Annotated in this window: 57 protein-coding genes (2 of these 57 only partly in view); 37 read left to right on the top strand and 20 right to left on the bottom strand. The window is 61.9% G+C overall.

Going from position 1 to position 56039, the window contains the following annotated elements:
* Both CWE01_RS28175 and CWE01_RS28170 read left to right on the top strand, forming a co-directional pair.
* Nucleotides 1-637, top strand: the 3' end of a protein-coding gene (locus CWE01_RS28175; protein WP_100943834.1) for an alpha-keto acid decarboxylase family protein. Its footprint begins 1043 nt before the window's first position; the window shows 637 of its 1680 coding nt (coding positions 1044-1680); its start codon lies off the left edge, out of view; its stop codon occupies nt 635-637.
* A gap of 16 nt (nt 638-653) precedes the next feature.
* On the top strand, nt 654-2681 hold the full coding sequence (locus tag CWE01_RS28170) for a hypothetical protein (protein WP_100943833.1): 2028 nt from the start codon (nt 654-656) through the stop codon (nt 2679-2681).
* Here CWE01_RS28170 and CWE01_RS28165 read toward each other — a convergent pair.
* A complete protein-coding gene (locus CWE01_RS28165) occupies nt 2678-3088 on the bottom strand; it encodes a hypothetical protein (protein ID WP_100943832.1) in 411 nt (136 codons plus the stop codon). The two genes, CWE01_RS28170 and CWE01_RS28165, sit on opposite strands and share 4 nt — an antisense overlap.
* 38 nt (nt 3089-3126) lie before the next feature.
* On the bottom strand, nt 3127-3531 hold the full coding sequence (locus tag CWE01_RS28160) for a hypothetical protein (RefSeq protein ID WP_100943831.1): 405 nt from the start codon (nt 3529-3531) through the stop codon (nt 3127-3129).
* Between the two features lie 219 nt (nt 3532-3750).
* Here CWE01_RS28160 and CWE01_RS28155 point away from each other — a divergent pair, with 219 nt between their 5' ends.
* Genes CWE01_RS28155 through CWE01_RS28145 form a run of 3 tightly spaced genes read left to right on the top strand, consistent with a single transcriptional unit; the run spans nt 3751 to nt 9527 of the window.
* Nucleotides 3751-6969 (top strand): efflux RND transporter permease subunit, encoded by a 3219-nt coding sequence (locus CWE01_RS28155; RefSeq protein WP_100943830.1) that lies wholly within the window; start codon nt 3751-3753, stop codon nt 6967-6969.
* Nucleotides 6962-8125, top strand: coding sequence for an efflux RND transporter periplasmic adaptor subunit (locus tag CWE01_RS28150; protein WP_100943829.1), 1164 nt, complete (start codon nt 6962-6964; stop codon nt 8123-8125). The genes CWE01_RS28155 and CWE01_RS28150 overlap by 8 nt, the downstream gene beginning before the upstream one ends.
* Nucleotides 8109-9527 (top strand): efflux transporter outer membrane subunit, encoded by a 1419-nt coding sequence (locus tag CWE01_RS28145; RefSeq protein ID WP_100943828.1) that lies wholly within the window; start codon nt 8109-8111, stop codon nt 9525-9527. The genes CWE01_RS28150 and CWE01_RS28145 overlap by 17 nt, the downstream gene beginning before the upstream one ends.
* A 236-nt stretch (nt 9528-9763) precedes the next feature.
* Here the strand turns inward: CWE01_RS28145 and CWE01_RS33415 are convergent, their stop codons facing one another.
* Nucleotides 9764-9961, bottom strand: coding sequence for a hypothetical protein (locus CWE01_RS33415; RefSeq protein WP_157815289.1), 198 nt, complete (start codon nt 9959-9961; stop codon nt 9764-9766).
* On the opposite strand from CWE01_RS33415, the gene CWE01_RS28140 reads away from it, so the two are divergent.
* The 6 genes from CWE01_RS28140 to CWE01_RS28115 all read left to right on the top strand — a co-directional run bounded on the left by CWE01_RS28140 (nt 9960) and on the right by CWE01_RS28115 (nt 19032).
* Nucleotides 9960-10475 carry an Hcp family type VI secretion system effector gene (locus CWE01_RS28140; RefSeq protein WP_100943827.1) on the top strand — a complete coding sequence of 172 codons (516 nt, stop codon included), beginning with the start codon at nt 9960-9962 and terminating at the stop codon, nt 10473-10475. The two genes, CWE01_RS33415 and CWE01_RS28140, sit on opposite strands and share 2 nt — an antisense overlap.
* A 140-nt stretch (nt 10476-10615) precedes the next feature.
* Complete coding sequence (gene tssI, locus CWE01_RS28135; protein ID WP_100943826.1) at nt 10616-12646, top strand: type VI secretion system tip protein TssI/VgrG; 2031 nt, start codon at nt 10616-10618, stop codon at nt 12644-12646.
* Nucleotides 12636-13406: a DUF4123 domain-containing protein gene (locus tag CWE01_RS28130; protein ID WP_100943825.1), complete on the top strand. Its 771-nt coding sequence runs from the start codon at nt 12636-12638 to the stop codon at nt 13404-13406. Before tssI ends, CWE01_RS28130 begins: the two co-directional genes overlap by 11 nt.
* Nucleotides 13403-18064: an RHS repeat-associated core domain-containing protein gene (locus CWE01_RS28125; RefSeq protein ID WP_100943824.1), complete on the top strand. Its 4662-nt coding sequence runs from the start codon at nt 13403-13405 to the stop codon at nt 18062-18064. The genes CWE01_RS28130 and CWE01_RS28125 overlap by 4 nt, the downstream gene beginning before the upstream one ends.
* The gene (locus CWE01_RS28120) at nt 18061-18465 is read left to right on the top strand and encodes an Imm50 family immunity protein (protein ID WP_100943823.1); all 405 of its coding nucleotides are present in this window, start codon (nt 18061-18063) and stop codon (nt 18463-18465) included. The genes CWE01_RS28125 and CWE01_RS28120 overlap by 4 nt, the downstream gene beginning before the upstream one ends.
* Before the next feature lie 255 nt (nt 18466-18720).
* On the top strand, nt 18721-19032 hold the full coding sequence (locus CWE01_RS28115) for a hypothetical protein (protein ID WP_256579427.1): 312 nt from the start codon (nt 18721-18723) through the stop codon (nt 19030-19032).
* A gap of 143 nt (nt 19033-19175) precedes the next feature.
* On the opposite strand, the gene CWE01_RS28110 is transcribed toward CWE01_RS28115, so the two are convergent.
* A complete protein-coding gene (locus CWE01_RS28110) occupies nt 19176-19610 on the bottom strand; it encodes a rhodanese-like domain-containing protein (RefSeq protein WP_100943821.1) in 435 nt (144 codons plus the stop codon).
* 99 nt (nt 19611-19709) lie between these two features.
* On the opposite strand from CWE01_RS28110, the gene ftrA reads away from it, so the two are divergent.
* Nucleotides 19710-20678, top strand: coding sequence for a transcriptional regulator FtrA (gene ftrA / locus CWE01_RS28105; RefSeq protein ID WP_100943820.1), 969 nt, complete (start codon nt 19710-19712; stop codon nt 20676-20678).
* A gap of 22 nt (nt 20679-20700) precedes the next feature.
* Nucleotides 20701-21342, top strand: a complete 642-nt coding sequence (locus tag CWE01_RS28100; RefSeq protein ID WP_100943819.1) for a LysE family translocator — start codon at nt 20701-20703, stop codon at nt 21340-21342.
* 1 nt (nt 21343) lies between these two features.
* On the opposite strand, the gene CWE01_RS28095 is transcribed toward CWE01_RS28100, so the two are convergent.
* Complete coding sequence (locus tag CWE01_RS28095; protein ID WP_100943818.1) at nt 21344-21943, bottom strand: flavin reductase family protein; 600 nt, start codon at nt 21941-21943, stop codon at nt 21344-21346.
* 199 nt (nt 21944-22142) lie between these two features.
* On the opposite strand from CWE01_RS28095, the gene CWE01_RS28090 reads away from it, so the two are divergent.
* The 3 genes from CWE01_RS28090 (at nt 22143) to CWE01_RS28080 (ending at nt 25096) form a co-directional block, all read left to right on the top strand.
* Nucleotides 22143-22844, top strand: coding sequence for a 2OG-Fe(II) oxygenase (locus CWE01_RS28090; protein WP_100943817.1), 702 nt, complete (start codon nt 22143-22145; stop codon nt 22842-22844).
* Between the two features lie 105 nt (nt 22845-22949).
* Complete coding sequence (ada, locus tag CWE01_RS28085; RefSeq protein ID WP_100943816.1) at nt 22950-24014, top strand: bifunctional DNA-binding transcriptional regulator/O6-methylguanine-DNA methyltransferase Ada; 1065 nt, start codon at nt 22950-22952, stop codon at nt 24012-24014.
* Nucleotides 24015-24166: 152 nt separating this feature from the next.
* Nucleotides 24167-25096 carry an AEC family transporter gene (locus CWE01_RS28080; RefSeq protein ID WP_100943815.1) on the top strand — a complete coding sequence of 310 codons (930 nt, stop codon included), beginning with the start codon at nt 24167-24169 and terminating at the stop codon, nt 25094-25096.
* Nucleotides 25097-25102: 6 nt separating this feature from the next.
* Here the strand turns inward: CWE01_RS28080 and CWE01_RS28075 are convergent, their stop codons facing one another.
* On the bottom strand, nt 25103-25663 hold the full coding sequence (locus tag CWE01_RS28075) for a TetR/AcrR family transcriptional regulator (protein WP_100943814.1): 561 nt from the start codon (nt 25661-25663) through the stop codon (nt 25103-25105).
* Nucleotides 25664-25765: 102 nt separating this feature from the next.
* Between CWE01_RS28075 and CWE01_RS28070 the strand changes: the two genes are divergently transcribed.
* Nucleotides 25766-26554 (top strand): SDR family oxidoreductase, encoded by a 789-nt coding sequence (locus tag CWE01_RS28070; protein ID WP_100943813.1) that lies wholly within the window; start codon nt 25766-25768, stop codon nt 26552-26554.
* 187 nt (nt 26555-26741) lie between these two features.
* Here CWE01_RS28070 and CWE01_RS28065 read toward each other — a convergent pair whose 3' ends face one another.
* Nucleotides 26742-27635: a DMT family transporter gene (locus tag CWE01_RS28065; protein WP_100943812.1), complete on the bottom strand. Its 894-nt coding sequence runs from the start codon at nt 27633-27635 to the stop codon at nt 26742-26744.
* Between the two features lie 145 nt (nt 27636-27780).
* Between CWE01_RS28065 and CWE01_RS28060 the strand changes: the two genes are divergently transcribed.
* Both CWE01_RS28060 and CWE01_RS28055 read left to right on the top strand, forming a co-directional pair.
* Nucleotides 27781-28218, top strand: a complete 438-nt coding sequence (locus CWE01_RS28060) for an Lrp/AsnC family transcriptional regulator (protein ID WP_100943811.1) — start codon at nt 27781-27783, stop codon at nt 28216-28218.
* 238 nt (nt 28219-28456) lie between these two features.
* Nucleotides 28457-29512, top strand: a complete 1056-nt coding sequence (locus CWE01_RS28055) for a permease (protein WP_100943810.1) — start codon at nt 28457-28459, stop codon at nt 29510-29512.
* 2 nt (nt 29513-29514) lie between these two features.
* On the opposite strand, the gene mnmH is transcribed toward CWE01_RS28055, so the two are convergent.
* A complete protein-coding gene (mnmH, locus tag CWE01_RS28050) occupies nt 29515-30612 on the bottom strand; it encodes a tRNA 2-selenouridine(34) synthase MnmH (RefSeq protein ID WP_100943809.1) in 1098 nt (365 codons plus the stop codon).
* Entirely contained in the window at nt 30612-31646 is a 1035-nt protein-coding gene (selD, locus tag CWE01_RS28045) for a selenide, water dikinase SelD (RefSeq protein WP_100943808.1), read from the bottom strand. The genes mnmH and selD overlap by 1 nt, the downstream gene beginning before the upstream one ends.
* Nucleotides 31647-31860: 214 nt before the next feature.
* Between selD and gltP the strand changes: the two genes are divergently transcribed.
* The 5 genes from gltP to CWE01_RS28020 all read left to right on the top strand — a co-directional run bounded on the left by gltP (nt 31861) and on the right by CWE01_RS28020 (nt 36011).
* Entirely contained in the window at nt 31861-33186 is a 1326-nt protein-coding gene (gltP, locus tag CWE01_RS28040) for a glutamate/aspartate:proton symporter GltP (RefSeq protein ID WP_100943807.1), read from the top strand.
* A 50-nt stretch (nt 33187-33236) separates the two neighbouring features.
* A complete protein-coding gene (locus CWE01_RS28035; RefSeq protein WP_100943806.1) occupies nt 33237-34076 on the top strand; it encodes a helix-turn-helix domain-containing protein in 840 nt (279 codons plus the stop codon).
* A 100-nt stretch (nt 34077-34176) separates the two neighbouring features.
* Nucleotides 34177-35085: a PhzF family phenazine biosynthesis protein gene (locus CWE01_RS28030; protein ID WP_100943805.1), complete on the top strand. Its 909-nt coding sequence runs from the start codon at nt 34177-34179 to the stop codon at nt 35083-35085.
* Complete coding sequence (locus CWE01_RS28025; RefSeq protein ID WP_100943804.1) at nt 35075-35587, top strand: RidA family protein; 513 nt, start codon at nt 35075-35077, stop codon at nt 35585-35587. The genes CWE01_RS28030 and CWE01_RS28025 overlap by 11 nt, the downstream gene beginning before the upstream one ends.
* 46 nt (nt 35588-35633) lie before the next feature.
* Nucleotides 35634-36011, top strand: coding sequence for a cupin domain-containing protein (locus CWE01_RS28020; protein WP_100943803.1), 378 nt, complete (start codon nt 35634-35636; stop codon nt 36009-36011).
* A 51-nt stretch (nt 36012-36062) separates the two neighbouring features.
* Here the strand turns inward: CWE01_RS28020 and CWE01_RS28015 are convergent, their stop codons facing one another.
* Nucleotides 36063-37340 carry a serine/threonine transporter gene (locus CWE01_RS28015; RefSeq protein WP_100943802.1) on the bottom strand — a complete coding sequence of 426 codons (1278 nt, stop codon included), beginning with the start codon at nt 37338-37340 and terminating at the stop codon, nt 36063-36065.
* A 229-nt stretch (nt 37341-37569) separates the two neighbouring features.
* On the opposite strand from CWE01_RS28015, the gene CWE01_RS28010 reads away from it, so the two are divergent.
* Nucleotides 37570-38115, top strand: a complete 546-nt coding sequence (locus CWE01_RS28010; protein WP_100943801.1) for a DUF4946 domain-containing protein — start codon at nt 37570-37572, stop codon at nt 38113-38115.
* A gap of 6 nt (nt 38116-38121) precedes the next feature.
* Here the strand turns inward: CWE01_RS28010 and CWE01_RS28005 are convergent, their stop codons facing one another.
* From CWE01_RS28005 to galU, 6 genes are all read right to left on the bottom strand, one after another.
* Entirely contained in the window at nt 38122-38580 is a 459-nt protein-coding gene (locus tag CWE01_RS28005; RefSeq protein WP_100943800.1) for a DUF2214 family protein, read from the bottom strand.
* Between the two features lie 81 nt (nt 38581-38661).
* Nucleotides 38662-39621 carry a zinc-binding alcohol dehydrogenase family protein gene (locus CWE01_RS28000; protein ID WP_100943799.1) on the bottom strand — a complete coding sequence of 320 codons (960 nt, stop codon included), beginning with the start codon at nt 39619-39621 and terminating at the stop codon, nt 38662-38664.
* A 34-nt stretch (nt 39622-39655) separates the two neighbouring features.
* Complete coding sequence (locus CWE01_RS27995; protein WP_100943798.1) at nt 39656-39829, bottom strand: DUF1427 family protein; 174 nt, start codon at nt 39827-39829, stop codon at nt 39656-39658.
* A 117-nt stretch (nt 39830-39946) separates the two neighbouring features.
* On the bottom strand, nt 39947-40714 hold the full coding sequence (locus CWE01_RS27990) for a helix-turn-helix transcriptional regulator (RefSeq protein WP_100943797.1): 768 nt from the start codon (nt 40712-40714) through the stop codon (nt 39947-39949).
* Nucleotides 40715-40717: 3 nt separating this feature from the next.
* On the bottom strand, nt 40718-42076 hold the full coding sequence (gorA, locus tag CWE01_RS27985) for a glutathione-disulfide reductase (protein ID WP_100943796.1): 1359 nt from the start codon (nt 42074-42076) through the stop codon (nt 40718-40720).
* Nucleotides 42077-42218: 142 nt separating this feature from the next.
* Nucleotides 42219-43058: a UTP--glucose-1-phosphate uridylyltransferase GalU gene (gene galU, locus CWE01_RS27980; RefSeq protein WP_100943795.1), complete on the bottom strand. Its 840-nt coding sequence runs from the start codon at nt 43056-43058 to the stop codon at nt 42219-42221.
* A 277-nt stretch (nt 43059-43335) separates the two neighbouring features.
* On the opposite strand from galU, the gene CWE01_RS27975 reads away from it, so the two are divergent.
* Both CWE01_RS27975 and CWE01_RS27970 read left to right on the top strand, forming a co-directional pair.
* Nucleotides 43336-43524 (top strand): hypothetical protein, encoded by a 189-nt coding sequence (locus CWE01_RS27975; protein ID WP_100943794.1) that lies wholly within the window; start codon nt 43336-43338, stop codon nt 43522-43524.
* 7 nt (nt 43525-43531) lie between these two features.
* On the top strand, nt 43532-43813 hold the full coding sequence (locus CWE01_RS27970; protein ID WP_100943793.1) for a hypothetical protein: 282 nt from the start codon (nt 43532-43534) through the stop codon (nt 43811-43813).
* A 35-nt stretch (nt 43814-43848) separates the two neighbouring features.
* Here CWE01_RS27970 and CWE01_RS27965 read toward each other — a convergent pair whose 3' ends face one another.
* Nucleotides 43849-44205, bottom strand: coding sequence for a hypothetical protein (locus tag CWE01_RS27965; RefSeq protein WP_100943792.1), 357 nt, complete (start codon nt 44203-44205; stop codon nt 43849-43851).
* 209 nt (nt 44206-44414) lie between these two features.
* Between CWE01_RS27965 and CWE01_RS27960 the strand changes: the two genes are divergently transcribed.
* The 3 genes from CWE01_RS27960 to alkB are packed head-to-tail and all read left to right on the top strand — an operon-like array spanning nt 44415 to nt 45616.
* A complete protein-coding gene (locus CWE01_RS27960) occupies nt 44415-44720 on the top strand; it encodes a DUF1883 domain-containing protein (protein ID WP_100943791.1) in 306 nt (101 codons plus the stop codon).
* A 39-nt stretch (nt 44721-44759) separates the two neighbouring features.
* Nucleotides 44760-44936 (top strand): hypothetical protein, encoded by a 177-nt coding sequence (locus tag CWE01_RS33630; protein ID WP_164886180.1) that lies wholly within the window; start codon nt 44760-44762, stop codon nt 44934-44936.
* 23 nt (nt 44937-44959) lie between these two features.
* The gene (gene alkB, locus CWE01_RS27955) at nt 44960-45616 is read left to right on the top strand and encodes a DNA oxidative demethylase AlkB (protein ID WP_100943790.1); all 657 of its coding nucleotides are present in this window, start codon (nt 44960-44962) and stop codon (nt 45614-45616) included.
* Nucleotides 45617-45627: 11 nt separating this feature from the next.
* Here the strand turns inward: alkB and CWE01_RS27950 are convergent, their stop codons facing one another.
* From CWE01_RS27950 to CWE01_RS27940, 3 genes are read right to left on the bottom strand one after another with little or no spacing between them, the layout of a single operon-like run.
* Nucleotides 45628-46611, bottom strand: coding sequence for an MDR family oxidoreductase (locus CWE01_RS27950; protein ID WP_100943789.1), 984 nt, complete (start codon nt 46609-46611; stop codon nt 45628-45630).
* A gap of 46 nt (nt 46612-46657) precedes the next feature.
* Nucleotides 46658-47293: a TetR/AcrR family transcriptional regulator gene (locus CWE01_RS27945; protein ID WP_100943788.1), complete on the bottom strand. Its 636-nt coding sequence runs from the start codon at nt 47291-47293 to the stop codon at nt 46658-46660.
* 57 nt (nt 47294-47350) lie between these two features.
* A complete protein-coding gene (locus CWE01_RS27940) occupies nt 47351-47809 on the bottom strand; it encodes a GyrI-like domain-containing protein (protein ID WP_100943787.1) in 459 nt (152 codons plus the stop codon).
* A 188-nt stretch (nt 47810-47997) separates the two neighbouring features.
* Between CWE01_RS27940 and CWE01_RS27935 the strand changes: the two genes are divergently transcribed.
* The 7 genes from CWE01_RS27935 to mgtA all read left to right on the top strand — a co-directional run.
* Nucleotides 47998-49062, top strand: coding sequence for a nitronate monooxygenase family protein (locus tag CWE01_RS27935; RefSeq protein ID WP_100943786.1), 1065 nt, complete (start codon nt 47998-48000; stop codon nt 49060-49062).
* Between the two features lie 143 nt (nt 49063-49205).
* On the top strand, nt 49206-49973 hold the full coding sequence (modA, locus tag CWE01_RS27930; RefSeq protein WP_100943785.1) for a molybdate ABC transporter substrate-binding protein: 768 nt from the start codon (nt 49206-49208) through the stop codon (nt 49971-49973).
* A complete protein-coding gene (gene modB, locus CWE01_RS27925; protein WP_100943784.1) occupies nt 49974-50654 on the top strand; it encodes a molybdate ABC transporter permease subunit in 681 nt (226 codons plus the stop codon).
* Nucleotides 50655-50657: 3 nt separating this feature from the next.
* Nucleotides 50658-51746, top strand: a complete 1089-nt coding sequence (gene modC, locus CWE01_RS27920) for a molybdenum ABC transporter ATP-binding protein (protein WP_100943783.1) — start codon at nt 50658-50660, stop codon at nt 51744-51746.
* A gap of 135 nt (nt 51747-51881) precedes the next feature.
* Nucleotides 51882-54515 carry a glucosidase gene (locus CWE01_RS27915; protein ID WP_100943782.1) on the top strand — a complete coding sequence of 878 codons (2634 nt, stop codon included), beginning with the start codon at nt 51882-51884 and terminating at the stop codon, nt 54513-54515.
* Nucleotides 54516-54932: 417 nt separating this feature from the next.
* On the top strand, nt 54933-55226 hold the full coding sequence (locus CWE01_RS27910; RefSeq protein WP_100943781.1) for a hypothetical protein: 294 nt from the start codon (nt 54933-54935) through the stop codon (nt 55224-55226).
* A 286-nt stretch (nt 55227-55512) separates the two neighbouring features.
* Nucleotides 55513-56039 carry the beginning of a magnesium-translocating P-type ATPase gene (gene mgtA, locus CWE01_RS27905; RefSeq protein WP_100943780.1) on the top strand. 2185 nt of this gene lie beyond the right edge of the window, so only the first 527 of its 2712 coding nucleotides appear in the window; the start codon lies at nt 55513-55515; its stop codon lies beyond the right edge, outside the window.

The following is a 56039-nucleotide window of genomic DNA, read 5'->3' as shown; positions in this document are numbered from 1 at the left end:
GCGTCCGCGTGAACCGCTCTCGCCGCTGCTCAGGGCAACCGATCACGACACGCCCCTGAGTTACGAGCGGTTCCTCGACACCCTCGCCGATTTCGCCCGGGAGCAACGCCTGTGGGACAACAGCGCGCTGATCCTCGGTGAAAGTTCGGCGCTGTATGCCGCGAGCAATATCATGGGCATGCCCGAAAACAGCTTTGTCGCCGATGCCATCTGGGGTTCCCTCGGTCACGAGACCGGTTGCGCCCTGGGGGTGGCCCTGGGCGGCCAGCGCCGGCCGCTGGTGGTCGCCGGCGACGGCGGCTTCATGATGATGTGCCAGTCACTGTCGACCCTGGTGCGCAATCGCGTAAATGCCGTGGTCTTCGTCATGAGCAACGAGGTCTACGCCATCGAACAGGCCTTCGTGAACATCAATGCGTTCAAGGAACATGGTGAGTTCGCGCCCTTCGACCTCCTCCCCAGCTGGGACTACCTGGCCCTGGCCAAGGGTTTCGGCGCCAAGGGCTACAAGGTCTCGACCCTGGGTGAATTGCGCGAACTGCTGCTCAAGCTGCTGGTGATCGACGAGACCGTGCTGGTCCAGGTGGTCATCCCGCAAAAAGACCTGGCACCCCAGATAGAACGACTCGCGTCCTGAAAGGAGCATTCACTACATGGCTGTATTGCGTCTTGCTGTCGCTGCCCTGCTGCTCACCGGCCTGTCCGTGGCCCAGGCCCATACCCACGGACCTGAAACGGCCGAAGGTCCGAAGCATTTCACCCCGGTCTCGCCCGACACCCCGTACCTCGAAGTCCTGCGCCAATGCGTCAGCCAGAAGGACACCGAACAGGGCCAGTTGCTCTCGGGCCTGGGCGGTACGCGTTATCCCATGGTCAGCCTGAAGGACGCCGATCAGGTCGAAGCTTTCTATAGCCAGGGCATGGCCCTGCAATATGGCTTCAACTTCTCCGAAGCCATCCGCGCCTTCTACCAGGCCAGCCGGTTCGACGAAGGCTCGGCGATGCCTTATTGGGGCATTGCCTTGTCGGCCAACTCCAATATCAACAGCGACGCCACCCCCGGTTGCGACCAGTTGGCCTATCGCTCAGCGCAGATCGCCCTGGAACACGCCAATGCCCGCCTCAAGGACCCGCAAGCCAAGGCCCATTTCAGCGAACGGCAGCTACAGCGTGAAGTCGATTACGCCAAGGCGTTCCTCACCGCCTACACCCTCAAGGACGGCAAGGTCAGCCTCGACGACGACGGCAAACAGCACTACGCCGACGCCATGAAAGAACTGTCGCAGACCTATTTCGACGACCTCGATGCCGCCACCCTCTACGCCGATGCCCTGCTCAACCTGACCCCGTGGAAATGGTGGGACGGTGAGGAGGCGGTCTCCGATACGGTTCAACCGACGCCGGCGGCCTATGAGGCGTTGCAGGTACTCAACCGCGTGTTGGTGCAGGACAAGCTGCACACCGGCGCCAATCACTTCTATATCCACGCCATCGAGGAATCGCCGTTCCCCGACAGCGGACTGCCCATGGCCAATCGCTTCCGCGACCAGAACCCGGCCATCGGCCATCTGGTACACATGGCCTCGCATATCTACCAGCGCACCGGCAACAACGCCCTGGCCAGCGTCGCCAACTACACGGCGGTTTCGGTGGACCGGGCCTATGCCCATCAGGTCGGCCCGCAGAGCCCCTACCCGCTGCATTACCTGGGTCACAATATTCACTTCCTGATCTGGACCCTGTCCATCGAGGGCCGCCAGAACGAAGCCATGAACATGGCCGAGGAACTGGTGGAAAACACCACGCAGTATTCGGCCCTGGAGTTCCTCTGCAAGCAGTACCCCGACGAGATCCGCACCAAGTCCGACTACTTCTATGCCGTGCCCTATTACTTCGCCGTGCGCTTCCAGGACTGGACCGCCCTGGAGCGTATCGAACCGAAGATCGAGCAGGGCCTGAAGACCATCAACGACACCTGCACCCAGGCCGACAAGGATTGGAAGCCACTGACCGCGCCTTACACCCGGGTCATGGCCGCCTACGCCAAGGCTTATCGGCAGTTGGCTGAGGACGGACTGGACCAGGAGAAAATCGACGACGCGCTCAAGGGCTACTGGCAGGCGGTGACCGATACCCTGAAAGCCATACCGGATCTCAACTACGGCAACAACAAGGCTTCGGAGCTGTTTCGCATTGCCAACCTGATCCTGCTGAACAAGGCCCAGGACAGCAGCCACGGCAAGCTCGACCTGGCGTCACTGCGGGAAACCGGTGCGAAGGTGTTTGGCAAGGATCCCTCGCAGGCCCTGGCCACCGACCTCAAATCACTCCAGGGCGATAACCAGGAGCAGATCATCGGCGCCTGGCGCAAGGCGGTCTCCATTCAGGATGCACTGAGCTATAACGAGCCACCGGACTGGTATTACACCTTGCGTGAATCCCTGGGCTACGCGCTGCTGGCCCAGGGCAACGCGGCCGAAGCCGAAAAGGTTTTCCGTGAAGACCTGATGGGTAATCGCCTCAGTGGTCGCTCGCTCAACGGGCTGAAGCTCAGCCTGCAACAACAGCCGGACAAGCCGGTGCCGGCACTGCTCGACCAACAACTGCAGACCGCCTGGCGCAACGCTACCATCAGCGCTGCGCCGTCAGGCTTCAGTGCGGTCCTGAAGGCCAGCGATTAACCCGGCAGGCACTGGAAGTCGCCGGTCTCGGCGACTTGCTTGCCATGGGAATCCATCAGGCGGGCGTTGACTTCCTGGCCCAGGCTCGACTCCACCAGCTTGTAGTGCTCGCCGGCCTTGAACTGGTTGAAGCTGACTTCCCCCGAGCAGTCCTGCTGGTTGCCATCGCCCCACGGCATCTCCACCAGCATCACGTCCAGCTTGTGGGCGCCAGGTGGCACTTCGAAGAAACGCCCATCATCGATTTTCTGGCCATCGACCTTCTCGGCGAGCATGTCGTTCGGCGCTTCATTTTGCAGACCGATCCAGGCTTCGCTCGGATCCGCCTTCGGCATCGGGCCGGCACACGCGGAGAGCAGAAAAGCCAGGCCCAGGGTCGGAATCAGCATCAGGGGTTTGAATGTCATGGTGTTCTACCTCAAAAGATGAAAAAAACTGTCAGCGGTTAAATGCAGGAAAACTTCCTGGACTGGGCCACGGTCACGCCGTGGTCGTTCACCAGTTCAGCCCCAACATTGACGCCGGATCCCGACTCCACCAGGTGATAGCGCTTGCCAGCCTTGAACTGGTCGTATTCCACCTGGCCGCTGCACTCGGGCTGGTCGGAATTACCGTTGGCGCCCTGGACCAGGAGCACTTTCAGATCGTGCTTGCCCGGTGCCACTTCGAAGTAACGGCCGTCGTCGACGCGCTTGCCATCCACACGCTCTGCCAGCAGGTCGTCGCTCGACCCCTGCCCCAGGCCGATCCAGGCTTCGCTCGGGTCAGCCTTGGGCTGCGGCGCGGCGCAGGCAGACAGCAGGCAAACCAGTCCAAGGGTCGAAATCAACATCAGCGGTTTAAGGGTCATTGAATGAATTCCTCTCATATTCAAGTGCTTTATCGCTGGACGGAAAATCCGTCTAATCGAGACGAAGAGTGGCGAACTAGAGGCTTTTGTACAAATGAACACACATGAAGGGATTTTCAGTCCTTATCTAAAAGATCCTTCATGTTGGTGAAAGCTAAACGTTAAGTTCCAGACGCAAGACTGCCGGTGTTTGCAATTCCACTCCCCGGAGGTTCAGGCATGCTCGGGCTGGTAAAGACCGCACTGCTCAAGCCCTACACGTTTATCGTGTTGGCGATATTCATCTGCATCATCGGGCCGCTGGCGGCCCTGCGTACCCCCACCGACGTGTTTCCCGACATCGGTATCCCGGTGGTCGCAGTGGTCTGGCAATACAACGGCCTGTCCCCCGAGGACATGGCCGGCCGGGTGATCTACACCTACGAACGCTCCTTGAGCTCCACGGTCAACGACATCGAACACATCGAGTCGCAATCGTTGCCGGGCATGGGCATCGTCAAGATCTTCTTTCAGCCGGGAGTGGACATCCGCACCGCCAACGCCCAGGTGACCGCGGTCTCGCAGACCGTGCTCAAGCAAATGCCGCCGGGGATCACCCCGCCGCTGATCCTCAACTACAGCGCCTCGACGGTGCCGATCCTGCAGATGGCGTTTTCCAGTCCGACGCTGTCGGAAGCGAAGATTCGTGACCTGGTGCAGAACAATATCCGCCTGCCCCTGACCTCCGTTCCGGGCTTGGCGATTCCAACGCCGATGGGCGGCAAGCAACGCCAGATCACCCTCGACCTCGATCCCCAGGCGCTGGCCGCCAAGGGCCTCTCGGCGCAGGATGTGGGCAATGCCCTGGCCGCGCAGAACCAGATCATTCCGGTGGGTACCGCCAAACTCGGCCCCTACGAATACACCGTGCTGCTGAACAACAGCCCGAAAATCATCGAGGAACTCAACGACCTGCCGATCAAGACCGTCGACGGCGCCCTGATCACCATCGGCCAGGTGGCCCACGTGCGTGACGGCTCGCCGCCGCAGACCAACATCGTGCGGGTCGATGGCCGCCGCGCGGTGCTGATGCCGGCGATGAAGAACGGCAATATCTCCACCCTGTCGATCGTCGACAACATCCGCAACATGCTGCCGCTGATCAATGAAACCCTGCCGCCGGAGCTCAAGACTTCGCTGCTGGGCGACGCCTCGGTGTTCGTCAAGCAGTCGGTGGGCAGCGTGGCCCGCGAAGGCATCATCGCGGCCCTGCTGACCAGTGCGATGATCCTGCTGTTCCTCGGCAGCTGGCGCTCGACCCTGATCATCACCGCCTCGATTCCATTGGCGGTGCTCTCGGCCATCGCCCTGCTGGCCGCCACCGGCCAGACCCTCAACGTCATGACCCTCGGCGGGCTGGCGCTGGCGGTGGGGATCCTGGTGGACGATGCGACGGTGACCATCGAGAACATCAACTGGCACCTGGAACAGGGCAAGGCGGTCAACGACGCGATCCTCGACGGCGCGAAACAGATCGTCGGTCCGGCGTTCGTCTCGCTGCTGTGTATCTGCATCGTGTTCGTGCCGATGTTCATGCTGCAAGGTATCGCCGGCTTCCTGTTCCGGCCAATGGCCCTGGCGGTGATCTTCGCCATGGCCAGCTCCTTCCTCCTCTCGCGGACCCTGGTACCGACCCTGGCGATGTTCCTGCTCAAGCCCCATGTGGTCGAGGGCGGCAGCGGTCATCATCCCGAAGATGAATTCATCAACCATCACGAAGGTGAACAGCACCGCAAGCCACGCAATCGCCTGCTGCAAGGCGCACTGAATTTCCAGCAGGGTTTTGAACGCGGCTTCTCGACGGTGCGCGATGTGTATCACGGACTGCTGACCCTGGCGCTGGGTTGCCGCAAGCGTTTCCTGTTGGGTTTCCTGGCCTGCGTGCTGGCCTCCTTCAGCCTGCTGCCGAGCCTGGGCGAAGACTTCTTCCCCGCTACCGACGCCGGCGCCCTGGCCCTGCATGTACGCCTGCCACTGGGTACCCGGATCGAGGAAAGCGCCGCGACCTTCGACCGTATCGAAGCGCGGATCCGCGAGGTGATTCCCGCCGAGGAACTGGACAACATCGTCGACAACATCGGTATTCCGTTGAGCGGTATCGACATGGCCTACAGCAGCAGCGGCACCATCGGTCCGCAGGACGGCGATATCCAGGTAACCCTCAAGGCCGATCACCAGCCCACCGCCGACTACGTGAAAAAGCTGCGCACGGCCTTGCCGGAAAGCTTCCCCGGCAGCCAGTTCGCCTTCCTCCCGGCGGATATCAGCAGCCAGATCCTCAACTTCGGCGCACCGGCTCCACTGGACGTGAAAATCTCCGGACGCAGCGCCGAGGAAAACCGCGTCTTCGCCCTCGAACTGCAAAGACGCCTGCAACACGTACCGGGGATCGCCGACCTGCGGATCCAGCAATCGGTCGGCTACCCGTCGCTTGAAGTGAAGGTCGACCGCATGCGCGCCAAGGGCCTGGGCATCACCGAGCGTGACGTCACCAACAGCATGGTCGCCTCCCTGGCGGGCAGCTCCCAGGTGGCACCGACCTTCTGGCTCAACCCGGCCAACGGCGTGTCCTACGGCGTGGTCGCGGCCACTCCGCAATACCGCCTGGACAGCTTGCCATCACTGGAAGCACTGCCGGTCACCGGTAGCAACGGCCAGTCGCAGATCCTCGGCGGCCTGGCGACCATCAATCGGGTGCAGAGCCCGGCGGTGGTGACCCACTACAACATCCAGCCGACCCTGGACATCTACGCCAGCGTGCAAGGCCGAGACCTCGGCGCGGTGGCCCATGACATCCAGAAGATCCTCGACGATGCCTCGTCCTTGCGGCCAAAGGGCGCGATTGTCAGCCTGCACGGGCAGATCGACGCCCTGCATGAAGCCTTCGGCGGCCTGAGCTTCGGCCTGCTCGGCGCGGTGGTGCTGATCTATCTGCTGATCGTGGTCAACTTCCAGTCCTGGGTCGACCCGTTCGTGATCATCACCGCCCTGCCCGCGGCCCTCGCCGGGATCGTCTGGATGCTGTTCCTCAGTGGCACCTCGCTGTCGGTGCCGGCCCTGACCGGGGCCATCCTCTGCATGGGGGTGGCCACCGCCAACTCGATCCTGGTGGTGAGCTTCTGTCGCGAACGCCTGGCCGAACACGGCGACGCCCTCAAGGCTGCCCTGGAAGCCGGCTACACCCGTTTCCGTCCGGTCTGCATGACCGCCCTGGCGATGATCATCGGCATGTTGCCGCTGGCCCTTTCCGAAGAACAGAACGCCCCTCTCGGACGCGCCGTGATCGGCGGTCTGATCCTGGCGACCACTGCCACCCTGCTGTTCGTCCCCGTGGTGTTCAGCCTGGTGCATGGTCGCCAACCTATTCGCGCCGTAGCTGGAGAAAACACCCATGACTGATCGCAAACCTTCGGGCAAACGCCTGCTTTACATGGGCGTCGGCGGTCTGACCCTGGCCGCCTTGCTGGTCGCCAACGGGATTGCCGCGCGAACCCGCCACGAAAAATCCGTGACCGCCTGGACCGAAAGCGCCGCCATCCCCATGGTCAGCGTCTTCAAGCCGGCGCAGAACGCCGCCGGCGACACCCTGCGCCTGCCGGCCCACCTGGAAGCCTGGAGCAAGGCGCCGATCCATGCGCGGGTCAGCGGCTACCTTAAAGACTGGAAAACCGACATCGGCAGCCAGGTCAAGGCCGGCCAGATACTCGCCGAAATCGACAGCCCGGACCTCGACCAGCAGGTCGCCCAGGCCCATGCCCATCTGGTGCAGGAACAGGCCAACGCGCGCCTGGCCGGGACCACCGCCACCCGTTGGCGAAACCTGGTGGAGACCCATTCGGTGTCGCGCCAGGAAGCCGATGAAAAAAGCTCCAACGCCGACGCGGCCAAGGCCAATGTCGAAGCCGCCGCCGCCGACTACGCGCGGCTGTCGGCCCTGGAAGCGTACAAGACCATTCGCGCGCCCTTCGCCGGCACCATCACTGCCCGTAACACCGATATCGGCCAGTTGATCAAGGCCGACAACGACAGCGATCCGGAGCTCTTCGACATCGCCGACACCCACCAACTGCGGCTCTACGTGCCGATCCCGCAGAACTACGCCAGCGTGATCCATCCCGGTCTCGAGGTGAAACTGACGGTGCCGGAACACCCGGGCCAGCAGTTCAACGCCAAACTGCTGGGCAACTCCACCGCCATCGACTCGCGCTCCGGCACCCTGCTGGCGCAGTTCGTCGCCGAGAACCCGGACAACGTCCTGCTGCCGGGCGACTATGCCGAAGCGACCCTGCCGATCCCGGCGGACACCCATGGCGTCAGCATTCCCGCCAGCGCCCTGATCTTCCGTGCCCAGGGCACCCAGGTGGCCGTGCTGGACGCCCAGTCCCATGTGCACCTGCGCGACATCCACATCGGCCTGGACCTGGGTGAACGCCTGGTCATCGACCAGGGCCTGAAACCCGCCGACACCGTGATCGACAACCCGCCGGACGCCCTGCGCGAAGGCGACCCGGTGAAACTCGCCGACGCCGGAGGCCAACATGTCCCCAAGGCTTAAGCGCAGCGCCTGGCTCTTGATCGCGACCTTGCAGGGCTGCTCCCTCGCGCCGACCTACAAGCCGCCGCAACTCGACTTGCCGGAGCACTATCGCGAGCAGACCAGCGACGGTCCGTGGCACCTGGCACAACCGGGCGACAAGCTGTCGGAGCAATGGTGGTCGCTGTTCCAGGACTCACACCTCAACGAACTGCAGCAGCGCCTGCTCAAGGCCAACCCGGACCTGGCCGCCGCCCTGGCGCACTACGACGGCGCCCAGGCCTATGCGAGCCAGCTGCATGCCGGGCTGTTCCCGCAGATCACCGCCAGTGCGCAGCCCCTGCGCCAGCGCCAATCGGACAATCGCCCGTTGCGCGGTAGCACCCAGCCGGCGGTGTACAACAGCAATACCGCGGGTTTCACGCTGAACTTCGACCTCGACCTGTGGGGACGGATTCGCAACCAGGTGGCCGCCGGCGATGCCCAGGCCCAGGCCTCCGGCGACGACCTGGCGGTGGCGCGCCTGAGCCTGCAACAACAGTTGGCAACCTTGTATATCCAGCTCAATGGCCTGGACGCCCAGAGCCGGATCCTCGCCAGTTCCCTGGATGACTACACCCAGGCGCTGCAACTGACCCGTGACCGCTACCAGGGCCAGATTGCCTCGGAACTCGACCTGACCCGCGCCCAGAGCCAACTGGCCGAGGCCCAGGCCCAGCTGGACGAAGTGCGCGGCCAACGCAACCTGGCCGAACACGCGATAGCCGAGCTGGTGGGTGAACCGGCCAGTGATTTCCAGTTGCCGCCGACCCAGGCAATCCTGACCATTCCCAAGGTGCCCGGCGCCCTGCCCAGCGGCTTGCTGCAACGCCGTCCGGATATCGCCGCGGCGGAACGCCGGGTGTTTGCCGCCAATGCCGGGATCGGCGTGGCCAAGGCCGCCTGGTACCCGGACTTCAGCCTGACCGGCCTGCTCGGCGGCCAGACCCAGGGCAGCGGCAGCCTGCTGTCGACGGGCAATCGCTATTGGGCATTGGGGCCGCTGGTCAACCTGCCGATTTTCGATGGTGGGCGTCTCAGTGCCCAGGAGCATCAGGCCAAGGCCGAATTCGACGAGGCTTCAGCCCATTACCGCAGCCAGGTCTTGCGCGCGGTACGCGAAGTCGAGGACAACCTGGCGCAACTGCGTGACTTGCAGCGCGAAGCCCTGGATGAGCAGGCGGCGGTGAATGCGGCGCAGAACACCCAGACCCTGGCCATGAACAGCTACCAGGCCGGGGCGGTGAACTACCTCGACGTGGTGACGGCGCAGACAGCGGCGTTGCAGACCCAGCGGCAGTTGCAGGCGTTGCAGACCCGACAGTTGCAGGCCAGCATCGGCCTGATGACTGCATTGGGTGGCGGTTGGAGTGCCCAGGGCTGAGCAAGCTGAACGCGATCCCTTGTAGGAGCCGGCTTGCTGGCGATAGCGACCGGTCAGGCGATGCAGGACTTGCTGGCCTCATCGCCAGCAAGCCGGTTCCTACAGAGTGGGTGGTGTGCTCAGGACCCTGTTTCAGGACTGCGCAACTTTTGTCCCATCCCCTGCCTTGAAAACGCCCCCTCCAGCCCCACAATGCCCGCTATACAAGGCCTCCAACCACCCAGGCAATTTCCTGCTCATGCCTGCGCAACACCTTGCGCACTTTTCCTGAAGAAACGCCCTTTAAATCTAGAAAATTTCGAGAAAACAGAAATAACTGACTGTTTTAAAACAATAATCAAAGAACAGGCACAACTCTTGATCTGTAGACCTGCGAACCCATCGAGTTTCCCTTGATGGCAAACAGCACCTCTTCGGACAAGGAATTCATCCATGCCAACACCTGCCTACCTGACCTTGCAAGGCACCAAGCAAGGCCTGATCACTGCCGGCACTTTTACCCAGGACTCGGTCGGAAACATCTACCAGGAAGGTCATGAAGACCAGATCCTGGTCCAGGGTTTCGCCCACGATGTCACCATCCCCCGCGACCCGCAGTCAGGGCAACCGACCGGCCAGCGTGTGCACCAGCCGCTGATGATCAGCAAGGTCTTCGACAAATCCTCGCCGCTGATTTTCAGCGCCCTGACCAGCGGGGAAAAGCTGACCAAATGCCGTCTGGAGTGGTACCGCACCTCCTCCTCCGGCACCCAGGAGCACTACTTCACCATCGAGCTGGAGGACGCCATCGTCGTCGACGTGAAATCGCGCATGCCCAACTGCCAGGACCCTGACCATGCCCACTTCACCCATCTGGAGGACGTGTTCTTCAGCTACCGCAAGATCACCTGGACCCACGAAGTTGCAGGCACCTCCGCCTCCGATGACTGGCGAGCCCCGGTGATCTGATTGCCCTTTGGCGTCGTTCGGCCTCGCCGACGGCGCCGTCCACCGTACCCTCAAACCTTTTGGCGCGCTGCGGCTTCGGCATTGGCGAAGGTTTCGTACGGCCCTGATTTCACGCCGAAGGGTTTTCCAAGGAGGAATCCATGCCAGCGCCGGCCAATCAACCTCGCTTCAGCCTGACAGTCGAGGACTTCGAGCATCCATTGCAGGTCGCCGCCTTCACCGGTCGCGAAGCCCTGAACCAGCCCTTCAGCTTCGATCTGGAGTTGGTTGGCGAGCGCGATCTCGATCTGCAAAACCTGCTGCACAAGCAAGCCTTTCTCAGACTCTGCACCTCGGGTGCGGGTATCCACGGACAGTTCCATCGCGTCGCCCAGGGAGCACGGGGCAAACGCCTGGCACATTACCAGGTCAGCCTGCGCCCACGCCTCGCCGACCTCGAACACCGTATCAACCAGCGCATCTTCCAGCACCTCAGCACCCCGCAAATCATCGCGCAGGTGCTCAATGACCACGGCCTGTTCAGCAACCACTACCGCTTCCACCTCAGTGGCCACTATCCGGCGCGGGAATATTGCGTGCAGTACCGGGAGTCCGACCTGCACTTCATCCAGCGTCTGTGCGAAGAAGAAGGCCTGCATTTCCACTTCCAGCATGCCCCCGACAGCCACACCCTGGTGTTCGGCGACGACCAGGCGTTCTTCCCCACACAAACGCCTCGGCGTTATCAAACAGACAGCGGCCTGGCGGCGCCGACCACGGTCATCAAGCGCTTCAGCGTCCGCCTGGAAACCCGCAGCAGCGGCGTCGCACGGCGGGATTACGACTTCGAGAACCCCGGCCGCGCCCTTGAACAGAGCAGCCGTGGCGAACAGTTGCCAGACCTGGAGGACTACGCCTTCCCAACGCTCGGCATCGATCCGCAGCACGGCAAACAACGGGCGCAACGAGCCCTTGAGCGGCACCGCTGCACCTTTCGCCAGGCCCAGGGCCAAAGCGATATTCCGGCCCTGTCGAGCGGCCACCTGCTGACACTCGACGAGCACCCGCACACCGCCTGGAACGCCCTCTGGCTGTTGACCGAAATCAACCACGAAGGCCGGCAACCGCAAGTCCTGGAAGAGCTCGCCGCCACCGCCGACACGCCTGACGGTTTCCGGCAGGGCTATCGAAACAGCTTCCGTGCACTGCCCGGCGATACGCCTTTTCGCCCCGCCTTGAGCCACCTGAAACCACGTATCGATGGCAGCCAGACCGCCGTGGTCACGGGTCCTCCGGGCGAAGACATCCATTGCGATGCCCATGGCCGGATCAAGGTGCAGTTCCACTGGGATCGGTCGGCGCCCCGCGACGACTCCAGCAGTGGCTGGCTGAGGGTTGCCTCGGCCTGGGCGGGAAACGGCCATGGCGCCGTGAGCATCCCCCGAGTCGGCATGGAAGTGCTGGTGAGCTTTCTCGAGAGTGACCCGGATCAGCCGCTGATTACCGGCTGCCTGCACCATGCTCGCAACCGGCCGCCCTACGAGCTTCCCGCCCACAAGACCCGCAGCGTCTTCAAGACCCTCAGTTCACCCGGCGGCGGTGGCTTCAACGAGCTGCGCATCGAAGATCGCAAGGGCCAGGAGCAGATCTACCTGCACGCCCAGCGTGACTGGCAACAGGTGGTCGAACACGACCAGTTCATCCAGGTCGGTCATGAGCGCCATGACCGTGTGACCGCCAACAGCTACCGCGAACTCAAGGCCGACGAACATCGCACCACCTCGGCCGATCGCAAGACCGAGATACGCGCCGACGATCACCTGAATATCGGCCAGAGCCGACATGTCCGGCTCGGCCACGGCTACCTGCTCCAGGCTGCCGAGGAGATCCACCTCAAAAGCGGCGCCCGAGTGGTGATCGAGGCCGGCAGCGAACTGACCCTCAAGGTCGGCGGCAGCTTTATCAGGATCGATGGCAGCGGCATCACCTTGAGCCCGGAACCGGATGCCGATGCTGGGGCGGTGCCGGGTGTCGGCACTCGGGTTGCCACCCTGCTGCCCGGTCTGCTCCAGGCCATTGCCCATCCTCTCCCGGCAGCGCCTTTGTCCATGGCACAACTGACCACCCTGCTGCGTGGCGCGGCGTTCTGCGAAGAGTGCGAAAAGTGCAAGGCAGGTGTCTGTGAGCTCTGACCTCCTGACACCCGAGCGCTGGCTGGCCCAGGTCCCGCTTGCCCCTCACGAACGCCTCTACCTGGTACTCAGCGACGCCAGCGAGGCCAAGCCGCTGGCCGCCTTGCGCAAGATCGGCAACCTGCTGGCGCCCCTGCCGGTCTGGAGGGACACACCTTATGCCGATTGGTTTGAGGTGATGCCTTATGTCCTCGAACTCACGGCACAAAGCCCGTTTCTGTCCTGGATCGCCGACAGCGACTGCCGGGATTGGGGTTGGCTTGCGGTGTCGTCGAACACCCCGGAACAGCTCGTGGCGCACCTGCGTGGACTGACCCAGGTGAAGCTGCCGACGGGCAACCCGGTGTTCTTTCGTTTCTGGGACGGTCGCCAATGGTTGCCGACCCTCGACTTTCTCGGCGCCGAGGCCGGCGATCTACTACCGGGTTTGAGTCGCTATCTCATCAATGGCCAGGCGCGAACGCTCGCCTCCTCGGTCAAGCGCGAAGCGAAGACTTATCCCTGGTGGGAAGTTCCGCCAGCGCTACTGGAACACCTTTCAGGGGCGAGTCCCGAAACCCTGATCGACAACAGCCTGCAGTGGCTGAGCGAAGACCACCCCGCACTGTATGACGCCGTGCCCATCCCGCACCTGCGGCACAAGATCGCCCGTTTCCTGGAGCGTTCGGCGCCCGACCCGAGCCGGCAGGACGCCCTGCTCGCCTATCTCTCCCGGGAACTGGCGGTCGGGGAGTTTCTGACCAGGGAGGCCAACCTATGAATCGCATCGACTACATCGAAACACAACTCGACGATTTCAAGGACAGTCTGACGCTCTATCGCGAGCAGACCCGTAGCTGGTACGCCCAAGCACTGGATCAGGTCAGCCATGCCGCGGACTTGCCGTCATTGCTGGGCATGGACCGGGTCATCCGCTTCGGCGACAGCCGCAAGGTCGTCGGCCTCCAGGACCGCGACTTTCTGTCCAACGTTGCGCAGTGCCCGGCCAGCGGCGTGCTGAATATCGAGAGTCTGTTCGAGTCGGTCCATGAGATTCCACTGGGTGACCTGCTGGTCGACGTCATTCCCGTCGACGGTGGTCCTGCGACCCCGATCCTGCTCGACGCCCAGGGCAAGGGCAGCTTTCAGGGCCGGCCGGGTCAGTTCTATCGGGTGCGGGTACAAGGCGGCGTCACATCCGAGCAGGTCGACGCCCTGTTCGCCGCCTATGCGGACCTGACCCGGGATCTGGAAACCTGGTTGCGCCGCGAGTGGAGCGGCTTCAAACCGCAATGGTCGTCACAGACCACCTCGACAGCGCTGCTAGCTGTCGGTGAAGGTCTGGCCAGCGGCAGTTGGGAAGCGATCAAGGGGGTCTGGGAAGGGATCGAGCTGGTACTCGACATCCTCAAGGATCCTCTCGCCTATGTTGATCGCCTGGGCAGCGGCGCCCAGGAGTTGGCCGACCTCGCGCGACGGGCCCCGGCCGTGATGGAAAAGGCCCTGTTGCTGGCCAGCGACGAAGCCGCGCTCTTTCTGCTGTTGCGCACCGCCGCGATCTGGCTGGCGTCGCTGCCGCCGAGCCAGCTTGCGGGGGACACCGCGCATGTTGTGGCGAGCACCTTGGTGAGCGTGCTGATCGACCTGCTTCTGGGGTTGGTGCTTACGGTCGCGGCGGCGGGCGCCGGCGTTGCCTACCTGGCCCTGCGCCTGAAGAAATACGGCAGCCAGATGGTGGCAGCCGGTACCCGGTTTATCCAGGGCCTGTTCAGCCTGCTCGATGGTTTCATGGGCTATGTCGGTCGTTACAAGGCCGTGGCAGCCCGGGGCGTGGCAGGTGCGCAGAAACAGGGCGTCCTGCAGATGCGCTGGGATGGACGCAAGAACGCCACGCTGCGCCAGAGCGAACACCTCGACGACGTTCCGCGACAGGCCGGCAACCCCAACGGCCAGGGCGCCGAGCGTGCGGACAAGACCCAGACCCAGGGTTGCCCGGTGTCGATGGTCACCGGCGAAGAACTGCTGACCCTGGTCGATGGCGAACTGGACGGCCCTTTGCCGTTTTCCTGGAGCCGGCTGTATCGCACCAGCGCCGTGGAAACCCGCCAGGGCCTCGGCCCGGGCTGGAGCCATGGGTTGGCCCATAGCCTGAGGTTCGACGGTGACGACGTCATCTGGACCGACCAGGAAAACCGCTCCATCAGCTTCCCTCGCCCCACTACCCAACGGCCGGCCATTCACAACAGCCTGAGCGAAGCGGCGATCTACCTGGGCGATACGCCCGATGAACTGATCCTGACCCAGGCCGGTAGCACGCCCTGGTTCTATCACTTCAAGTACGACCGGTACGGCGCCCGGCTGTTTTCCCTCAGCGACCGATATGGCAATCGACTGAGCATCAGCCATGACATCGAGGGTCGCATCCAGCGCCTGGACAACGGCCTCGGACGTGCCCTGCTGTTGCGTTACGACCGTAGCCGTATCGTCGCGGTCGAGTACCAGCAGGAACAGGCCGGCGCTTATCTCGCCGAGGGCTGGCAGACCTTGCGCACGCTGGTCAGCTATCGCTACGACGACCAGGGCCGCCTGATCGAAGCCGCCAACGCCGTCGACGAGTGCGAGCGCTACGCCTATGACGAACATCACGTCATTCGTGAGCGCCAGCTGGCCGGCGGTGCCGCGTTCTACTGGGAATGGCAAGGCGTGGGCAAGCGGGCCCGCTGCGTACGCCACTGGGCCAGCTTTGCGCAGATGGACAGCCGCTACACCTGGGACGACAACGGCAGCGTCACCGCCCGGCATATCGACGGTAGCGAAGAAGTCTTTGTCCATGATGAGCGGGCGCGGCTGATCCGCAAGGTCGATGCCGATGGCGCGGAGCAACACAAGGCCTATGACGCCCAAGGCCGGCTGATTGCTGAAACGGATGCCCTGGGCGCCATTACCGAGTATCGCTACAACGAAGCCGGCCGGCTGCTGGCCGTTATTCCGCCGGAAGACGAACCGACCTTCTACGAGTATCACAACGGTCATTTGTGTCGCGTGCAACGCGGCGAGGCGAATTGGAAGTATGCCCATAACGCTCAGGGCGATATCACCCGCAAGACCGATCCCTCCGGACAGGTCACCGAGTATGAGTATGACCGCCGGGGTCTGCTGAACGAGATCCGTCACCCGGATGGCAGCCGGCACAGTCTCACCTGGGATCGACTCGGGCATCTCTTGGAAGAACGCCTGCCCGACGGCAGCTTGCTGAAGTACGGCTACGACGAACAAGGTCGGCAAACCAGCCGACAGGCAGCGGACGGGGCCGTCACCCGCTACACGTGGGACGCCATTGGCCGCCTGACCCAGGTTGAAATGCCTGGAGGGGCCAAGCGCCGCTTCAGCTACAACGCCTACGGCAAGATCACCGCCGAAACCGATGAACTGGGGCGGGTGACCCGTTATGAATACGCGGATGACTTGCACCAGGTCAGTCGTCGCTTCAACCCCGATGGCAGTCAGCTGCGCTATCGCTACGACAACGCCCGGCTGCTGCTCAGCGAAATCGAGAACGAACGTGGCGAGCATTACCGCCTCGACCATTACCCCAACGGCCTGATCCGCGAGGAAACCGGCTTCGATGGACGACGTACAGCCTACGCCTACGACCTCAACGGCCATCTGCTGGAGAAAAAGGAGTTCGGTGACGATGGCAGCGAGCTCGTCACCGGCTACCAACGCGACAGTGCTGGACGCTTGCGGCTCAAGAGCCTCGCCGATGGCCAGAAGATCCACTATCACTACGATGGGCTGGGCCGTCTGGTCAGCGTCGATGACGGGCACTGGCCGCTGACCTACGGCTACGACAGCCAGGACCGCCTGACCAGCGAACACCAGGGCTGGGCCACCCAGCGTTATCGCTACGATGCCGTAGGGCAGTTGATTCACTGCCGTTTGCCGGACGGCAACCTGATCGACTATCGCTACCTGCCGGGTGGTCGATTGATCGGGGTCGACCTCAACGGCCGGCACCTGACCCGCCACCGCTTCGAGGCCGGTCGCGAGCGTCTGCGCCAACAGGGTCAGTTGCTCAGTCATTACCGTTACGACGAACAAGGTCGGCTGCTGAAACACAGCCTCAGCCAGGACAATAGCGGGTGTTACCAGCGTTTCTACGCCTATGAAGCCAACGGCAACCTGGCAAGCATCGACGACAGCCGCCACGGCCTGCGCCGTTACCAGTACGACCCGCTGGATCGACTGAACGAAGTCCGTGGCGATCCCTGCGAACGTTTCGTTCACGACCCTGCCGGCAACCTGCTGGGCGACAGTCCGCGCATGGCGCGCACCCGCGGCAACCGCCTGCTGTTCCGTGGTCATAGCCATTTCGACTACGACGCCTTTGGCAATCTGATCCGTGAACGCAACGGAACCGAGCCACAACTCGTTACCGAGTACAGCTATGACTGCCAGCACCGACTGACCGGCGTCAGCCTGCCGGATGGCGGCACGGTCAGCTACCGCTACGACGCCTTTGGCCGCCGTATTGCCAAGACCTGCGCAGGACTGACCACCGAATACCTCTGGCAAGGCGACCGGCTGATTGCCGAAAGCGGCCCGGCGCATTACCGCAGCTACCTGTACGAACCGGACAGTTTCCGGCCCCTGGCCCTGCTCAATGGCGAGGGACCGGAACAGGTCGAAGCCTTTCATTACCAACTCGACCACCTGGGCACACCGCAGGAGCTGACGGACGAAGCCGGCAATATCCGCTGGGCGGCGCGCTACTACGCCTATGGCCGGGTAGCCCACCTCGACCGCGCGGATATCGACAACCCGCTGCGTTTCCAGGGTCAGTATTTCGATACAGAAACCGGCTTACACTACAACCGGCATCGCTACTACAATCCCGAAACCGGCCGCTACCTCACCCCCGACCCGATCAAACTGGCCGGCGGGCTGAACAGCTACCAGTACGCGCCCAACCCTACGGGGTGGGTGGATCCGTTGGGGTTGAACCGGAATTGTCCGGGGAATAAGACAACCCAGGACACAGGTAAAAAATGTGAACCTGACCCGCCTGAGGTGTCTCGGAATGGAGCTTTTCGAGAGGCTAAATCTGATGCTGGAATTCCAAGAAGCCAACATCCAAACCAAATATACGACCCCGAAACAGGTCAATATGCACAATACAAATACAAAAGAATGACTGACTCAGCAAACAACCCAATCCTGGACGACAAAGGAAAACCAATAATGTCTAGAGAATATGAATTTACGCGCACCAACGGATCTAAAATTATAATCCAAGACCACTCTGCGGGGCATAATTTTGGCGCGCCAGATGGGGTGGGAGATCAAAAAGCACATCTGAATGTCCGCCCATACGACCTCAGCAGAACAGGGAAAGTCGAAGGAACAAAACCTCACTACAATTTCAAGGATAAAAAATGAAATACTGGAATGATTTAGACGGAAGCATATTCTTCAACAAAGTCTTCACTACAAAAATACAAATCGGAAGCATCTCTCTTTATTCATTACGCATAGACAATGACAGACCAGAAATTACATTTGGCTTTGATATAGATGAGTTACCAGATACACCACCTGAAAAGTGGAAAAAAACCGAATTCAATACGTGCCGATTAGGACTAAATTGCGGATCACCAACCGACCTGACAATAAAAAATATACCAACAACAGAAAAATTATATCTCACAATAGAAAACCATAGCGATTACTACTTAATACGAGCAAAATCCGAGCATTCACTAATCGAATTCAAAACCAAATGGCCATTACTCTGCGGCCCGACAGTATATTTAAATGACCCAGACTCAGCTTATTACTAATCCCCGAAGGACCTCCAGCCAGAATTCAATTCTCTTTCAGCTCTCATTGAAATCTTCCACGACGACAATATAGGTTCAATGAAATGAATAGCAAACCAAGCAAGCACCATTTCCACGCAGAGCTGAATCATCAGTAAAACATATCATTTTTTACCCAATTGAATACCAAACACATTGAACATCATAAAAATCATAATACTTATCAACAATAAAAAGCAGACTGCAACTTTAGCATGCGACACCAAAACAACATCCATGAAGCTCATCATAGATGGCGCCCCTGAAGAAACTTACATCGCCGACGATTTCTATGAGTGCCTCGGAAAAATCAGAAAAGAACATCAAAATATAACCTTTCTCTGTAAGGGCTCAAAAATAAATGTTCGCCCATCGAGCATGTCACCACAAATGTCCCTTGGAATAAAAGCGTATGAATTGACACTAGGAAAACCGTCTTCACCAAAAGATTTAGTAGACATTTTTGACTACGAGGAAAACGACCTCACCAACAGCCGAGAAGAACAGGAAGCCTTCTATATGAAATGGCGCGAGACACCAAAATCTTGAAATTTAAAATCGATGATATTTTATTTTTCAGTCACAAAAACAAGAAAAATATAACTGCAACTAATTTGGCACCAGAAAAGACTCCTCAGCAAAAATCCCGATGACTGCTCACCGGGACCACACATCAACTACAAACCAAAATCTCAACACGCACAAGCAACCCCTCCCTCCCGTTGCAGTGCCTGCTCACCCACCAGACTGAAGCCTTCATCCAGCCATCCCATCACCCCGCCCATCATCTCCTTCACCGGATACTCGAGCGCAGCCAGTTTCACCGCCGCACGGTGGGCGCCGTTGCAATGCGGGCCCGCGCAATAGACCACAAACAAGGTGTCCCGCGGGTATGACGCCAGGTACTCGGCGGTCATCAACCGATGGGGCATATTGATCGCTCCGGGCACATGCCCCTGCGCAAAGGCCGACTCGCCCCGCACATCCACCAGCACGAAATCCAGCTCGCCACCCTGCTGGCTGGCATGCACGTCGGAACAGTCGGTTTCCAGGGTCAGGCGGTGACTGAAATGCTTCAGGGCAATCGCCGAAGAGGCGGCAGGGATACTACGAACCAGGCTTGCCATGGTGTGGATGCTCCAATCAGTGGGTGTGAGAACACTTTATCCAGCGCGCCGTTATCGCTACAGTGGCGCACAAGACACTTACTGGTAAGTTTCCGCCATATGACTTCCTTTCCCGGCCTGGTCGCGATCCTGGCATACGATGGCCTCTGCACTTTCGAATTCGGCATCGCCGTGGAGATCTTCGGTTTGCCGCGCCCCGAGTTCGACTTTCCCTGGTATGAGCACCGTATCGTCGGCGTCGACCCCGGACCGATGCGGGCCATGGGCGGTATCCAGGTGCTGGCCGACGGAGGGCTGGAACAACTTGAAGACGCCCGAACCCTCATCGTTCCCGGCTGGCGCAGCCGTACCGAGCCACCTCCTGCGCGACTTATCGAGGCCTTGCAACAGGCTCACGCCCGAGGTGCGCGGATCGTTTCCATTTGTTCAGGGGTGTTCGTACTGGCTGCAGCCGGCCTGTTGAATGGTCGACAGGCAACCACCCACTGGCGTTACACAGAAGAACTCGCTCAGCGCTTTCCCGCCATCGAGGTGAATCCCGATGTGTTGTATGTCGACGCCGGACAAGTCATCACCTCGGCCGGCAGCGCGGCCGGTATCGATGCCTGCCTGCATCTGGTCGCTCGTGACTTCGGCACCCAGGTGGCCAATACCGTGGCCCGGCGACTGGTCATGTCGCCTCAGCGCACCGGTGGCCAGGCACAATTCATTCCGGCGCCGGTCGGTCGTACGCCACGCAATGATCTGTCACGGGTCATGCAATGGGCCCGGGAGCGCCTGCATGAACCGCTGGAGGTTCGCCAGCTCGCCAGCGAGGCCGCCATGAGCGAGCGAACCTTCCTGCGACGCTTCAGCGAGGCAACCGGCATCACGCCCAAAGCCTGGTTGCAGCACGAACGACTGGCCAGGGCCCGAGAGTTACTGGAAAGTGGCAATGAAAGCAGCGATCGTATCGCCGAACAATGCGGTTATCGCTCCGTCGAAAGTTTCCGGGTTGCGTTTCGCAGCCTGGTCGGTTTGCCACCTTCGGTTTATCGCGAGCGCTTCGGGCAGGCACAAAGAGATTGAACAACACTGAGGCACGTACCCCATGGATACCCAGAACCTGATGTATGCCGGCCCCCTGATCTCCCTCGCCCTGCTCTGGGCCGTTGCCGTGGTCACGCCAGGGCCGAATTTCTTCACCACCGCCCAACTCGCCGCCGGTAACTCGCGCAAGCATGGCGTGGTCTGCGCGCTGGGTGTCGCCACGGGCACCATCCTCTGGGGCCTGGCCGGTGGGCTGGGGGTCAAGTCGCTGTTCACCGCCGCGCCATCGCTGTACCTGGTACTGAAGATCGCCGGTGGCGCTTACCTGATCTATCTCGGCATCAAGCTGTTCCTGCGTAAACAACCCGCCAACGCCGGCCAGCAACCTACGCTTCACGAACCCAAACGCAGCCTGCTCTCGGCTTATAGCCGGGGCCTGCTGGGCAATATGACCAATCCCAAGTCGGCGCTGTTCGTCGCGACCATCTTCGCCACCACCATGCCCAGCTCCCCGTCCGCGCCGCTGCTGGCCATGGCCGTCGCGATCATGAGCAGCCTGTCCTTCTGCTGGTACTCCAGCGTGGCCCTGGTGTTTGCCAGTACGCGGATGTCAGCCTTCTACAGCCGCTGCCGCAAAGGCCTGGATCGTTTCGCCGGGACTTGCTACCTGCTGTTCGGCGCCCATCTGATGGCCAGCCGCTGAGTCAGGGCCGCAGAATCTCACCATCCACTGCGTCGCCGATTTTCAGGAAATGCCCGCCGGCGACGTGGTGCAAGGTACGCAATTCGTCATGCCCCTCAAAATGCCAACGACCCTCGCTGAACACCCGCGAATCAGCCTGGGCTGAAATCACTTCGGCCAGGAACAAATCGTACTGTTCGTGGTTGTGCGGCTCCGGCAACAAGCGACACTCCAACCAGGCGACACAGCCCTCCAGCATCGGCGCATCGATCTTCTCAGCCTTGAAGGTTTCCAGGCCGTAGGCATCGAACTTGTCGCGGCTATGACTCTGGGTCAGCTCCAGGCCGGAAGTCGTACCGACGGTTTGCACAACATCGGCTTGGGCAACGCAGGGCACGTTGATCACAAAAGTCCCCGAGGCCTCCAGCAGACGCCGCGTCCAGGTGGACTTGTCGATCACCACGGCGACCTTCGGCGGCTCGAAATCCAATGGCATGGCCCAGGCGGCCGCCATGATATTGCGCTGGCCATCGTGGGCAGCGCTGACCAGCACCGTAGGACCGTGATTGAGCAGGCGATAGGCTTTGGACAAGGGCACGGCAAGACGATGATCGGCGGACATGAGCAATGTTTCCTGGCAAAGATACAGAATGGACATCCTAGGGGAGCACGCCAGGGAAACACAGCCCCTCTCGGCCAAAGAAACTGCATCGTTCCATGTCTGCCGCTACCCGGACAATTCAACCGCAAGAGTCGGAGTGTTTAGCACCAGCGGCCTTTCTAGACTGCAGGCCTCACCGGATAAGCCCCGAGGCAAGCTCATGCACACCCGAATGCAATCACTGGATTGGCCGGCGATCCGCCGCGACCTGGACCAGCAAGGCAACGCCCTGTTGCCCAATCTCCTCAACCCCGAAGAATGCCAGGAACTGGCCGCCCTGTACCCGCACAAAGCGTCTTTTCGCTCCCGGGTCGTCATGGCCCGCCACGGTTTCGGCCAGGGCGAATACCAATACTTCGCCTACCCGCTCCCTGCACTGGTCCAGCAACTTCGCACCACGCTCTACCCACCTCTGGCAACGATTGCCAATGACTGGAACGAGCGCATGCAAATAGCCGGATCGTTTCCCGAGACACACCAGGCCCTGCTCCAGCGCTGTCATGACGCCGGCCAGCAACGTCCCACCCCGTTGCTGCTGCAATATGCAGCCGGCGACTACAACTGCCTGCACCAGGACCTGTACGGCGAACAGGTGTTTCCATTGCAAGTCGCCATTCTGCTGTCACAACCGGGTGAGGACTTCAGCGGCGGCGAATTCGTCCTCACCGAGCAGCGCCCGCGTATGCAGAGCCGTCCCCAGGTGGTCCCGCTGAAACAGGGCGATGCCGTGATCTTTGCCGTCTCCCAACGCCCGGTACACGGCACGCGGGGTTTCTACCGGGTGAATATGCGCCATGGCGTCAGCCGTGTGAATGCGGGTCGACGCCATACCCTGGGCATCATCTTTCATGACGCCACCTGACATCCCGCTTACAAGCAGTAGAATTCAACCGCAAGACTCGGAGTTTTCCTGTCTCGCAGCGCCCATAAGCTGAGCGAGAACTGAATCTTCCGACAGGAGAACACCATGAATACCTCGATCCAAGGCAATCCCGTGGAAAATGATCCGCGCTGGCAAGCGGTACTGGCGCGGGACGCAAGCGCCGACGGGGACTTCGTCTACGGCGTCAGGACCACGGGCGTGTATTGCCGCCCGAGCAGTGGCGCGCGTCGGCCCAACCCGGAAAATGTCGAGTTCTTCGATACCCCCGAGCAGGCCGAAGCCGCCGGCTATCGGCCCAGCCGGCGTGCGGCCGCCGACCAGACGTCGATCAACGAGCAACATGTAGCCCTGGTGACCCGGGCCTGCCAACTCATTGAAAGGTCCGACACCCCGCCCTCGCTCAATCCCCTGGCCGAACAGCTGGGCCTGAGTCCTTTTCACTTTCATCGGGTCTTCAAGGCCGTCACCGGTCTGACACCCAAGGCCTACGCCACCGCTCACCGCGCCGGCAAACTGCGGGCACAGTTGGCCCGGGGCGGCTCGGTCACCGAGGCATTGTACGAGGCCGGCTTCAACGCCAGCAGCCGGTTCTACGAATCGTCCAATGGCGTGCTGGGCATGAAACCCAGTGACTACCGCGCCGGAGGCACCAACACCGATATTCGTTTCGCCATCGGCGAGTGCTCGTTGGGGGCAATCCTGGTGGCCCAGAGTGATCGCGGTGTCTGCGCGATCCTGCTCGGTGATGATCCGGATGCCCTGGCCAAGGACTTGCAAGACAAGTTCCCACAGGCGCATTTCATCGGCGGCGACGCCGACTTCGAGCAACTGATCGCCAAGGTGGTGGGCTTTATCGAAGCACCGGCCATTGGCCTGGATCTGCCGCTGGACCTGCGCGGCACAGCCTTTCAGGAACGGGTCTGGCAGGCACTGCGCAATATTCCGGTAGGCAGTACCGCAAGTTATGCCGATATCGCACAGATGATCGGTGCGCCGAAATCCTTCCGCGCCGTGGCCCAGGCCTGTGGTGCCAACAGCCTGGCCGTGGCGATTCCCTGTCATCGGGTGGTGCGCAGCGACGGCAACCTGTCCGGTTATCGCTGGGGCGTCGAACGCAAACGACAGTTGCTGGATCGGGAAGCGCATTAGGTTGCCACAACACAGGGTGTGCGGCGCTTCAACGCCGCCTCACCCTGGCACCACACGGTCAAGGCGCTCGCCCCGAGAATAAAGATTGCAAGCTAACGATCTCCGCCTTTACCCTTCCCCACCCGCGTACCACCAAGGCTTCGGCTTCAATAATGTCCTCCGTATTAAGCGTCCTGCTGCCTATCTTTGCCCTGATTCTGGTTGGCTTCCTCTGCCGTCGAACCAATCGCCTGGGACCTAATGCGGCCTCCGAAATCAACCGCATGGTGGTCTGGCTGTGCCTGCCGGCGCTGCTGTTCAAGGCCACGGCGACGGCGACCTGGGAACAGATCTGGCACCCGGGATTTGTCCTGGCGTTTACCCTCAGTACCCTGGCGATGTTTGTCCTGACCTTGTTGCTGCGCTGGCGCAAGGCCGGGCATTTTGCCGATGCGAGCATCGATGCCCTCAGCGCGTCCTACGCCAATACCGGCTATATCGGGATTCCGCTGTGCGTGATGGTGCTCGGCCAGAATGGCCTGGAGCCGGCGTTGATCGCCTCCTTGCTGGTGGTCTGCGTGCTCTTCGGGCTGGCCCTGGTGTGTATCGAAATCGGCTTGCAGACCGAGCGCCAGGTGCACCGGATCGTCTTCAAGGTGCTGCTGGCCCTGGCGAAAAACCCGCTGGTGGTTTCCCCCTTGCTCGGCGCGCTCTGGGCCTGGGGTGGAGCGCCGTTGCCGGCCCCCTTCGAGAAATTTCTCAGCCTGCTGGGCGCCGCCACCATTCCTTGCGCGCTGATTTCCCTCGGGCTGTTCCTCGCCCACAAGCAACAAGGCCCACGCCAGGGCGCGACGATGCTGGTGCTGATCAAGCTGATCGCCCACCCGCTGCTGACCTGGTTCCTGGCCTTCAAGGTGTTTCATCTGCCGCCGCTGTGGGCCAATTCAGCGCTGCTCCTGAGCGCACTGCCCACCGGCACCGGGCCCTTTATGCTGGCGGAGTACTACAAACGTGAAGCCTCGGTGGTGTCGAGCACCATCTTGATTTCCACGTTGGGATCGCTGGTAACGCTGTCGATCTGCCTGTACGTGATCGGCAACTAACGGCTTCTAGTTCCCGGGTTTCACGTCCTGCGCCAGTAGCCACTCGCGCGTGTCGCTGAGCACCTCATCGGCCAACTGCGGATCATCACTGACCCGCGCCAGCACCATGGCGCCAACCATCGCGGCCCAGCTTCCAGTAGCGGCGCGGCGCTTTTCCTCGACCGAGGCACCGGGCATGCTCTGGCTCAAACGCCCGATCTGACGACGAAGGCTCCCGGTCATCTGCGCCCGTGCCTCGGGGGCCTGACGACTGGTTTCCGACGCCAACCCGGCCATCGGACAGCCACCGGCACAGTCCTTCAGGTGCGCGGTACTCAGATATTGAGTGACATAACCGGCGAGGTCGGCGCCCGCCGGCACCGCCGTCGAAAACACATGGGCCAGGGACTGGGCCACCAGATCGTCCTTCGAGGCGAAATACCCGTAGAAGCCGCCATGGGTCAGCCCGGCCGCCTTCATCACCTCCGACACCGTGACCGCCTCATAACCCTTGGCCCGAAACAGCCGACCGGCGGCTTCGAGGATATTGCGCCGGTTCTCTGCCACCTGCTCGCGACTGACCTTCATTCAAAACCTCCGCTGATAGGCTTGACAGTATACATGACAGCCATCATATTTGTTAAACATGACAATGGTCATGAATAAATCAACCCGCTGAGGACTACCGTCATGACAGTCAAACCCGCCGTTCTGATCACCGGCGCTTCCACCGGCATCGGTGCCGTTTATGCCGACCGCTTCGCCAAGCGCGGTCACGATCTGGTGCTGGTGGCTCGGGACAAGGCCCGCATGGACAGCGTGGCCGAACGGCTGCGGCAGGAAACCGGGGTTTCGGTGGATGTGGTCCAGGCTGACCTGACCGATGCTGGCGATCTGGCCCGTATCGAAGCTCGGGTTCGCGACGACGCCAAGATAGGCATTCTGATCAATAACGCCGGGATGGCCGGAGCCGGGACTTTCCTGGAGCAGGCGCCTGATGCGGTGAGCCAGGTCATCAACCTCAACATCACCGCCCTCGCCCGCTTGACCAGTGCAATCACGCCACGCCTGGTTCAAGCCGGCGCGGGGTCGATCATCAATATCGCGTCGGTGGTGGGCTTGGCGCCGGAACTGCAGATGTCGGTCTATGGGGCGACCAAGTCCTTTGTGCTGTTCTTCAGCCAAGGGCTGAATATCGAACTCGGTGGCAAGGGCCTGTATGTGCAGGCCGTCCTGCCGGCCGCCACCCGCACCGAAATCTGGGAACGTTCGGGCAAGCGGATCGAGGACCTGTCGGCGGTGATGGAAGTCGATGATCTGGTGGATGCCGCGCTGGTGGGCTTTGATCGCCGTGAAACCGTGACCATTCCACCGCTGCCCGATGAAGGCCAGTGGCAAGCCCTGGAAGCCGCTCGCCTGGCGATGCTGCCGAACTTCCTGCAGGTCCTGCCGGCGGCGCGTTATCGCAATGGCGTCTGAGGTCTGAGTCGGGGTGCAATAGAAAGCGTTTTGACCCTGGACTCAGCACGGCGGCCAACGCAATACCTGTAGGAGCCGGCTCGCTGGCGATGACGTCCGCAAGATCAATGCAAGGCTTACTGGCCTCATCGCCAGCAAGCCGGCTCCTACAGGACGGTGTTGTTTGTGGTTGGCTGCTCCTGCGACGTCAGCGCACAAGCACCCGCTTGAAACCCAGCGTCCAGCCCTGTTGCATACCCGCCGCCGCCAGCAGAATGGCAATCACGCCGACCCACTGCACCAGCACCAACTGGTGGCCGAAAGCGAACCAGTCGACGAAGATCGCCGCAATCGGGTAGATGAAGGACAGCGCCCCGGTCATGGCCGTCGGCAACTTCTGAATCGCGCCATACAGCAACACATACATCACACCGGTATGAACCACTCCCAGGGTCAGCAAGCTACCCCAGGCACTTGCCTGCTGGGGAAACGCCGAAATATGCGCCCAGGGCGCCAGCAACAGTACCCCGGTGCAGACCTGGACCAGGGCGATCAGGTGCGGCGGTGTCCCCTTCAGACGCTTGATGATCAACGCCGCGATGGCATACAACAGCGCCGCCGCCAATGCCAGGCCGATCCCCAGCAGATACTCGCCACCGCTCTCTCCCGGTTGCCCATGGGCACTGACAATCGCCAGCATCCCGAAAAAAGACACGCCCAGCCAGAACAACTTCTGCGCAGTGATCTTTTCACCGAGAAACAGCGCCGCCAGGCCCACCAGCATGAACGGCTGGACGTTGTAGACCGCCGTGCCGATGGCAATCGAGGCACGGGAATAGGAGGCGAACAGCAGCACCCAGTTACCGACGATCGCCACGCCGCTGAGCACCGCCAGCAGGAAGGTGGTGCGGGTCAGGATGCCCGGGCGCAGAAAGCCCATGACGGCGCAGATCACCAGCAAGGTCAGCGCACCGAACAGGCAGCGCCAGAACACCACGTCCAGCACCGGCTGGCCGGACACCAGCACGAACCAGCCGATGGTCCCCGAGATCAACATGGCCGCGACCATTTCCAGCGAGCCGCGATGCAGTGATGTGTTCATGAGTGTGTTCCTGTAGGTAGGCCCTGGGCAGATGGCAAAAGTATGCCAATTCTCCCACCTGCTTCTCCAGCGCCAGAAATAGGCTAGACTTTGCTTCTGCCTTTCTTATCAAGGCAATTTCACAGATCGACCTAACGAGGTAGCCATGACTGACGAAATCGACCACTTGTTGATCAGCGCCCTGATGAGCGACTCACGGCGCTCGCTCAAGGCCCTGGCGCAGGTCAGCGGACTGTCCTCGCCCAGTGTTGCGGAACGCTTGCGCCGACTGGAAGAGCGCGGCGTGATCAAGGGCTACACCGTCGATGTCGAGCCCAAATCCTTCGGCTACCTGTTGCAGGCCATCGTGCGTATTCGCCCCCTGCCCGGCCAGTTGCAGGAAGTGGAGCGACAGATCCAGGCGATTCCCCAGTTCACCGAATGCGACAAGGTCACCGGCGACGATTGTTTTATCGCCCGCCTGCATGTGCGCGACATGGAGCAGCTCGATACGCTGCTGGATCGGCTCAATCATCACGCCGAAACCAATACCGCCATCGTCAAGAAGACACCGATCAAGCGCCGCCTGCCGCCGATGACCTGAGACAATCCGTTCAACCCCGCGCCTCTGCGCAAAAACACAACGCGTCGTTGGGGAATACGCCATCAAACAGGTCGCCATACGGACTTGAAATGACGGAGGTACACACTCGGCACGCTATAAGAAATCGCCCACGCTCTGATAGGCCGAAACCTTCAATACACGTGGGGTCCCAACGACTGGCGAAGGCCCGCCGCTGGGTTATCATTCATCCATCATCCCTTTCACCGGATACCCCCCCATGCCCACTCTTACCCAAGCCGCCCCCGCCCGAGGCTGGTCGCTCTGGTGGAAACCGCTGCTGTTTCTCGCCGTCGCCGCCATCGGCCTGTATTACGTCAAATGGTCGCCCTACTACGCCAAGGCCTTCGTAGCCGCCGACAGCCACAGCATCGGCGCCTCGATCATCAACGACAACCCGGCCTCGCCGGTCGCCGCCGCGCTGGCCTATGCCCAGGTGTACTTCCTGGCGATCTGGAAAGCCGCGGTACTGGCGGTGATCCTCGGCTCGCTGTTGCAAGTGCTGATTCCCCGCGACTGGCTGCTGCGCCTGTTCGGTCGCGCCGGTTTCGCCTCGACCCTGCGCGGCGGTCTGTTCGCCCTGCCCGGCATGATGTGTTCGTGCTGCGCGGCACCGGTAGCGGCCGGGATGCGTCGACAGAACGTCTCGGTGGGCGCGGCACTGGCGTTCTGGATCGCCAACCCGGTGCTCAATCCGGCGACCCTGGTGTTCATGGGCTTCGTCCTGGGCTGGGGCTTTACCGCAATCCGCCTGGTGGCAGGCCTGGTGCTGGTGCTGGGGGTTTCCCTGGTGGCGCAGCGGGTGGCGCGTCCGGAAACCTTGCCGGAAGCGGCGGTGGAAGCCGTGGTCGATGCCAGCAGCCCGGACCAGAACAGCTTCATGGCGCGCTGGGGCAAGACCCTGTGGCAACTGTTCTGGACCACCATCCCGATCTATATCCTGGCAGTACTGCTACTCGGCGCGGCGCGGGTCTGGCTGTTTCCCCATGTCGACGGCGCCATGGGCAACAGCCTGCTGTGGCTGGTACCGCTGGCAATTATCGGGACCTTGTTCGTGATTCCGACGGCGGCCGAGATTCCCATCGTGCAGACCATGATGACCCTGGGCCTGGGCACCGCGCCGGCAGTGGCGCTGCTGCTGACCCTGCCGAGCATCAGCCTGCCGTCGCTGCTGATGCTGCGCAAGGAGTTCGACGCCAAGGTGCTGGTGACCGTGGCGGTGTTGACGATGCTGGTGGGCGTGGTCAGCGGCCTGGTGGGCATGCTGGTCTTGTAAGCTCAAGGCCTCTGGCGGCGGTTCCCGAGATACTCCAGCACCGCCGCCTGCTCCCCGGCAAACTCGATCCGCTCGCCTTTGCTTTCACGCTGGAAGGCGTACATCGGGTCGTAATATTCGTTCAGCAAACCTTCGATCCAGCCCCGGTGCAGTTCCACCGCGCCGCTGCGCTCCTGCTCCTCCAGCGCCGCCTGCATCAAGGCCTTCATCCGCTGATGCCGCTCGCCACCGAGGCGCTTGTGGATGTTGTCCAGGCTGCCCAGCAGACGCTCGGCAAACAACTGGAAACCCTGTTCGGCATACACCGCGACAAACTCCGCGCAGAGCTCAACCACATAGTCACGCAGGATGCGCTCGACCCGGCTCTCGAGGCTGTCCTCAAGCCAGACCATGGGAAACCGTTGCATCCCCTGGTACAGCGTCAGCGGCAAGGCACAACGCCCGACCATGCGGCTCTCATCCTCCAGCACAAAGGACTCGATACCCCGGTCCTGCTTCTTCAGCAGGTCCACGGCCAGACGGTTTTCAAAGTCGATATTCGACGGCTGGCCGGTGGCACGCTTGCCGAAGCTGGAACCACGATGGTTGGCGTGCCCTTCCAGGTCCAGGCTGTTTTCCAGCTGGACGATCACATCGGTCTTGCCGGTGCCGGTCATGCCGCCCAGCAAGACGAAGTCCGCCTGGGTCACGGCCTGCTCAACCGTTTGCATCAAAAAGCTGCGCATCGCTTTATAGCCACCACCGACGCGCGGAAAGTCGATCCCCGCATCGTGAAGCCACTGCTGGACAATCTGCGAGCGCAGCCCGCCCCGGAAGCAATACAGCACGCCATCGGGATGGGCGCGGGTGAAATCGGCCCAGGCCTGGAGCCGCGCCGCCTTGACCTCGCCGCCCACCAGTTGATGGCCGAGGACAATGGCAGCCTGCTGCCCATGTTGCTTGTAACAGGTGCCCACCCGTTGCCGCTCAAGGTCGGTCATCAGCGGCAGGTTGACCACCCCGGGAAAGGCGCCCTTGTTGAATTCGACAGGCGCCCGGGTATCCATCATCGGTGTGTCATTGAGAAACAAACTGCGGTAGTCGGTGATATCACGGGACATCAATACACCTCTACCGCGTGGCTCTGTCGCTCCACCAGTTGACCGATGGGCTCAAGATTCAGGCCCAGTTCGGCGGCCACGGCGAGGAACTCGGCCTCGCCTTCGGCGGTGACCGCCACCAGCAGCCCACCGCTGGTCTGCGGGTCGCACAGCACGCGCTTGTGCAGCTCGCGCAAAGGACCGACCTTGCTGGCATAGCTGTCGTAATTGCGCAGGGTGCCACCAGGTACGCAGCCCAGGTCCAGGTAGTACTCGACAGCAGGCAGGCGCGGTACCTGTTCATACACGATACGTGCGGTCAAACCACTGCCATCGGCCATTTCCACCAGGTGGCCGAGCAGGCCGAAACCGGTGACGTCGGTCATCGCGGTGACACCCGCCAGCTTGCCGAAGCGGCTGCCGGGTTTGTTCAGGGTGCACATCCAGTCCCGGGCCACACCGACATCTTCGCTGCGCAACTTGCCTTTCTTTTCCGCGGTGGTCAGCACGCCGATCCCCAGGGGTTTGGTCAGGTACAGCTTGCAGTCGGCCGTCGCGGTGTCGTTGCGCTTCATATGGCGCTTTTCCAGCAGACCGGTCACCGCCAGGCCGAAAATCGGCTCGGGGGCGTCGATCGAGTGACCGCCGGCCAACGGGATACCCGCCGCATCGCACACCGCGCGACCGCCGCGAATCACTTCACGGGCGATTTCCGGGGCCAGCAGGTTCACCGGCCAGCCAAGAATGGCAATGGCCATGATCGGATCGCCGCCCATGGCGTAGATGTCGCTGATGGCGTTGGTCGCGGCAATCCGGCCGAAATCGAAGGGATCGTCGACGATCGGCATGAAAAAGTCGGTGGTGGAGACCACGCCGCGTTCTTCATCAATGGCATACACCGCGGCATCGTCCCGCGAGGCATTGCCGACCCAGAGTTTCGGGTCGAGGTTCTGCGCGCCACTGCCGGCCAGGATGACTTCCAGCACCTGGGGCGAGATCTTGCAACCGCAGCCGGCGCCGTGGCTGTACTGGGTCAGACGAATCGGTTCGCTCATCGGTACACCTCAATCCGTTTCAAATTCCACCGAGTTTAACAGAGCCACCGAAACCGGGTCCGGATCAGACATGGCCCAATCGTGAGCTTGCCCGGCCCGATTGGCGCTCATGCCCGGGGATTTGCGGCTCAACATCGAGCTGCCCCACCGGCGAGCCATTGTTCGCCCCCCGGCCCCTGTATCGACCTCCAACAAAAACGGGAACCTTCCTACCATGAACAAGGCAAAACTGAGCCTCGCCTGGCAGATCGTCATCGGTCTGCTGCTGGGCATCGCCGTCGGCGCGCTCCTCAACCACTCCAGCGCGGACAAGGCCTGGTGGATCGGTACACTCCTGCAACCGGCGGGCGATCTGTTTATCCGCCTGATCAAGATGATCGTCATCCCGATCGTGATTTCCTCGTTGATCGTGGGTATCGCCGGGGTCGGCGACGGCAAGAAACTCGGGCGTATCGGTTTCAAGACCTTGCTGTACTTCGAGATCATCACCACTGTAGCGATCGTCGTCGGCCTGGTCCTGGCGAACCTGTTCCAGCCCGGTCATGGCATCGACATGAGCCTGCTGGGCACCACGGACATCTCCCAATACGAGAAAACCACCACCGAAGTTCAGGCCAACCACGCCTTTATCACCACCCTGTTGAACCTGGTGCCGTCGAATATCTTCGCCGCCCTGGTACGCGGCGACATGCTGCCGATCATCTTTTTCTCGGTGATGTTCGGCCTCGGCCTGTCGAGCCTCAAGGACGAACTGCGCCTGCCCCTGGTCGCGGTGCTGGAAGGCGTCTCGCAAAGCATGTTCAAGGTCACCCACATGATCATGCGCTACGCCCCGCTCGGGGTCTTCGCGCTGATTTCGGTGACCGTGGCCAACTTCGGCTTCGCTTCACTGTGGCCACTGGCGCGCCTGGTGACCCTGGTGTACGCCGCCATCGCGTTTTTCGGCGTGGTGGTGTTCGGGCTGGTGGCGCGGATCTGCGGCTTCTCGGTGTTCAGGCTGATCCGCATCCTCAAGGCCGAGTTGATCCTTGGCTTCTCCACCGCCAGTTCGGAAACCGTGCTGCCGCGGATCATCGAAAAGATGGAAGCCTTCGGCGCGCCACGGGCCATCAGCCGTTTTGTAGTGCCCACCGGTTACTCCTTCAACCTCGACGGCTCGACCCTGTACCAGAGCATTGCGGCAGTGTTCATTGCCCAGCTGTACGGAATCGACCTGTCCCTCGGCCAGCAGATCACCCTGGTACTGACCCTGATGGTGACCTCCAAGGGCATCGCCGGGGTGCCGGGGGTGTCGTTCGTGGTGCTGCTGGCCACCTTGGGCAGCGTCGGCATTCCCCTCGAAGGCCTGGCGTTCATTGCCGGCGTGGACCGCATCATGGACATGGCCCGCACCGCGCTGAATATCGTCGGCAATGCCCTGGCGGTGGTGGTCGTGGCACGTTGGGAAGGCCTGTACGATGACGCGGCGGGCGAGCGTTACTGGCAGTCGCTGTCGCAGCCGCAAGCAGACGACGAGCAGGCGTTTATCCCCGTGCGTTAACGGATAGACTGACGCGAGATACCTGAATCATCACGCTGGAGGTCGATCCGATGGCGCATTTATCGCCCAAGCTCAGCGGCATGTCCCCCGACGTGTTCCGCTTCGAGATCAGCGAAAGCACCGGTTATGCCCAGGATTGGCACGCCCACGACTGTCATATGCTGCTGTTGCCACGCCAGGGTGGGTTGTTCCTCTCGACCGAAAGCAACAGCAATGCGCTCCACGTCTCGCGCCAGGCCTTTTCCCTGGTACCGGCGGATTTCGCCCATTCGACCCAGGCCGCTCCAGGGCGGGAAAAACACGTGGTGCTCTACGTCGATTCGCACTACATCAATCACCAGGGCCGGCTCGACGGCTACCAGTCCTTTGCCGCACAGGCCGATCGCGCGGGGATCTGGCAAGGCAGCGAGACCCTCGACAGCATCCTGCGCCTGCACGACCAACTGGCGGCGGGATGCTCGGCCGACGCCTTTCAGCGTCAGGTCCCGCACCTCAATCACCTGCTGTTCGAAGAGTGCGCCCGGCTGATCGCCCGCCAGCAACCGCCGGAGCAGCAAAACGATGGCCAGCGCAATGCCCTGTTGGTCCGCGATATCCAGCGCTACGTGCGCGAACACCTGCAGGACGAGCTGAATGTCGACCTGATCGGCTACCAGTTCCACCTGTCGCGGCGTCACCTTACCCGCCTGTTCAAGGCCTGCACCGATGAAACCCTGGTCGACTTCACCAATCGCACCCGGGTCGAAACCGCTGCGCGGCTGATCTCCAGCAGTTCCCTGTCGATCCTCGAGGTCAGCCTGGCCGTGGGCATCGACTCGCCGTCCTACCTGGCGCGCCTGTTCAAGCGCTACCTGGGCCTGGTGCCCAGCGACCTGCGCAAGCCCCACTGAGGCCATGGCCCAAACGTTCGCTTGCAGGACCCGATCCACCTAGAACCTGTCGCTGTCCGTGGCCAGAATCGACCTTATCCACCGTGTCGTGAGGTCAGGTATGAGTGATGTACAGGTTGTAGAAGTCTTCAAATCGAAACAGGGTGGCGGTAATCCCGCGCCCATCGCTGTCGCGGCCGACGGCCTGAGCGCCGAGCAGATGACCGCCATCGCCCGCGCCTATGGACATGAAAGCGGCTTTGCCTTCACCCCGCAGGATCAGGCCAGCCACGACTACCATTTCCGCTTCTTCGTGCCTTTGCATGAAATGAGCATGTGCGGCCACGCCACCATCGGCACCGTCTGGCTGCTGCAACAACTCGGCAAGCTCGACCGCCGGCAGTTGTCCATCGAGACCCAGAGCGGCACCGTGACCGCGCATATCCAGGGCAAGCCGGGTGATGATGCCTTTATCGAGATTTCCCAGCCGGCGGGCGTGGTGAGCAAAGTCGAGGATGCCGAGATACGGGCACAGATCATCGAGGCCATCGGCCTGCAAGCGGACGATATCCTCGACCTGCCGTTCCTGAACGCCGCCACCAGCCGCATCAAGACCCTGGTTCCGGTCAAGACCCCGGCCCTGCTGGATGCCGCGCGTCCCGACTCGCCGCGCATCAAAGACCTGTGCGAGCAGATCGACTCCACCGGGCTCTATCTGTTCTGCCCGCGCCCGGATATCGCCCGGCAGTTCGACAGCCGGCAATTCCCCAAGGCCTCTGGCTACCCCGAAGACGCCGCTACCGGGATTGCCGCCACGGCCCTGGCGTTCGGTTTACTGGAATACGGCATGATCGAGGCCGATGAACAACCGATCCTGGTGCACCAGGGCCGCGCCATGGGTCGACCGTCCGATATCTACGTGCGCCTGGACCTGGGTGCGGGCAGTGAACAGCCCGTTGGTTGTTTTGTCGGTGGCTATAGCGCCTTTGCCGCGGAGCAACAGCCGGCGGGAAAGCAACATGAGCACTGATTCCAACCGGCAATGGCTGCCCTTCTCCGAGGTCCGGCAACCGTTCCAGGCACTGCTCCGGGCGATTTACCACGAAGCGCCGCAGAACTTCGTGGTGCCCAGGCACTTCAAGTTGAGCGTGCGCGACGGCAACCTGCTGTGGGTGTCGGGCCAGGTACCGCGCTTCAACCATGAGATCCGCCATACCGGAATCGTCGGCCAGGACATTTCCCTGGAGCAGGCGCAGGAGGCGGCGCGGCTGTGCACGGCGAACTTCCTGTCGATTGTCGCGGCGGCCTGCGACGGCGATCTGGAGCGCGTCGAGCAAGTCGTCCGAATCACTGGCTATGTACGAGCGCCCTCGGACTTTGGCGCTCAATCCGAAGTGATCAACGCAGCCTCCGAGGTGCTGGTCCAGGTCTTCGGCGAGCGCGGCCAGCATGCGCGATCGGCCATTGGCGTGTTGTCCCTGCCGGGTGGCGCGGCGGTAGAGATCGAGGGCGTGGTTCGTTTGCGCAGTTGAGACGGTGCTAGGCTGAACGTCCGTGATCCCCAATGAGACCCAACCCATGACTGCTTCGCAAACACTCTCCCCGGTCAACTTCGCGGAAAAGCTCGCGTTGTTCAATGAGCACTGGCAACCCAGGATTGTTGCCGAAATGAACGACTACCAGTTCAAGGTGGTGAAGGTCGAAGGTGATTTCGTCTGGCATTCCCATGCCGACACCGATGAGACCTTTATCATCTTGGAAGGCGTGCTGCGTATCGACTTTCGCGATCGCCAGGTGCATCTGGCAGCCGGCGAAATGCTGGTGGTGCCCAAGGGCATCGAGCACAAGCCGTATGCCGAGCGGGAGGTCAAGATGTTGTTGATCGAACCACGCGGAGTGGTCAATACAGGGGAAGAAGGTGGGGATCTGACGGCCAGTAATGACGTCTGGGTTTGAGGTGTCCCGTGGGAGCTGGCTGACCAGCTCCCACAGAAACCGCGTTTCAGGTCACGCCGACAACGAATAGATCAACGCCGAAATCGCCACCAAACCTACCAACGTGACGAACACATTGGACACCTGCCCCGAATACTGACGCATCGCCGGCACCCGACGGATCGCGTACATCGGCATCAGGAACAGCAGCGCCGCGATGATCGGCCCGCCGAGGGTCTCGATCATGCCGAGAATGCTCGGGTTCAAGGTCGCCACCAACCAGCACACCACCAGCATGAACGCCGCGGTCATCCGGTCCAGGGCCTTGGCGCCTGGCTTACGGCCGCTCTTGGCGATCAGGCCCTTGAGGCCTTCGCTGGCCCCGATGTAGTGCCCCAGGAACGACTTGGAAATAGCCACGAAGGCAATCAACGGCGCCGCGAAGGCGATGGTCGGGTTGCTGAAGTGGTTGGCCAGGTACGACAGGATCGACAGGTTCTGCGCCTTGGCTTCGGCCAACTGCGCCGGCGACAGGGTCAGCACGCAACTGAAGACGAAGAACAGCACCATCACCACCATCAGCAGGTGGGCCCGCGACAGGATCTGCGAGCTGCGCTCTTCGGCGTGGGCACCATAACGGCGCTTCTGGTCAACCGCGAAGGCCGAGATGATCGGCGAATGGTTGAAGGAGAACACCATCACCGGAATCGCCAGCCACAAGGTGTGCAGCAAGGCCGACGGCTCGGGCGGGCTGCTGGCCGTGGCGAGGATGCCGCCGTTCCAGTGCGGCACCAGGTACACCGCCAGGAACAGCAAGGCGACGATAAACGGATAGACCATCAGGCTCATGGCCTTGACGATCACCTGCTCGCCGCAACGGACCACCACCAGCAGGCCGAGAATCAGCATCAACGACAACAGCGCCCGCGGTGGCGGCACCATGTGCAGCTGGTGTTCGAGGAAACTGCCGACGGTATTGGTCAGTGCCACGCTGTAGATCAGCAGGATCGGGAAGATCGCGAAGAAATACAGCAAGGTGATCAGTGCCCCGGCCTTGACGCCGAAATGCTCTTCCACCACCTCGGTGATGTCCGCGCCATCGCGCCCGGAGAGCACGAAACGGGTGAGGCCACGGTGGGCATAGAAGGTCATGGGAAACGCCAGCACCGCCAGGACCAGCAACGGCCAGAAGCCGCCCAGCCCCGCGTTGATCGGCAGGAACAGGGTGCCCGCGCCGATGGCCGTGCCGAACAGGCCCAGCATCCAGGTGGTGTCTTGGCGGCTCCAGCTGCTCAGTGCAGCGGGTGCCGATTCATAGTGTTCGTCGACGCTGTTGGCCTGGTCATTCATCCGGTCGAATCTCCGTTAGCCGGTCATTACCACGCGACCGGGACGGATAAAAAACGTGTCACTGGCAGCGTCCCGGCCATAAGAGGGGCGCGATTGTCCGGGATTAAGCTTGAGAAGCAAAGGGTTAGCTGAGTAACGGTCGATTGCAGCGGTAGTTTTATCCGCCATCACCCGTGGAGTATTGATACACTGTAACAATCAATTTCAGCCTCTCGATCAGTGCCCTCCCATGACCTCCGTGCAATGTCGTGCCTGCTTTACCGCCCTTCTCCTGCTCCTGGGCAGCTCGTCGGCCCTGGCTGACGACCTGATCATCACCTGGCCCGGCGACTGGGAGGTGCAGACCCTGCCCCCGGCCCAGAACGCCGCCGGTGAAGTGATCAGCGGCCTGCGCCAACGCGCGGTGAAGAACGACGCCAACGGCGATCCGCTGATGGTCATGGAGTTGACCGAGTCGGGACTCAACCCCGACCACGCAGTCAACCTCCCCGGGGTCTTGCTGGAGATGCGCAAGGCGGTGCAGAAGAATTTCGTCGAGCGCGGTTTCATGAGTGTCTGCAACCGGATTCACGACAGCACGCTGGGTGGCATGGCGGCGGTGGAAACCACCTGCACCATCACCCAGAACGGCGGTCACGTGATGACCCAGACCCTGGTCGCCGCGGCCCGTGAAGGCAAGGCGTATTCCTTGCTTTATGCCGGCTCGGCGGAGGGTTACAAGAGTGTCGAGCCGGTGGTCAATGGCATTCGGGCGAGTTTGCACCTGCAGCCCTGACGCCCCCTACACAGCCAGGAATCCCCGGGCCATGCCGCTGGCGGCAATCACCATCAGCATGATCAGCAGCGCTTCGATATGGCTGATCCGCGCGAACACACGGGCACGGCCGATATCCACGGGCGTGCCCTTCTTCTGGGCGATACGCCATTTGATCAAGGTGATCATCGGTGACAGCTCCAGCAGCAGGATAATCACGAACAAGGTCAACTTGAGGTGGAACAGCGGCTGGTGCAGGTAGTAATCCGTACCCTTCTCGAAACCACCGAAAGCACGCAGACCACCGGTGATCAACAAGACACCGGCGCTGATGCCCCAGAGGTTGTCCCAGACAAATACCTGCCGCAGCTCGGCCGGGCTGGTGCCGGTGAGGCGGCGCAAGGCCCCGGCACGTGCGAATACCGCCGCCAGGGCAATACCGAACGCCAGAAGGTGAAGTGCTGCCAGGGACCAGTGAGCGAACATTGAGCCGTCTCCTTGAATGAGCAAGACAGTTGTAGCTCAAGCCGCCGATATTTGCGCAGGTCCCTGTCTCGACTCAGGGCCTCAAGGCAACAGGATTACCTTGTCACTGCCGCCCTGGTTGACCTCGGCATAACGCGCCAGGCCCTCGGACAGCGGCGACTCCAGCAGCCCCGTCGGCAGTTCCAGCAAGCCCTCGTCAAAGAAGCGCCCGAACTGGTCGAGCATCCGCGCACAGGCCTCGGTGCCGTAGAGCAACGAGTTGATCCCGACCACCGAGCCGCCCTTGCGATACAGGGCCAGGGCCGGCAACTGCACATGGCCGTCCACCGGTGCGGCGATGATCGCGATCCGGCCGAAAGGCGCCAGGGCCGTCACCGCCGCCGGCAGCCAGAAACCGGTAGTGTCGAAGATCACATCGGCGCCGCCTGGAAAGACGCCGTTGACCGCCGCCGCCAGGTCTTCCGGCTTGTCCAGTTGAATGGCATCAAAACCCTTGTCCTGAAGCGCCTTGACCTGCTCCGCACGGCGCACCGCACCCAGTACCCGCGCCCCGCGAATCTTTGCCAGGGCCAACGCGGCGCTGCCGACGGCGCCATTGGCACCGATCACCAGCAAACGTGTGTCGGCGTTCACCAGGCTGCGTTCCAGGGCATCCCAAGCGGTGGTGAACGGCACGCCGAGGCTGGCGGCCTGGGCGAAGCTCAGGTGCGTCGGCTTGATCGCCACGCCGCTGGCGGGCAGGGTCAGGTATTGGGCATGGGAACCGTCGCCGGTAAAACCCAACTCCTTGCCGGTACCCCAGACTTCCTGGCCGAGCAACGCTTGCGGTCCTTCGATCACCACACCGGCGAAGTCCCGCCCGGGAATCCGTGGCAGCGTGGTGTAGGAGAAACGACCCAGCACGTTTTTCACATCGCTGGGGTTCAGGCCGGCCGCCTTGATCTGCACCAGGACTTCTCCGGCAGCAGGCACAGGGGTGGGAACGTCGACCAGTTGCAGGGCCGAGAGATCACCGGTTTTCGCAAATTGCAGGGCTTTCATAAAGTACGCATCCAGTCAGTAAAAAACGTGGGATTCAGGACAGCCAGCCGGCAACCAATTGCTTGCCCAGGGGCCAGGCCTTTTCACCCAGTTGCATGCCCAAAAGGCCTACCAGGGCCACGGCGGGCGGTGCCGGGGAGCGGAAGTCGAGCCCGCCGTAAAGCAGGCCGACGGCGATACCGATGGCGAGAGAAACAAGGTAGCTCATGACGAACTCCGGGCTCGTTGAGGGAATGCCCAGAGTCTATGACCGGCAAAGCGGGGGCGTCGGCCAAAGGCTTCTGTCTTTCGGCCAAAACACCCTCCCCTGTGGGAACGGCGCTCGTCAGCCCGCTGGATACTGGGACGGAGCAACCCCCAGGGCACGCCGGAACATATCGCTGAAACTACTCGGCGAGTAGCCCAGCTCCCGAGCGATACGACTGACCGGCACGCCCTGGATCAGCTCCGCCACGGCGGTCGCCAATTGCACCTGGCGCCGCCATTCGGCGAAGCCCATGCCCAGTTCGCCCTGGAACAAACGCGCCAGGGTCCGCACGCTGGCCCCGGCCGATTGCGCGTGCTGCTCGAAGGAGATGTCCAACGACGGCGCGCTCATGACCGCCTGACACAGGTTCATCAACCGGCGATCACTGTCCGAGGGCATGGGGATTTTCAGAAACGCGCGTCGCGCGCGCTTGAGTTCCAGCAGCGCCAGATTGACCAGCGCCTCGTAATAGTCGCCCTGGGGATCCTCGGCCAGCTCCACCAGATGCACGATCAACTCGCGCAGCAGGCCGCCGACCTCGATCACCTGGACCGTGTCTTCAAGGGTTTCGGCCAACGCCGGACGCAGGTAGATATTGCGCATCTGCAGGTCCGACACCACCCGGATCCCATGGGGCACGCCGGGCGGCAGCCACACCGCGCGCTGCGGTGGGACCGCCAGGGCCTCGTGGGGCGTCTCGACCCACATCACCCCCGACATCGCATAAAGCAACTGGCCCCAGACATGGGCATGGGGCTCGATAAACAAGCCCCGCGGGTAAGTCCGGGCCAGGGGCTGTACCGGCCTGCCGGTGTCGCTCAGGTCCGGCGGTGCGGCCAGGGCCATGGCTCAGCCAGCAACCGGCGTGCGCATGGTGACGAACTCTTCAGCCGCCGTCGGATGCACACCGATGGTTTCGTCGAAATGCTGCTTGGTGGCGCCGGCCTTCAAGGCAATGGCCAGCCCCTGGACGATTTCCCCCGCATCCGGCCCGACCATGTGGCAACCCAATACCTTGTCGGTCTTGGCGTCCACCACCAGCTTCATCAGGGTCCGCTCCTGGCACTCGGTCAGGGTCAGCTTCATCGGCCGGAAACGGCTTTCGAAGATCTGCACCTCGTGGCCCTGCTCCCGCGCCTGCTCTTCGCTCAGGCCGACGGTGCCGATATTCGGCAGGCTGAACACCGCCGTCGGAATCATCGCATAGTCCACCGGACGATACTGTTCGGGCTTGAACAGACGACGGGCCACCGCCATGCCTTCGGCCAGGGCCACCGGGGTCAGCTGCACACGACCGATGACATCGCCCAGGGCGAGGATCGACGGTTCGCTGGTCTGGTATTGCTCGTCGACCTGGATAAAGCCGTTCTTGTCCAGCTTCACCCCGGTGTTTTCCAAGCCCAGGTTGTCCAGCATCGGCCGCCGGCCAGTGGCGTAGAAGATGCAATCGGCTTCCAGCTCGCGACCGTCCTTGAGGGTGGCCTTGAGGCTGCCGTCGGCCTGTTTGTCGATCCGTTCGATATCGGCGTTGAAGTTCAGGCCCAGGCCGCGCTTGGTCAGTTCTTCCTGCAGATGACGGCGCACCGAACCGTCGAAACCGCGCAGGAACAGGTCACCGCGATACAGCAGTTGGGTATTGGCACCCAGGCCGTGGAAGATCCCGGCGAATTCAACGGCGATGTAGCCACCACCGACCACCAGGATGCGCTTGGGCAGTTCCTTGAGGAAGAAGGCTTCATTGGAACTGATGGCGTGCTCGCTGCCCGGAATGTCGGGAATCTGCGGCCAGCCACCGGTGGCGATCAGGATGTGCCTGGCGCTGTAGCGTTGGCCGTTGACTTCAACCTGATGCGGGTCCACCAGCTTGCCGTGACCTTCGAGCAGGGTTACGCCGCTGTTGACCAGCAGGCTGCGGTAGATATCATTGAGACGGTGAATTTCCTTGTCCTTGTTGGCGATCAGGGTCGCCCAGTCGAAGTCCGCTTCACCCAGCGACCAGCCAAAACCCTTGGCCTGCTCGAAGTCCTCGGCGAAATGCGCACCGTACACCAGCAGCTTTTTCGGCACACAGCCGACGTTGACGCAGGTGCCACCCAGATAACGGCTTTCAACCACCGCCACCTTGGCGCCAAATCCCGCGGCAAACCGCGCCGCACGCACACCGCCGGAACCGGCGCCAATCACAAACAGGTCAAAATCGTAGGCCATTTCAATCTCCTCGGCAGGCGCACAGCATACCCGCTGTAGCCTTCTGGGTCAGCGTCAGGCATACATGAGGGCGCACCAACGAAAAAGCCACCCGGGTGGGTGGCTTTCTTTCTACGCGGTACCTGCTACCAGGGCAGACCTATCAGTAGGCCTTGCCAGTCTTGTAGAAGTGCTCAAAGCAGAAGTTGGTCGCTTCAATGTAACCTTCGGCGCCGCCGCAGTCGAAACGCTTGCCTTTGAACTTGTAGGCAATCACGCAACCGTCCTGGGCCTGTTTCATCAGGGCGTCGGTGATCTGGATCTCGCCACCCTTGCCTGGTTCGGTCTGTTCGATCAGGGCGAAGATGTCCGGAGTCAGGATGTAACGACCGATGATCGCCAGGTTCGACGGTGCATCTTCCGGCTTCGGTTTCTCGACCATGTTGCGCACGCGGTACAGGTCGTCACCGATCAGGTCGCCGGCAATCACGCCGTACTTGTTGGTTTCCTGCGGATCCACTTCCTGGATCGCAACGATGGTGCAGCGATACTGCTTGTACAGCTTGACCATCTGGGTCAGGACGCCGTCGCCTTCGAGGTTGACGCACAGGTCGTCCGCCAGTACCACGGCGAAGGGTTCGTCACCGATCAATGGACGGCCGGTCAGGATCGCGTGACCCAGGCCTTTCATTTCGGTCTGACGGGTGTAGGAGAACGAGCACTCGTCCAGCAGTTTGCGGATACCGACCAGGTACTTTTCCTTGTCGGTGCCCTTGATCTGGTTTTCCAGCTCGTAGCTGATGTCGAAGTGGTCTTCCAGTGCGCGTTTGCCGCGACCGGTCACAATCGAGATCTCGGTCAGGCCGGCATCCAGCGCTTCCTCGACGCCGTACTGGATCAGTGGCTTGTTCACCACCGGCAGCATTTCCTTGGGCATGGCTTTAGTCGCTGGGAGGAAGCGAGTACCGTAACCGGCTGCTGGGAACAAGCATTTCTTGATCATATAAGTCCTTGAAAGGGCGGTGTGTACAAGTTTCGGCGCAGTCTAATCAGGCAGCGGTCACCTTACAATGCCCTGCTGATAGCAGACTGACGTCAATCTAGAGAAACCTGACGGCAGATAGTTCCGGGATTGTGTCAAATTTTGCTACATCCGGCGCTCACCGGTCCGGTCAAGCCTCGACCTTTACGCTTCGGCCAGCAACTCTAGCCGCTATTGACGGTTTATGCCTTGATCTGAGCTATCATCAGCAACTTTCATCAGCCCATGAGACAGATCGATGTCGGCAGCAAAGAACGTGAACGGTTACCTGATCAACCAAGCAAAAGATGGCCAATGGTGGCTGACCGGGATCAATGGCGAAGCGGTTGCCGGTCCGTTCCCGACCGAAGCGCTGGCCATTGAAGTGGCCTCGGTGTTCGAAGACACCCCTGCGCCCGCCGCCCGGCGCCGTGGCAACAAGGATTGAAACCGGCATGAACAAATTTCTGGTACTGACCGCTCTACTGGCCCTTGGCGGCTGCGCCACGGCGTCGAAAACCTACCTGAACAACGGCCAGCAGGGCCTGGCCATCGACTGTTCGGGCGAAGCGATGTCCTGGGCCAAGTGCTACGAGAAGGCCGATGCCTCCTGTGCCGGTACCGGCTACAGCATCGTCGGCACCGATGGCACCCCGTCGCCCAAGGAAAGCGACAAGACCCTGGGCGTCGACGTGGGCAACTTCAAAAGCCGCACGGTGATCGTCAAGTGCAAATAGCCATGGGCGCTGCCCGGGCATGCGCAGCGCAAGGTTCAGCCTGAAATACAATGCTCCGCGGCATTGAGTACCGCCTTGGAGCGCAAGGGAAAATTCGACATGCTCTCGAAGACCTTGATGCTGCTGCCGCTGGAGCGCTCTTCAATAATCAGCACCGCCGATGGATGGGTGGAAAACTGGTCACGTACGACCACCTTGACCCCGTCCTTGTGATAAGGCTCGATCAGCGAAGGCCCGCGATCCTTGGTCAACCGCGTATCGAAACACTGGGCATAAGCCATGGGCTTCTTGCCGGAAATCACGGCCATCGTCGGCGGTGACTGCTCGATGTCCGATACGCTCGCACACCCGCTCATGACCAGAGCAACCAACGCCCACACACCCCACTTCATAAGCAAATCTCCGATAAAGACGGTAGGACAGCGCCCAAACGATTTTTCTCCCGAGCCCGAGGATTTAATCCAACTTTTATGGCGACAAGCCTACACAATCCGTCAGACTGGGAGCCCTGTGGGTCGAATAAATCCGCTACCGCGCTAAAAACACCCTGCGCCACATGCTATCTTTTTGATTTTGTAGAAAAAGCCTTCTGGAGACGCCCTTGAAATTCATCCACCAGCGCGAGCACCTCAACGAAGACGACATCGTCGTGATCGAATGCTCCCAGACGTGCAACATCCGCCTGATGAACGACGCCAACTTTCGCAGCTTCAAGAATGGCGGGCGGCACACCTACCACGGCGGCGCCTTTGATACCTTCCCGGCAAAGATTACCATCCCGAGCACCGGCTTCTGGAATATCACCATCGATACCGTGGTGACCAAGCGCGCCATCAGCGTCACCCGCAAGCCGAACCTGACACACTCGATTCGCATCATCCGTCGCTCCAGCTCGAAACTGCGCTGAATCGCCACCGCTGTCCATCTTCTCGTTACTGGAATCGCCGTGAACACCACACCCACCACCAAGTACGTCATCAAATACAAGCTCAACGGTGAGCGTCGCTTCGAATTCGCCCAACTGGAAAACGGCAGCGACGAGCAAGCCCTGGCCGCGCTGAAAGCCATTCATGGCGACAGTGACGATGTCATCAGCGATGTGAAAGCGAGCAAGGCGCTGTAAGACCTCGCCCCTCACCGCCTGCCATGACCCTCGATCTGTTTGCCGACGCCGACCTGCAGCAACCCGAACGCTTCGAAGCCATCGGCGCACAATCCTGCGTGCTGCGCGGCTTCGCCCTGCCCTGGGTCGAGCGCCTGTTGCCGGCCCTGGCCGAGGTGCTGGTACAGGCACCGTTTCGGCAGATGGTGACCCCCGGTGGTTTCACCATGTCCGCCAGCCTGAGCAGTTGTGGCGAACTGGGCTGGACCACCGATCGCAATGGCTACCGCTACACCCGTGTCGACCCGCAAAGCGGTCGGCCCTGGCCAGACATGCCCGAGGTGTTCCGGCAACTGGCGGTGGAAGCGGCCGAGGCGGCGGGTTTTGCCCACTTCAGTCCCGATGCCTGCCTGATCAACCGCTACCTGCCGGGGGCGAAGATGTCCCTGCACCAGGACCGCAACGAGCGCGATTTCAGCGCGCCCGTGGTTTCGGTTTCCCTGGGCCTGCCGGCGATCTTCCTGTTTGGCGGCCACGAACGCAGCGATAAGACCCAGCGCATCCCGTTGTTTCACGGCGATATCGTGGTGTGGGGCGGCGTCGACCGGCTGCGTTTCCATGGTGTCCTGCCGATCAAGGACGGCCATCACCCGCAACTGGGGGCCGAGCGCCTCAACTTCACCTTGCGCAGCGCCGGTTAGCCGCCTGCACCTTAGCGGTTGACGTCCACCACCACCCGACCGCGTACCTGCCCGGCGAGCAATCGCGGCGCCAGCTCAAGCGCTTCGCTCAAACTGATTTCCTGGCTGATCAGCGCCAACAGCTCACGGTCGAGATCTTTTGCCAGACGCTCCCAGGCGAGGACTCGTTGTGCCTTGGGCTGCGTCACGCTGTTGATCCCGGCCAGGGTCACACCACGCAGAATGAAGGGCGCCACCGAGGCCGGAAAGTCCATGCCCTGGGCCAGGCCGCAAGCGGCCACCGTACCGTTGGCGCGGATACCGGCGCAGACGTTGGCCAGGGTGTGACTGCCCACCGAATCGATGGCCGCCGCCCAGCGCTCTTTCGCCAGAGGTTTGCCCGGCTGCGACAGGGTCTCGCGATCGATGATCTCGGCCGCGCCGAGCTGTTGCAGGTAGGCATGCTCGGCGGTACGTCCGGTCGAGGCCACCACCCGATAACCGAGCCGCGCCAGCAAGGCCACGGCAAAACTGCCGACGCCGCCATTGGCCCCGGTCACCAGCACATCGCCCTGATCCGGCGTCAGGCCGTTGCGCTCCAGGGCCAGGATGCTGAGCATGGCGGTGAAACCCGCCGTGCCGATGGCCATGGTCTGCGCCGCCGTGAAACCCTCTGGCATCGGGATCAGCCAGTCACCGTTGAGCCGGGCTTTCTGTGCCAGTCCGCCCCAATGCCCCTCGCCGACACCCCAGCCATTGAGCAATACCCCATCGCCGACCCGATAATCGGCGTGACTGCTCTGCTCCACCGTCCCCACCAGATCGATGCCCGGCACCATCGGAAACTGTCGCACCACCGGGCTTGCGCCGGTGATTGCCAAGCCATCCTTGAAGTTCAGGGTGCTGTAGGCGACCCGCACCGTCACGTCACCTTCCGGCAACTGCGCTTCGCTCAGGGAAGCCAGGCTGGCCCGATAACCGTCCGCGTCCTTTTCGATCAAGATGCCGCTGAACATACTTGCCTCCAATTTAGACCGATCGTCTAGAAATAAACCAAAAAAATCAGCGCGCCAGACTGCGCACAAATCCCTGCATGAAAATTTCCAACGGTACATCGCTGCGCACCAGCCGGGCGCGCAGTACCGCCCCTTCCCAGCCGATCCAGAAAAAACTCGCCAGGGCCTCGCAGTCCGCGTCCGCCGCCAACTCGCCCGAGGCTTGCGCCGCTTGCAGACAGCGCGACAGGCGCAACTCCCAACTGCGAAACACCGCGTCCAGTTGCTCGCGGTAACTGTCCGGCAACAGCGTCACTTCCTGGCCAAGATTGCCCACCAGGCAACCGCGACGAAACTCATGCCGGGCCATGCCGGCCTTGGCCTCGTCGACAAAACCGCGCAGGCGCTGCAACGGCGGCAGGGACGCGTCCAGCAGCCAGCGGTCGAGCTTGCGGGCAAAATACCCGGCGTAACTCTCAAGCACTGCCCGGCCAAAGGCTTCCTTGCTGTCGAAGTAGTGGTAGAACGACCCCTTGGGCACCCCGACCCGCTTGAGCACGGTATCGATCCCCGTGGCCATGAAGCCTTGTTCGGTGAGGATCTCGGTGCCGCAACGAATCAGCATCTCGCGGGTTTGCAGGTTCTCCCGGGGGATCTTCGGCGGACGGCCAGGCTTGCGCGGTGCAGGGGTTATCGAGTTCATGGGCACAATATAGACCGATCGGCTACAAAATACATGCGACCAAAGGCTTAGCCCGGCTCAATCGACGATGCCGATATACACCGCCACGCTGTCGGGCCCGGTATAGGCTTCAAAATCCGTGGCAAAACGGCGCTGCCCGGGATGCTGCTCGAAGTAGGACCAGATCCGCCCCCAGGTGTCGATCACGGTTTGAGGCATGGCGCCACGACCTTCGAAGACCAGGTAAGGACCCGCCTGTACTTGCAACGTCTCGTAGCCGGGTGCAGGCGCGCTGACCGCCACCGCGGCCGTCACATCGAAATAACCGCTGGCATCGGATTCGTAACCGGAGTAGACGCCATACACCCGCGAATCCGGCGTCCGGTTACTGATGCGCTGCGCCAGCCCCTCTGCGTAAAAGCCGCCCCACAGACCGCCGATCCTTGCCGTCCGGGCTTGCTGTTCATCCTGATTGCGGGTGCGGACCTGGGGGCCGGACACCTGGAAAGCCGCCACTTCTACGCGTTTCACGTCCATCTGAATTGTGCTCCTGAGGGGGGGTGTTGAAGTGCGACAACTTTAGGTGGATTTTTCGGCGCAGTCACCGGGGCGGCATTTTTTGCGTGTTCAGACAAGACAGCGACTGGCCTTGCAGACCTTATTCCTGATACAAACCAGCCCTGTTCTCGTCGTTATCCTTTTATCTGCCCCGGAGAAAAGTCGTCATGAGCACCTGGCCTGACACCCGCATTCTTGACCTGTTCGGCATCGAACTCCCGATCATCCAGGGGCCGCTGGCCGGGGCGACCACCTCCGCCATGATGATCGGCGTCGCCCGGGCCGGCGGCCTCGCGTCCCTGCCCTGCGCGATGCTGACCCCGGAGCAGATTCGCCAGGAAGTGCTGCTCTTTCGCAGCGAGACCCAGGCGCCATTGAACGTCAATTTTTTCTGCCACCAGCCGCCGGCCGCAGACCCGGAGCGGGAGAAACGCTGGAAGGAACGCCTGGCGCCCTACTACCGCGAACTGGGTGTGGACTTCAATGCACCGACGCCCGTGTCCAGCCGTGCGCCTTTCGATGAGACCAGCTGCCAGCTGGTGGAAGAACTGCGTCCGGAGATCGTCAGTTTCCACTTCGGCCTGCCGCCCGAGACCCTGCTCAACCGGGTGAAGGCCACCGGCGCGACCATCGTCGGCTGCGCCACCACCGTGGATGAAGCGCGCTGGCTGGAAGCGCGTGGCTGCCACGCGATCATCGCCATGGGCAACGAAGCCGGCGGCCATCGCGGCATCTTCCTGAGCAACGACCTCAACACCCAGGTCGGCACCATCGCCCTGGTGCCGCAGATCGCCGATGCGGTGGATGTGCCGGTGATTGCCGCCGGCGGTATCGGCGACGGTCGCGGCATCGCGGCGGCCTTTATGCTCGGGGCCTCGGCGGTACAACTGGGGACCGCTTACCTGTTCACCCCGGAGGCCAAGGTCTCGGCGTCCCATCACCGGGCGCTGCGCACGGCGAAGGAAAGCGAGACGGCCCTGACCAACCTGTTCACCGGTCGCCCGGCGCGGGGGATCATGAACCGGGCGATGCGCGAACTGGGGCCGATCAGCGACATGGCCCCGGCGTTTCCCCTGGCCGGCGGTGCGCTGCTGCCGCTGCGGGCCAAGGGCGAGGCGGACTTCAGCAACCTGTGGTCGGGCCAGGCATTGCGGCTGAGCGTGGAACTGCCGGCCGAGGCATTGACCCGGCAGTTGGCGGAACAGGCCCAGGCGATCTTGAAAGGACGGTAACGCGTTGCGCGGACCCGCCCGCTCGCCACAGGAATAGAATCGCTATATATTTATTTATATAGCGATTCACCCTCTCGGCGCCGCACACTTCTTATAACAAGCGGCGCATTTGCCTGTCCCTTTCCTTTGAACGGAGCCGCTTCATGACCATTCGTGCCTCACGCTTTGCCCCGACTTGCCTGGCCGCCCTGCTCGGCGTGTTTGCTTTCAGTGCCGCCCAGGCCGCTGAAGTCCAGGTCGCCGTCGCGGCCAACTTCACCGCGCCGATCCAGGCCATCGCCGCCGACTTCGAAAAAGACACCGGCCACAAGCTGGTCGCGGCCTACGGCGCCACCGGTCAGTTCTACACCCAGATCAAGAACGGCGCGCCGTTCGAAGTCTTCCTCGCCGCCGACGACAGCACCCCGGCCAAGCTGGAGAAAGAAGGCGATATCGTCGCTGGTTCGCGCTTCACCTACGCCACCGGCACCCTGGCCCTGTGGTCGGCCAAGGACGATTATGTCGATGCCAAGGGCCAGGTGCTCAAGGACAACCAGTACCAGCACCTGTCCATCGCCGACCCGAAAGCCGCGCCTTATGGCCTGGCCGCCACCCAGGTGCTGGCCAAGCTCGGCCTGACCGACAAGGTCAAGGACAAGCTGGTCACCGGCCAGAACATCACCCAGGCCTACCAGTTCGTCTCCACCGGCAATGCCGAGTTGGGTTTTGTCGCCCTGTCGCAGATCTACAAGGACGGCAAGGTCACCAGCGGTTCGGCGTGGATCGTCCCGGCCGACATGCATGAGGCGATCAAGCAGGACGCGGTCATCCTGACCAAGGGCAAGGACAACGCCGCCGCCAAGGCGCTGGTCGAATACCTGAAAGGCCCGAAAGCCGCCGCCATCATCAAGTCCTACGGCTACCAGCTCTAAATGCCGCTCACGAGTGCTGATTTCGCCGCGATCTGGCTGACCCTGAAACTGGCGTCCCTGGTCACTGTCATCCTGTTGGTGATCGGCACTCCGATTGCGCTCTGGCTGGCCCGCACCCACTCCTGGCTGCGCGGGCCGGTCGGCGCGGTGGTGGCACTGCCGCTGGTGCTGCCGCCGACGGTGATCGGCTTCTACCTGCTGATCGCCTTCGGCCCCCACGGCTATATCGGCCAGTTCACCCAGTCCATCGGCCTGGGCACCCTCACCTTCAGCTTCACCGGGCTGGTGATCGGCTCGGTGATCTACTCGATGCCCTTTGTGGTGCAACCGCTGCAAAACGCTTTCAGTGCCATCGGCACTCGCCCGTTGGAGGTGGCGGCAACCCTGCGCGCCAACCCCTGGGACACTTTCTTCAGCGTGGTCCTGCCCCTGGCACGACCGGGCTTTATCACCGCCGCGATCCTTGGCTTCGCCCATACCGTCGGTGAATTCGGTGTGGTGTTGATGATCGGCGGCAATATCCCGGAAAAGACCCGGGTGGTCTCCGTGCAGATCTACGACCACGTCGAGGCCATGGAATACCTCCAGGCCCACTGGCTGGCCGGTGCCATGCTGGTGTTTTCCTTTATCGTGTTGCTGGCGCTGTACTCGAGCCGCAAGACCAAAATGGGCTGGAGCTGAGCCATGGTTTCTTCGATACAGGTCCGCCTGCGCCTGGGTTATCCGGACTTTGCCCTGGACCTCGACCTGCAACTGCCCGGCCGTGGCGTCACAGCCCTGTACGGGCACTCGGGTTCGGGCAAGACCACCTGCCTGCGCTGCATCGCCGGCCTGGAAAAAGCCCCCGAGGCGTTTATCCGGATCAACGACCAGGTCTGGCAGGATAGCGCCCGCAAACTCTTCGTCCCGCCGCACAAGCGAGCCCTGGGTTATGTGTTCCAGGAAGCCAGCCTGTTTGCGCACCTGTCGGTGCGCGCCAACCTGGAGTTCGGCCTGCGCCGCATTCCCCGCGAACAACGCCGGGTCGACATGGTCCACGCCACCGAATTGCTCGGCATCGGCCATCTGCTCGACCGTCACCCACAACACCTGTCCGGCGGCGAACGCCAGCGCATCGGCATTGCCCGGGCGCTGCTCACCAGTCCGCAACTGCTGCTGATGGACGAACCGCTGGCGGCCCTCGACAGCCAGCGCAAGAACGAGATCCTGCCGTACCTCGAACGCCTGCATGACGAACTGGAGATCCCGGTGCTCTATGTCAGTCACTCCCAGGACGAAGTGGCGCGCCTGGCCGACCATATCGTCCTGCTCAGCGCGGGCAAGGCCCTGGCCAGCGGTCCCATCGGCGAAACCCTGGCCCGGCTCGACCTGCCCATGGCCCTGGGCGATGACGCCGGGGTGGTGATCGAGGGCACGGTCATTGCCTACGACAGCCAGTACCAACTGCTGACCCTGCAACTGCCCGACAGCCAGTTGAACGTGCGCGTGGCCCACGCTCCGCTGGCCTCGGGCAAGCGCCTGCGCTTCAAGATCCAGGCCCGCGACGTCAGCCTAAGTCGGCAACCGGGCGAACACAGCAGCATCCTCAATCTGTTGCCGGTGACCCTCACCGGGGAAATCCCCGCCGACAACAGCGCCCATGTGCTGATCCGCCTGGAGGCCGCGGGCACACCGTTGCTGGCGCGGATCACCCGTTACTCCCGCGACCAGCTGCAGTTGGCGCCGGGGCAGACGCTCTGGGCACAGATCAAGGCGGTGGCGGTACTGGCCTGACGCCCCACGCGCCAGGCACCCGCCCCGCTTTCACCGGGTTTGATGCCCGAATACACCCGCCGCCCACATTCGATCCCCGCAACGGCATCGCGGCGTTCTACACTGCTGCTCACTCCCCGAGCGACGGAAGACCCGATGACGGCCAAACCAGCAGCGACGCTTCTCGACACCCTGGAAGGCCAGCGCCTGGCTGGCGAGGACGCCCCCCGCTGGCGCGAATGGGGACCGTACCTGAGTGAACGGCAATGGGGCACGGTGCGCGAGGACTACAGCGCCGACGGCGACGCCTGGGCCTATTTCCCCCACGAGCACGCCCGCAGTCGCGCCTATCGCTGGGGCGAGGAAGGTCTCGCGGGGTTTTCCGACAAGTCCCAGCACTGGTGCCTCGGGCTGGCCCTCTGGAACGAGCGCGACCCGATTCTCAAGGAGCGCCTGTTCGGCCTGAACAACGCCGAAGGCAACCACGGCGAGGACGTCAAGGAGCTGTACTTCTACGTCGACGGCGTGCCCAGCCACGCCTATATGCGCATGCTCTACAAATACCCGCAGGCGGCCTTCCCCTACAACGACCTGGTCAGCGAAAACGCCCGGCGCGGCCTGGCCGATGCCGAGTACGAGATCCTCGACACCGGGGTGTTCGAGGACAATCGCTATTTCGATATCACCGTCGAGTACGCCAAGCAGGGCCCGAACGATATCGTCATGCGGGTCAGCGTGCACAACCGCTTTCACCAGCCCGCCCGCCTGCGCGTGCTGCCCCATCTCTGGGCGCGCAATGACTGGAGCTGGAGCGAGCACGCGCGACGACCGAGCCTGACCCTGGAAGGTGACACGGTTGCCGCCCAGCACGCCGGCTGCGACCCCATGCAAGCCAGCGCCTGGGGCGATGATGGCTTTGAGTGGCTGTTCTGCGAAAACGAAACCAACACCCGGCGCCTGTACGGCTCGCAAGCCGAAGGCCCGTTCAAGGATGGGATCAACGACCATGTGGTGAACGGCGCCGAGAGCATTCGCCGGGATGCCGGGACGCGGGTCGCGGCGCACTTCTCCCTGGCGCTGCAAGGGGATGAAACCCGCACGGTCTACCTGCGCTTCGCGCCCCCCGATGCCGAAAAGATCAACGCCCGTCACCTGTTCGAAAAACGCCGCCAGGAAGCCGATGACTTCTATGCCGCCCTGCAGGACGGCCTCAAGGACGCCGACGCGCGCAATGTCCAGCGCCAGGCCCTGGCCGGCCTGCTGTGGTCCAAGCAGCTCTATTACTTCGATGTGAACCAGTGGCTCGACGGCGATCCGACTCAACCGCAGCCACCGGCCGAACGCCTGCACATCCGCAACACCCACTGGCGGCACCTGTCGAACTTCGACATTGTCTCCATGCCGGACAAATGGGAATACCCCTGGTACGCCTCCTGGGACCTGGGTTTCCAGGCGGTGGCCTTCGCCCTGATCGATCCGGGCTTCGCCAAGCACCAGTTGCTGCTTCTGGTCAAAGACCGCTTCATGCACCCCAACGGCCAGTTGCCCGCCTATGAGTGGCGTTTCGACGACGCCAACCCACCGGTGCATGCCTGGGCGTCGTGGCGAGTCTACCAACGGGAAAAACAGCTGACCGGCACCGGCGACCTGGATTTCCTCGAGCGGATCTTCCACAAGCTGCTGCTGAACTTCTCCTGGTGGGTCAACCGCAAGGATGCCGAAGGCCGCAACCTGTTCCAGGGCGGCTTCCTGGGACTGGACAATATCGCCCTGTTCAACCGCTCCGACGACCTGCCGCCCGGCTACACCCTCGACCAGGCCGACGGTACCGCCTGGGTCGCCGCCTATGCCCTGGACATGATGCGCATCGCCCTGGAACTGGCCAAGCGCAATCCGGTGTATGTCGATATCGGGGTGAAATTCTTCGAGCACTTTCTCTACATTGCCGGGGCGATCAATCGGGTCGACGACAGCGCCGAAGGCTTGTGGGACAACCAGGACGAATTCTTCTACGACGTGCTGCAACATCCGGACGGCCAAAGCGAACCGGTGCGCCTGCGCTCCATCGTCGGGCTGATGCCGCTGTTCGCCGTGCTGGTGCTGGAGCAGCGTGAACACGAAGGCCTGCCCGGCCTGCGCGAGCGGCTGCTGGGCTTCATGCACCACCGCCCCGACCTCGCGGCACTGGTCTCGCGCTGGAACGAACCGGGCGACGGCAATCGCCTGCTGCTGGCCCTGCTGCGCGGCGAACGCACCAAGAACCTGCTCAAGCGCATGCTCGATGAAGCCGAGTTCCTCTCCGACTTCGGCATCCGCTCGCTGTCCAAGGCCTTTGCCGAACAACCGTTGGCGATGCAGCTCGACGGCCGGACCCTGAGCGCCCGCTATCAACCGGCGGAGTCCGACTCGCGCCTGTACGGCGGCAACTCCAACTGGCGCGGGCCGTTGTGGATGCCGGTCAACTACCTGCTGATCGAATCGCTGCGCGAATTCCACCGCTACTACGACGATCACTTTTCCGTGGAGTACCCCAGCGGTTCGGGCTATCTGGCGTCCCTGGATGAAGTCGCCGACAGCCTGGGCCAACGCCTGACCTCTCTGTTCCTGCTCGACGAGAACGGGCACCGCCCGGCGATGGCTGCCTACGCGCCGTTGCAGGCCGATCCGGCGAGTCGCGACCTGGTGCTGTTTCATGAGTATTTCCATGGCGACAGTGGACGCGGCCTGGGCGCCTCCCATCAGACCGGCTGGAGCGCGCTGGTGGCTTTGTTGCTGCAACCGCGAAACTGATCCGCTGCAAGACTGAAAAAAAGATCGATTAAAGATGCCAATGGATATGTACCCGGACACCGCGGTACATATTCATTCGATTGAAACAAACAACTTCGCAACTCAATACTCGCGCCCCATTCCATTCACTTCAGCTTATATTCAGGTTGCTGCTACAAAACGCTACATTTGATGTTGACTTCAAGCAGCCCCTTGAGTAAATTCCCCCTGCCTGCTGCTCAGGCCTTTTTTCAACTCACAAAAGAACCCAATGGACACAGTATCTAGACGCTGTCCGGTTCCCGCGAATGCGGCTCACCGGGCGCTTAACCCAGAAAATGACGGGACTCGACGCACAGGTCGGGTGAGCTGCGCCAGGGCTTGATGCTCTTTCCGTAACTCGCCTCTGCCGGCGCCAGTCCGGTCGTGAGGTGTGTTATGACTTTCAAAACCTTTGTAATGCCTGGCGTTCGCGCCTTTTCTTCGACCATGCGCGTCAAATTGTCCCGCGAGCCGGCGAAATCGGCCCGTGGCAACGCCCTGTTCGCTGCCCCTTCCTCCAAGGCTTCGGCACGCGCCTCCGTCGGCTGGCGTATCTGCCCGACCACCGGCCAACTGCAACAACGCTGGAATTTCGATGACAGTCAGGACCCGCAGAGTACCGGGCTTGCGCAGCTGTTCCAGCGCGCCGGCCTGACCCTGAACCTGTATGTCGAGGCTCGCGCCACTTAATCGCCTGGCGCTGACAATGACAACTAACAGCCCTGCACTTCCTACTTGGAAGTGCACGGGATAGTTATGTCTTTAATTATTAAACGTTGAGCACTTCATTATGGACGAAGCCAGTAGGCGGTTCGCTGTTCGTCACGCTTTCGTGAACGGGCAGCGAACGTTAAAACCTTATATATCCTCTTACTCGAATCACTCGCATCCGCGTGACTCGGCCTGTATTCGTTCGCCTGTTGAATAGGTGAGTCGTCTATATGCCCGGTCACGAAGCTGTGACAGAGGCATCGCTATGAACGCAGTCAAAGACCCTATCCGGCCAACCGGAAACCGCGCGACGCAAGACACCAAGCTGTCGATGCGCGCCGCTCGCGAATCGCAACACACCCTGGCAACCACCCTGAGCAACGTCAAGGCCAGCCGTGACGGCCTGACCGAACTGGACGCCGTCGGCCGCCTGCAACGCGAAGGCTTCAACGAAGTCGCCCACGACAAGCCTCCACACGTGCTGATCCAGTTCCTCCAGGCGCTGAACAATCCCTTCATCTACGTGCTGCTGATCCTGGCCGGCATCAGCTTCTTCACCGACTTCTGGCTGGCCGAGCGCGCCGGTGAAGAAGGCGACCTGACCAAGGTCATCATCATCATGACCATGGTGACCCTGAGCAGCACCCTGCGCTTCTGGCAGGAACACCGCTCGGCCAAGTCCGCCGAAGCCCTCAAGGCCATGGTCCGGACCACCGCCACTGTGCTGCGTCGCGAGCAACCGGGCAACAAGCCGGTGCTGCGCGAAGTGCCAATGCGTGAACTGGTGGCTGG

Source organism: Pseudomonas sp. QS1027 (assembly GCF_002814235.1).
Classification (GTDB): Bacteria; Pseudomonadota; Gammaproteobacteria; order Pseudomonadales; family Pseudomonadaceae; genus Aquipseudomonas.
The sequence above is the reverse complement of the archived record's forward strand: the minus strand, read 5'-3'. Positions and strand labels throughout refer to the sequence as shown.

Coding starts and splice junctions, on each gene's coding strand:
- CWE01_RS27975 (WP_100943794.1), top strand. CDS start 43,336: ATGTCGGCAGCAAAGAACGTGAACGGTTACCTGATCAACCAAGCAAAA.
- tssI (WP_100943826.1), top strand. CDS start 10,616: ATGCCAGCGCCGGCCAATCAACCTCGCTTCAGCCTGACAGTCGAGGAC.
- CWE01_RS27965 (WP_100943792.1), bottom strand. CDS start 44,205: ATGAAGTGGGGTGTGTGGGCGTTGGTTGCTCTGGTCATGAGCGGGTGT.
- CWE01_RS28150 (WP_100943829.1), top strand. CDS start 6,962: ATGACTGATCGCAAACCTTCGGGCAAACGCCTGCTTTACATGGGCGTC.
- CWE01_RS28020 (WP_100943803.1), top strand. CDS start 35,634: ATGACTGCTTCGCAAACACTCTCCCCGGTCAACTTCGCGGAAAAGCTC.
- CWE01_RS28000 (WP_100943799.1), bottom strand. CDS start 39,621: ATGAAAGCCCTGCAATTTGCGAAAACCGGTGATCTCTCGGCCCTGCAA.
- CWE01_RS28125 (WP_100943824.1), top strand. CDS start 13,403: ATGAATCGCATCGACTACATCGAAACACAACTCGACGATTTCAAGGAC.
- CWE01_RS28110 (WP_100943821.1), bottom strand. CDS start 19,610: ATGGCAAGCCTGGTTCGTAGTATCCCTGCCGCCTCTTCGGCGATTGCC.
- CWE01_RS27945 (WP_100943788.1), bottom strand. CDS start 47,293: ATGAACTCGATAACCCCTGCACCGCGCAAGCCTGGCCGTCCGCCGAAG.
- CWE01_RS28120 (WP_100943823.1), top strand. CDS start 18,061: ATGAAATACTGGAATGATTTAGACGGAAGCATATTCTTCAACAAAGTC.
- CWE01_RS28060 (WP_100943811.1), top strand. CDS start 27,781: ATGACTGACGAAATCGACCACTTGTTGATCAGCGCCCTGATGAGCGAC.
- CWE01_RS28090 (WP_100943817.1), top strand. CDS start 22,143: ATGCACACCCGAATGCAATCACTGGATTGGCCGGCGATCCGCCGCGAC.
- gltP (WP_100943807.1), top strand. CDS start 31,861: ATGAACAAGGCAAAACTGAGCCTCGCCTGGCAGATCGTCATCGGTCTG.
- CWE01_RS28005 (WP_100943800.1), bottom strand. CDS start 38,580: ATGTTCGCTCACTGGTCCCTGGCAGCACTTCACCTTCTGGCGTTCGGT.
- alkB (WP_100943790.1), top strand. CDS start 44,960: ATGACCCTCGATCTGTTTGCCGACGCCGACCTGCAGCAACCCGAACGC.
- CWE01_RS28170 (WP_100943833.1), top strand. CDS start 654: ATGGCTGTATTGCGTCTTGCTGTCGCTGCCCTGCTGCTCACCGGCCTG.
- modC (WP_100943783.1), top strand. CDS start 50,658: ATGGTTTCTTCGATACAGGTCCGCCTGCGCCTGGGTTATCCGGACTTT.
- modB (WP_100943784.1), top strand. CDS start 49,974: ATGCCGCTCACGAGTGCTGATTTCGCCGCGATCTGGCTGACCCTGAAA.
- CWE01_RS28010 (WP_100943801.1), top strand. CDS start 37,570: ATGACCTCCGTGCAATGTCGTGCCTGCTTTACCGCCCTTCTCCTGCTC.
- CWE01_RS28100 (WP_100943819.1), top strand. CDS start 20,701: ATGGATACCCAGAACCTGATGTATGCCGGCCCCCTGATCTCCCTCGCC.
- CWE01_RS28165 (WP_100943832.1), bottom strand. CDS start 3,088: ATGACATTCAAACCCCTGATGCTGATTCCGACCCTGGGCCTGGCTTTT.
- CWE01_RS28160 (WP_100943831.1), bottom strand. CDS start 3,531: ATGACCCTTAAACCGCTGATGTTGATTTCGACCCTTGGACTGGTTTGC.
- CWE01_RS28095 (WP_100943818.1), bottom strand. CDS start 21,943: ATGTCCGCCGATCATCGTCTTGCCGTGCCCTTGTCCAAAGCCTATCGC.
- selD (WP_100943808.1), bottom strand. CDS start 31,646: ATGAGCGAACCGATTCGTCTGACCCAGTACAGCCACGGCGCCGGCTGC.
- CWE01_RS28025 (WP_100943804.1), top strand. CDS start 35,075: ATGAGCACTGATTCCAACCGGCAATGGCTGCCCTTCTCCGAGGTCCGG.
- CWE01_RS27915 (WP_100943782.1), top strand. CDS start 51,882: ATGACGGCCAAACCAGCAGCGACGCTTCTCGACACCCTGGAAGGCCAG.
- CWE01_RS28145 (WP_100943828.1), top strand. CDS start 8,109: ATGTCCCCAAGGCTTAAGCGCAGCGCCTGGCTCTTGATCGCGACCTTG.
- CWE01_RS28115 (WP_256579427.1), top strand. CDS start 18,721: ATGAAGCTCATCATAGATGGCGCCCCTGAAGAAACTTACATCGCCGAC.
- gorA (WP_100943796.1), bottom strand. CDS start 42,076: ATGGCCTACGATTTTGACCTGTTTGTGATTGGCGCCGGTTCCGGCGGT.
- ftrA (WP_100943820.1), top strand. CDS start 19,710: ATGACTTCCTTTCCCGGCCTGGTCGCGATCCTGGCATACGATGGCCTC.
- CWE01_RS27935 (WP_100943786.1), top strand. CDS start 47,998: ATGAGCACCTGGCCTGACACCCGCATTCTTGACCTGTTCGGCATCGAA.
- CWE01_RS28155 (WP_100943830.1), top strand. CDS start 3,751: ATGCTCGGGCTGGTAAAGACCGCACTGCTCAAGCCCTACACGTTTATC.
- CWE01_RS28015 (WP_100943802.1), bottom strand. CDS start 37,340: ATGAATGACCAGGCCAACAGCGTCGACGAACACTATGAATCGGCACCC.
- CWE01_RS27910 (WP_100943781.1), top strand. CDS start 54,933: ATGACTTTCAAAACCTTTGTAATGCCTGGCGTTCGCGCCTTTTCTTCG.
- CWE01_RS28035 (WP_100943806.1), top strand. CDS start 33,237: ATGGCGCATTTATCGCCCAAGCTCAGCGGCATGTCCCCCGACGTGTTC.
- CWE01_RS27970 (WP_100943793.1), top strand. CDS start 43,532: ATGAACAAATTTCTGGTACTGACCGCTCTACTGGCCCTTGGCGGCTGC.
- mnmH (WP_100943809.1), bottom strand. CDS start 30,612: ATGTCCCGTGATATCACCGACTACCGCAGTTTGTTTCTCAATGACACA.
- CWE01_RS28065 (WP_100943812.1), bottom strand. CDS start 27,635: ATGAACACATCACTGCATCGCGGCTCGCTGGAAATGGTCGCGGCCATG.
- CWE01_RS27995 (WP_100943798.1), bottom strand. CDS start 39,829: ATGAGCTACCTTGTTTCTCTCGCCATCGGTATCGCCGTCGGCCTGCTT.
- CWE01_RS28080 (WP_100943815.1), top strand. CDS start 24,167: ATGTCCTCCGTATTAAGCGTCCTGCTGCCTATCTTTGCCCTGATTCTG.
- CWE01_RS27940 (WP_100943787.1), bottom strand. CDS start 47,809: ATGGACGTGAAACGCGTAGAAGTGGCGGCTTTCCAGGTGTCCGGCCCC.
- CWE01_RS28140 (WP_100943827.1), top strand. CDS start 9,960: ATGCCAACACCTGCCTACCTGACCTTGCAAGGCACCAAGCAAGGCCTG.
- ada (WP_100943816.1), top strand. CDS start 22,950: ATGAATACCTCGATCCAAGGCAATCCCGTGGAAAATGATCCGCGCTGG.
- CWE01_RS27990 (WP_100943797.1), bottom strand. CDS start 40,714: ATGGCCCTGGCCGCACCGCCGGACCTGAGCGACACCGGCAGGCCGGTA.
- CWE01_RS33415 (WP_157815289.1), bottom strand. CDS start 9,961: ATGGATGAATTCCTTGTCCGAAGAGGTGCTGTTTGCCATCAAGGGAAA.
- CWE01_RS27950 (WP_100943789.1), bottom strand. CDS start 46,611: ATGTTCAGCGGCATCTTGATCGAAAAGGACGCGGACGGTTATCGGGCC.
- CWE01_RS28055 (WP_100943810.1), top strand. CDS start 28,457: ATGCCCACTCTTACCCAAGCCGCCCCCGCCCGAGGCTGGTCGCTCTGG.
- galU (WP_100943795.1), bottom strand. CDS start 43,058: ATGATCAAGAAATGCTTGTTCCCAGCAGCCGGTTACGGTACTCGCTTC.
- CWE01_RS28070 (WP_100943813.1), top strand. CDS start 25,766: ATGACAGTCAAACCCGCCGTTCTGATCACCGGCGCTTCCACCGGCATC.
- modA (WP_100943785.1), top strand. CDS start 49,206: ATGACCATTCGTGCCTCACGCTTTGCCCCGACTTGCCTGGCCGCCCTG.
- CWE01_RS28075 (WP_100943814.1), bottom strand. CDS start 25,663: ATGAAGGTCAGTCGCGAGCAGGTGGCAGAGAACCGGCGCAATATCCTC.
- CWE01_RS28030 (WP_100943805.1), top strand. CDS start 34,177: ATGAGTGATGTACAGGTTGTAGAAGTCTTCAAATCGAAACAGGGTGGC.